The organism is Curtobacterium sp. VKM Ac-1393, assembly GCF_015350995.1.
Taxonomy (GTDB): Bacteria; Actinomycetota; Actinomycetes; order Actinomycetales; family Microbacteriaceae; genus Curtobacterium.
Genome location: NZ_JADKRW010000009.1, coordinates 55,152 through 110,680, shown reverse-complemented (window position 1 = coordinate 110,680; position 55,529 = coordinate 55,152). Strand labels below are relative to the sequence as shown.

General features: G+C 67.1%; 56 protein-coding genes and 2 pseudogenes (1 of these 58 only partly in view). 30 read left to right on the top strand and 28 right to left on the bottom strand.

The genetic code is table 11. The features are described from left to right. Nucleotides 1-265: the 3' portion of a nuclear transport factor 2 family protein gene (locus ITJ59_RS18235; protein ID WP_194652711.1), read on the top strand. The gene continues 134 nt to the left of window position 1, outside the view; the window shows 265 of its 399 coding nt (coding positions 135-399); its start codon lies beyond the left edge, outside the window; its stop codon occupies nt 263-265. 40 nt (nt 266-305) lie between these two features. Then, a complete protein-coding gene (locus ITJ59_RS18230; protein ID WP_194652710.1) occupies nt 306-1,022 on the top strand; it encodes a helix-turn-helix transcriptional regulator in 717 nt (238 codons plus the stop codon). Here ITJ59_RS18230 and ITJ59_RS18225 read toward each other — a convergent pair. After that, nucleotides 1,019-1,846 carry an alpha/beta fold hydrolase gene (locus tag ITJ59_RS18225; protein WP_323749558.1) on the bottom strand — a complete coding sequence of 276 codons (828 nt, stop codon included), beginning with the start codon at nt 1,844-1,846 and terminating at the stop codon, nt 1,019-1,021. The genes ITJ59_RS18230 and ITJ59_RS18225 overlap by 4 nt on opposite strands. A gap of 75 nt (nt 1,847-1,921) precedes the next feature. Between ITJ59_RS18225 and ITJ59_RS18220 the strand changes: the two genes are divergently transcribed. From ITJ59_RS18220 to ITJ59_RS18210, 3 genes are all read left to right on the top strand, one after another. Beyond that, the gene (locus tag ITJ59_RS18220; protein WP_194652708.1) at nt 1,922-2,410 is read left to right on the top strand and encodes a hypothetical protein; all 489 of its coding nucleotides are present in this window, start codon (nt 1,922-1,924) and stop codon (nt 2,408-2,410) included. 185 nt (nt 2,411-2,595) lie between these two features. After that, nucleotides 2,596-3,369: a ParA family protein gene (locus tag ITJ59_RS18215; RefSeq protein ID WP_194652707.1), complete on the top strand. Its 774-nt coding sequence runs from the start codon at nt 2,596-2,598 to the stop codon at nt 3,367-3,369. After that, nucleotides 3,366-3,689 (top strand): hypothetical protein, encoded by a 324-nt coding sequence (locus ITJ59_RS18210; protein WP_194652706.1) that lies wholly within the window; start codon nt 3,366-3,368, stop codon nt 3,687-3,689. Before ITJ59_RS18215 ends, ITJ59_RS18210 begins: the two co-directional genes overlap by 4 nt. Before the next feature lie 173 nt (nt 3,690-3,862). On the opposite strand, the gene ITJ59_RS18205 is transcribed toward ITJ59_RS18210, so the two are convergent. Beyond that, complete coding sequence (locus ITJ59_RS18205) at nt 3,863-4,354, bottom strand: AAA family ATPase (RefSeq protein ID WP_194652705.1); 492 nt, start codon at nt 4,352-4,354, stop codon at nt 3,863-3,865. 89 nt (nt 4,355-4,443) lie between these two features. Here ITJ59_RS18205 and ITJ59_RS18200 point away from each other — a divergent pair. Then, a pseudogene (locus ITJ59_RS18200) lies at nt 4,444-4,828 on the top strand (IS5/IS1182 family transposase); the annotation flags it as partial. An 11-nt stretch (nt 4,829-4,839) separates the two neighbouring features. Here the strand turns inward: ITJ59_RS18200 and ITJ59_RS18195 are convergent. Continuing rightward, on the bottom strand, nt 4,840-5,787 hold the full coding sequence (locus tag ITJ59_RS18195; RefSeq protein WP_228511888.1) for a DMT family transporter: 948 nt from the start codon (nt 5,785-5,787) through the stop codon (nt 4,840-4,842). A 41-nt stretch (nt 5,788-5,828) separates the two neighbouring features. Here ITJ59_RS18195 and ITJ59_RS18190 point away from each other — a divergent pair, with 41 nt between their 5' ends. After that, a complete protein-coding gene (locus ITJ59_RS18190; RefSeq protein ID WP_194652704.1) occupies nt 5,829-6,428 on the top strand; it encodes a TetR/AcrR family transcriptional regulator in 600 nt (199 codons plus the stop codon). On the opposite strand, the gene ITJ59_RS18185 is transcribed toward ITJ59_RS18190, so the two are convergent. Next, nucleotides 6,421-6,858, bottom strand: coding sequence for a hypothetical protein (locus tag ITJ59_RS18185; protein ID WP_194652703.1), 438 nt, complete (start codon nt 6,856-6,858; stop codon nt 6,421-6,423). The two genes, ITJ59_RS18190 and ITJ59_RS18185, sit on opposite strands and share 8 nt — an antisense overlap. A gap of 481 nt (nt 6,859-7,339) precedes the next feature. Between ITJ59_RS18185 and ITJ59_RS18180 the strand changes: the two genes are divergently transcribed. From ITJ59_RS18180 to ITJ59_RS18165, 4 genes are all read left to right on the top strand, one after another. Further along, the gene (locus ITJ59_RS18180) at nt 7,340-8,620 is read left to right on the top strand and encodes a tyrosine-type recombinase/integrase (protein ID WP_194652702.1); all 1,281 of its coding nucleotides are present in this window, start codon (nt 7,340-7,342) and stop codon (nt 8,618-8,620) included. 76 nt (nt 8,621-8,696) lie between these two features. After that, nucleotides 8,697-9,602 carry a hypothetical protein gene (locus tag ITJ59_RS18175; RefSeq protein ID WP_194652701.1) on the top strand — a complete coding sequence of 302 codons (906 nt, stop codon included), beginning with the start codon at nt 8,697-8,699 and terminating at the stop codon, nt 9,600-9,602. A gap of 88 nt (nt 9,603-9,690) precedes the next feature. Beyond that, nucleotides 9,691-10,248, top strand: a complete 558-nt coding sequence (locus ITJ59_RS18170) for a nuclease-related domain-containing protein (protein ID WP_323749557.1) — start codon at nt 9,691-9,693, stop codon at nt 10,246-10,248. A 108-nt stretch (nt 10,249-10,356) separates the two neighbouring features. Beyond that, nucleotides 10,357-11,556: a Fic family protein gene (locus ITJ59_RS18165; protein WP_194652699.1), complete on the top strand. Its 1,200-nt coding sequence runs from the start codon at nt 10,357-10,359 to the stop codon at nt 11,554-11,556. Between the two features lie 523 nt (nt 11,557-12,079). Here ITJ59_RS18165 and ITJ59_RS18160 read toward each other — a convergent pair. Both ITJ59_RS18160 and ITJ59_RS18155 read right to left on the bottom strand, forming a co-directional pair. After that, nucleotides 12,080-12,661: a TetR/AcrR family transcriptional regulator gene (locus ITJ59_RS18160; protein WP_194652698.1), complete on the bottom strand. Its 582-nt coding sequence runs from the start codon at nt 12,659-12,661 to the stop codon at nt 12,080-12,082. A 77-nt stretch (nt 12,662-12,738) separates the two neighbouring features. Beyond that, nucleotides 12,739-13,089 (bottom strand): antibiotic biosynthesis monooxygenase family protein, encoded by a 351-nt coding sequence (locus ITJ59_RS18155; protein WP_323749556.1) that lies wholly within the window; start codon nt 13,087-13,089, stop codon nt 12,739-12,741. Between the two features lie 290 nt (nt 13,090-13,379). Here ITJ59_RS18155 and ITJ59_RS18150 point away from each other — a divergent pair, with 290 nt between their 5' ends. After that, nucleotides 13,380-14,042: a GTP cyclohydrolase II gene (locus ITJ59_RS18150; protein ID WP_194652726.1), complete on the top strand. Its 663-nt coding sequence runs from the start codon at nt 13,380-13,382 to the stop codon at nt 14,040-14,042. 10 nt (nt 14,043-14,052) lie between these two features. After that, nucleotides 14,053-14,928, top strand: a complete 876-nt coding sequence (gene ribD / locus ITJ59_RS18145) for a bifunctional diaminohydroxyphosphoribosylaminopyrimidine deaminase/5-amino-6-(5-phosphoribosylamino)uracil reductase RibD (RefSeq protein WP_228511886.1) — start codon at nt 14,053-14,055, stop codon at nt 14,926-14,928. Between the two features lie 257 nt (nt 14,929-15,185). Here ribD and ITJ59_RS18140 read toward each other — a convergent pair whose 3' ends face one another. Beyond that, on the bottom strand, nt 15,186-15,647 hold the full coding sequence (locus tag ITJ59_RS18140) for a MarR family winged helix-turn-helix transcriptional regulator (protein ID WP_194652696.1): 462 nt from the start codon (nt 15,645-15,647) through the stop codon (nt 15,186-15,188). A 156-nt stretch (nt 15,648-15,803) separates the two neighbouring features. Here ITJ59_RS18140 and ITJ59_RS18135 point away from each other — a divergent pair, with 156 nt between their 5' ends. Further along, the gene (locus tag ITJ59_RS18135) at nt 15,804-16,670 is read left to right on the top strand and encodes an SDR family oxidoreductase (RefSeq protein ID WP_194652695.1); all 867 of its coding nucleotides are present in this window, start codon (nt 15,804-15,806) and stop codon (nt 16,668-16,670) included. Between the two features lie 169 nt (nt 16,671-16,839). Here ITJ59_RS18135 and ITJ59_RS18130 read toward each other — a convergent pair whose 3' ends face one another. Next, a complete protein-coding gene (locus ITJ59_RS18130) occupies nt 16,840-17,547 on the bottom strand; it encodes an SDR family oxidoreductase (protein ID WP_194652694.1) in 708 nt (235 codons plus the stop codon). A gap of 96 nt (nt 17,548-17,643) precedes the next feature. On the opposite strand from ITJ59_RS18130, the gene ITJ59_RS18125 reads away from it, so the two are divergent. Then, a complete protein-coding gene (locus tag ITJ59_RS18125) occupies nt 17,644-18,003 on the top strand; it encodes a MerR family transcriptional regulator (protein ID WP_194652693.1) in 360 nt (119 codons plus the stop codon). Between the two features lie 80 nt (nt 18,004-18,083). On the opposite strand, the gene ITJ59_RS18120 is transcribed toward ITJ59_RS18125, so the two are convergent. Continuing rightward, nucleotides 18,084-19,370, bottom strand: coding sequence for a multidrug effflux MFS transporter (locus ITJ59_RS18120; protein WP_228511884.1), 1,287 nt, complete (start codon nt 19,368-19,370; stop codon nt 18,084-18,086). Nucleotides 19,371-19,442: 72 nt separating this feature from the next. On the opposite strand from ITJ59_RS18120, the gene ITJ59_RS18115 reads away from it, so the two are divergent. The 4 genes from ITJ59_RS18115 to ITJ59_RS18100 all read left to right on the top strand — a co-directional run bounded on the left by ITJ59_RS18115 (nt 19,443) and on the right by ITJ59_RS18100 (nt 22,552). Next, nucleotides 19,443-19,904 carry a MarR family winged helix-turn-helix transcriptional regulator gene (locus ITJ59_RS18115; protein WP_194652692.1) on the top strand — a complete coding sequence of 154 codons (462 nt, stop codon included), beginning with the start codon at nt 19,443-19,445 and terminating at the stop codon, nt 19,902-19,904. A gap of 57 nt (nt 19,905-19,961) precedes the next feature. Beyond that, nucleotides 19,962-20,912 carry an alcohol dehydrogenase catalytic domain-containing protein gene (locus ITJ59_RS18110; RefSeq protein WP_194652691.1) on the top strand — a complete coding sequence of 317 codons (951 nt, stop codon included), beginning with the start codon at nt 19,962-19,964 and terminating at the stop codon, nt 20,910-20,912. A gap of 66 nt (nt 20,913-20,978) precedes the next feature. Continuing rightward, the gene (locus ITJ59_RS18105) at nt 20,979-22,052 is read left to right on the top strand and encodes a D-2-hydroxyacid dehydrogenase (protein ID WP_228511882.1); all 1,074 of its coding nucleotides are present in this window, start codon (nt 20,979-20,981) and stop codon (nt 22,050-22,052) included. Further along, nucleotides 22,052-22,552 (top strand): hypothetical protein, encoded by a 501-nt coding sequence (locus tag ITJ59_RS18100; protein ID WP_194652690.1) that lies wholly within the window; start codon nt 22,052-22,054, stop codon nt 22,550-22,552. Before ITJ59_RS18105 ends, ITJ59_RS18100 begins: the two co-directional genes overlap by 1 nt. 79 nt (nt 22,553-22,631) lie before the next feature. Here ITJ59_RS18100 and ITJ59_RS18095 read toward each other — a convergent pair whose 3' ends face one another. Together ITJ59_RS18095 and ITJ59_RS18090 are read right to left on the bottom strand one after the other, a co-directional pair. Beyond that, nucleotides 22,632-23,276 (bottom strand): RraA family protein, encoded by a 645-nt coding sequence (locus ITJ59_RS18095; protein WP_194652689.1) that lies wholly within the window; start codon nt 23,274-23,276, stop codon nt 22,632-22,634. Between the two features lie 37 nt (nt 23,277-23,313). Continuing rightward, nucleotides 23,314-24,585, bottom strand: a complete 1,272-nt coding sequence (locus ITJ59_RS18090; protein ID WP_194652688.1) for a Glu/Leu/Phe/Val family dehydrogenase — start codon at nt 24,583-24,585, stop codon at nt 23,314-23,316. A 412-nt stretch (nt 24,586-24,997) separates the two neighbouring features. Between ITJ59_RS18090 and ITJ59_RS18085 the strand changes: the two genes are divergently transcribed. Genes ITJ59_RS18085 through ITJ59_RS18055 form a run of 7 tightly spaced genes read left to right on the top strand, consistent with a single transcriptional unit; the run spans nt 24,998 to nt 31,503 of the window. Beyond that, entirely contained in the window at nt 24,998-26,335 is a 1,338-nt protein-coding gene (locus ITJ59_RS18085) for an MFS transporter (protein WP_194652687.1), read from the top strand. Nucleotides 26,336-26,375: 40 nt separating this feature from the next. Continuing rightward, entirely contained in the window at nt 26,376-27,182 is an 807-nt protein-coding gene (locus ITJ59_RS18080) for a LamB/YcsF family protein (RefSeq protein ID WP_194652686.1), read from the top strand. Further along, a complete protein-coding gene (locus tag ITJ59_RS18075) occupies nt 27,179-27,901 on the top strand; it encodes a 5-oxoprolinase subunit B family protein (RefSeq protein WP_323749555.1) in 723 nt (240 codons plus the stop codon). The genes ITJ59_RS18080 and ITJ59_RS18075 overlap by 4 nt, the downstream gene beginning before the upstream one ends. Further along, entirely contained in the window at nt 27,898-28,893 is a 996-nt protein-coding gene (locus tag ITJ59_RS18070) for a biotin-dependent carboxyltransferase family protein (protein WP_194652685.1), read from the top strand. The genes ITJ59_RS18075 and ITJ59_RS18070 overlap by 4 nt, the downstream gene beginning before the upstream one ends. Beyond that, nucleotides 28,890-29,750 carry an SDR family oxidoreductase gene (locus tag ITJ59_RS18065; protein ID WP_228511880.1) on the top strand — a complete coding sequence of 287 codons (861 nt, stop codon included), beginning with the start codon at nt 28,890-28,892 and terminating at the stop codon, nt 29,748-29,750. The genes ITJ59_RS18070 and ITJ59_RS18065 overlap by 4 nt, the downstream gene beginning before the upstream one ends. After that, entirely contained in the window at nt 29,747-30,907 is a 1,161-nt protein-coding gene (locus ITJ59_RS18060) for a pyridoxal phosphate-dependent aminotransferase (protein ID WP_194652684.1), read from the top strand. The genes ITJ59_RS18065 and ITJ59_RS18060 overlap by 4 nt, the downstream gene beginning before the upstream one ends. 20 nt (nt 30,908-30,927) lie before the next feature. Further along, entirely contained in the window at nt 30,928-31,503 is a 576-nt protein-coding gene (locus ITJ59_RS18055; protein WP_194652683.1) for a TetR/AcrR family transcriptional regulator, read from the top strand. Nucleotides 31,504-31,529: 26 nt separating this feature from the next. Here the strand turns inward: ITJ59_RS18055 and ITJ59_RS18050 are convergent, their stop codons facing one another. From ITJ59_RS18050 to ITJ59_RS19310, 3 genes and pseudogenes are all read right to left on the bottom strand, one after another. Beyond that, nucleotides 31,530-32,570 (bottom strand): zinc-binding dehydrogenase, encoded by a 1,041-nt coding sequence (locus ITJ59_RS18050; RefSeq protein WP_194652682.1) that lies wholly within the window; start codon nt 32,568-32,570, stop codon nt 31,530-31,532. 22 nt (nt 32,571-32,592) lie between these two features. Continuing rightward, a complete protein-coding gene (locus ITJ59_RS19315) occupies nt 32,593-33,363 on the bottom strand; it encodes an SDR family oxidoreductase (RefSeq protein ID WP_323749559.1) in 771 nt (256 codons plus the stop codon). Between the two features lie 33 nt (nt 33,364-33,396). Then, nucleotides 33,397-33,837 (bottom strand): annotated as a pseudogene (locus ITJ59_RS19310) (gluconokinase); the annotation flags it as partial. A gap of 139 nt (nt 33,838-33,976) precedes the next feature. Between ITJ59_RS19310 and gndA the strand changes: the two are divergent. Further along, nucleotides 33,977-35,443, top strand: a complete 1,467-nt coding sequence (gndA, locus tag ITJ59_RS18040; RefSeq protein ID WP_194652680.1) for an NADP-dependent phosphogluconate dehydrogenase — start codon at nt 33,977-33,979, stop codon at nt 35,441-35,443. Nucleotides 35,444-35,451: 8 nt separating this feature from the next. Then, complete coding sequence (locus tag ITJ59_RS19805; protein ID WP_194652679.1) at nt 35,452-36,129, top strand: GntR family transcriptional regulator; 678 nt, start codon at nt 35,452-35,454, stop codon at nt 36,127-36,129. A gap of 678 nt (nt 36,130-36,807) precedes the next feature. Here ITJ59_RS19805 and ITJ59_RS18030 read toward each other — a convergent pair. Further along, nucleotides 36,808-37,812: a FecCD family ABC transporter permease gene (locus tag ITJ59_RS18030; RefSeq protein ID WP_194652678.1), complete on the bottom strand. Its 1,005-nt coding sequence runs from the start codon at nt 37,810-37,812 to the stop codon at nt 36,808-36,810. Continuing rightward, on the bottom strand, nt 37,809-38,873 hold the full coding sequence (locus tag ITJ59_RS18025) for a FecCD family ABC transporter permease (protein ID WP_228511876.1): 1,065 nt from the start codon (nt 38,871-38,873) through the stop codon (nt 37,809-37,811). Before ITJ59_RS18025 ends, ITJ59_RS18030 begins: the two co-directional genes overlap by 4 nt. Nucleotides 38,874-38,974: 101 nt before the next feature. On the opposite strand from ITJ59_RS18025, the gene ITJ59_RS18020 reads away from it, so the two are divergent. Next, nucleotides 38,975-39,949 (top strand): iron-siderophore ABC transporter substrate-binding protein, encoded by a 975-nt coding sequence (locus ITJ59_RS18020; RefSeq protein WP_323749554.1) that lies wholly within the window; start codon nt 38,975-38,977, stop codon nt 39,947-39,949. Between the two features lie 373 nt (nt 39,950-40,322). On the opposite strand, the gene ITJ59_RS18015 is transcribed toward ITJ59_RS18020, so the two are convergent. From ITJ59_RS18015 to ITJ59_RS17960, 12 genes are all read right to left on the bottom strand, one after another. After that, nucleotides 40,323-41,591 carry a sugar ABC transporter permease gene (locus tag ITJ59_RS18015; RefSeq protein ID WP_194652676.1) on the bottom strand — a complete coding sequence of 423 codons (1,269 nt, stop codon included), beginning with the start codon at nt 41,589-41,591 and terminating at the stop codon, nt 40,323-40,325. Continuing rightward, nucleotides 41,588-42,352, bottom strand: coding sequence for an ATP-binding cassette domain-containing protein (locus tag ITJ59_RS18010; protein WP_194652720.1), 765 nt, complete (start codon nt 42,350-42,352; stop codon nt 41,588-41,590). The genes ITJ59_RS18015 and ITJ59_RS18010 overlap by 4 nt, the downstream gene beginning before the upstream one ends. Nucleotides 42,353-42,478: 126 nt before the next feature. Then, nucleotides 42,479-43,594: a sugar ABC transporter substrate-binding protein gene (locus ITJ59_RS18005; protein WP_194652675.1), complete on the bottom strand. Its 1,116-nt coding sequence runs from the start codon at nt 43,592-43,594 to the stop codon at nt 42,479-42,481. A gap of 129 nt (nt 43,595-43,723) precedes the next feature. Beyond that, entirely contained in the window at nt 43,724-44,896 is a 1,173-nt protein-coding gene (locus ITJ59_RS18000) for an ROK family transcriptional regulator (RefSeq protein ID WP_194652674.1), read from the bottom strand. Nucleotides 44,897-45,400: 504 nt separating this feature from the next. Next, the gene (locus tag ITJ59_RS17995) at nt 45,401-45,640 is read right to left on the bottom strand and encodes a hypothetical protein (RefSeq protein WP_194652673.1); all 240 of its coding nucleotides are present in this window, start codon (nt 45,638-45,640) and stop codon (nt 45,401-45,403) included. A 43-nt stretch (nt 45,641-45,683) separates the two neighbouring features. Further along, nucleotides 45,684-46,898 carry a PLP-dependent aminotransferase family protein gene (locus ITJ59_RS17990; protein ID WP_194652672.1) on the bottom strand — a complete coding sequence of 405 codons (1,215 nt, stop codon included), beginning with the start codon at nt 46,896-46,898 and terminating at the stop codon, nt 45,684-45,686. Between the two features lie 10 nt (nt 46,899-46,908). Continuing rightward, nucleotides 46,909-48,525 carry a dipeptide ABC transporter ATP-binding protein gene (locus tag ITJ59_RS17985; protein WP_194652671.1) on the bottom strand — a complete coding sequence of 539 codons (1,617 nt, stop codon included), beginning with the start codon at nt 48,523-48,525 and terminating at the stop codon, nt 46,909-46,911. After that, nucleotides 48,522-49,388, bottom strand: coding sequence for an ABC transporter permease (locus tag ITJ59_RS17980; protein WP_194652670.1), 867 nt, complete (start codon nt 49,386-49,388; stop codon nt 48,522-48,524). The genes ITJ59_RS17985 and ITJ59_RS17980 overlap by 4 nt, the downstream gene beginning before the upstream one ends. Next, nucleotides 49,385-50,365: an ABC transporter permease gene (locus ITJ59_RS17975; protein WP_323749553.1), complete on the bottom strand. Its 981-nt coding sequence runs from the start codon at nt 50,363-50,365 to the stop codon at nt 49,385-49,387. The genes ITJ59_RS17980 and ITJ59_RS17975 overlap by 4 nt, the downstream gene beginning before the upstream one ends. A gap of 2 nt (nt 50,366-50,367) precedes the next feature. Then, the gene (locus tag ITJ59_RS17970) at nt 50,368-52,011 is read right to left on the bottom strand and encodes an ABC transporter substrate-binding protein (protein WP_194652669.1); all 1,644 of its coding nucleotides are present in this window, start codon (nt 52,009-52,011) and stop codon (nt 50,368-50,370) included. A gap of 46 nt (nt 52,012-52,057) precedes the next feature. Further along, a complete protein-coding gene (locus ITJ59_RS17965) occupies nt 52,058-53,476 on the bottom strand; it encodes an FAD-binding oxidoreductase (protein WP_194652668.1) in 1,419 nt (472 codons plus the stop codon). A gap of 423 nt (nt 53,477-53,899) precedes the next feature. Beyond that, the gene (locus ITJ59_RS17960; RefSeq protein WP_416354880.1) at nt 53,900-54,280 is read right to left on the bottom strand and encodes a histone-like nucleoid-structuring protein Lsr2; all 381 of its coding nucleotides are present in this window, start codon (nt 54,278-54,280) and stop codon (nt 53,900-53,902) included. 73 nt (nt 54,281-54,353) lie between these two features. On the opposite strand from ITJ59_RS17960, the gene ITJ59_RS17955 reads away from it, so the two are divergent. Further along, on the top strand, nt 54,354-55,421 hold the full coding sequence (locus tag ITJ59_RS17955; protein WP_228511874.1) for a PDDEXK nuclease domain-containing protein: 1,068 nt from the start codon (nt 54,354-54,356) through the stop codon (nt 55,419-55,421). The last annotated feature ends 108 nt before the right edge of the window (nt 55,422-55,529 follow it).

Genomic DNA, 55,529 nt, shown 5'->3' with positions numbered 1-55,529 from the left:
GACGGAGTCCGACGGATCAACGCCTGCGGATGACATTCGCACCGCGCAGGACTTCGCCGAGTATCTCGACTGGTGGCACCAGCAGCACCCCGGCGTTGTCTTCACCAGCATCGCTGACGCCATTGACGGCGACCATGGCCGGTTGCTGTGGGACATCCAGGCCGGAGACGTTCACGCCGGCGGCGTCGACATCTTCGACTTCTCCGATGACGGCCGAATCAGCCGGGTCTGGTCCGTCGGCGGTCAGCGCAGCATGCAGAGCTGACCGGCGCGTCTCGTGGGACGGCGTCTGACAAAATGAGGCCATGAAGCGAGCCGAGCGGCAGTATGCTCTCGTCGACCTCCTCCGAGGGGCTCGACAACCATGGTCGGCCGCTCGGCTCGCCACCGAATTCGGAGTGTCGGCCCGCACCATCGAGCGCGATGTCGGCTCACTCCAACTCGCTGGAGTTCCGATCTATGCCGACTACGGGGCGGCGGGTGGGTACTCGATCCTCCAGGACTATTCGCTGCCCCCACTCAACCTCTCGGCTGCCGAATCGCTCGCGACGCTCGCCGGACTGGCACTGCTCGAATCATCGCCGTACCAAACGGCCGCCCGCCGTGCCCGCGCCAAGATCGCCGCCGTCGTGAACCACGAACACCGCGGATCTGTGCAGAAGATGCTCGAGACGACGTACGTCATCGATGCGGGCGCGCCCACAGACGACACCGTCCCGCTCGGGATACTGTCCGACGCGATCGCCGCCGGGCGCCTCGTGCGATTGACCTACCTGGGCGAAAACGATGACGGCAGCCGGAACACCACCCTGGACACCGACCGCGACGTTGAGACACTAGGGCTTCTCCGGGCGGCCGATGCGTGGCTTCTCATCGGATGGTGCCGGCTTCGTGATGGAATCCGAGGATTTCGCGTCGACCGGATCACCCGATTGGAAATCCGAGACGAAGTCCCACCCGTCCGGGACCCGGCATTGCTCGAAGCTGACCTCGCACGTTGGCCCACACGGCGCCTGATCTAGTCCCGGCTACTTGGACTTGCTCTTTCCGATCGGACGTCCGTGATGTTGCCGCGGCTCACGTTGCGGTCGAGCCGAGCCAAGATCGCGTCGTCGCCAGGCATGAAGGCGTCGTTGCTCCAGTAGTGCGTCACGAGCCGGGCGAACTCCTCGCGGCGATCGGGACCGATGTGGCCTTCGTTCCGGAGCTCCGGGTGATCTAGGGAGACGTGGACGTTTTCCCACCGGTCCCAGGCCGCGGCTGCGGCTTCGCGGGTTGATGCGTCCGAGGACGTCAGGAGATGGGCATACGCGTCGACGATCCGTTCGCCGGAGCGTCGCTGGCTCGCGCGGTCGAACTCGTCCCATTCCGCCGGGAACAACCGACCGACGCCCTCCGTGATCCAATCGACCTCGCTGCGGCTGGTGGTTGTGACAGCCATGAGTGCGAGTGCGCGTACCCGTTTTGGGTGCTGTTGTGCGTAGGCCAACGCGAGCGTGGTGCCCCAGGAGATCCCGGAGACCACCCAGGTGCCGACGCCGAGGCGTCGGCGGACGGTTTCGATGTCGTCGATGAGTTGCTGAGTGTTCTGTCGATCCATCCCACCGTTCGCTTCGCCTGCTGAGCGGCTTTTGCCGGTGCCGCGTTGGTCGATACCAATCAGTCGGTAGCGTGCCGGGTCGAAGTGAGTGCGGTACCAGCCGCTGCCGAGTGATCCTCCGGGCCCGCCATGAAGCCAGAGGGCAGCCACGCCGTCTGGATTGCCCGACTCTTCACAGTAGATCGAGGCATCCCCGTCCACGTCGACGGCGCTCGTCCGATAGGGCTCGTACCGGTCGTAAGTCACCACTCCACGCTATCGACGACCGCACTCAGTGTCTTCTCGTTAGTCGATCGGCTACCGAGAGGGGCGTGCCACAGGGTGACTCTCACGTCGAAGAGCTCGGCCGGGGCGCGGGCTCTGGAAGACCGGCTCGACGCCGGACGCCACGACGTCTTCACTCGCGCAGGACTCGGCCCCACAGCTCGTCGTGTGTACGAGAGCCTGACGACCGATGAGGACGCTCCCGAGGTGGTCGCAGACCGTGCCGGACTCCCCCGTGGCCGCGCACGAGCAGCACTCGCACGCATGCGCCGCTGGACCCTCGCGATCGCCACACCCACAGGCTGGCGCCGGCGACTCCAGGACATCCGAACTCACGTGGCCAAGCAGCTCGGCGTCGACGGGACCCTTCAACGCCGAGAACAGCAGTACGCCGACGAGCGCGACCTCTGGGGCTGGTGGCAGAACCACCTGATTCGCAAGGCCGGCCGACGCGGCCGCGACCGAACCCCCACCACCCAAGTTGTCATGTTCCGATCCGTCGACGACCACGGCGGCCCCGAGGCGTACCCGGCGTACCCGTGTTAGAGCGACGGCCGAGCCGACTATCAAGAATCCATGCGGTTCGTGCGACGCGGACTTCTGCAGCAGCTGCGGGATCTTGAGTTGACGGCATTGCTATCCAGATAGCTTGCTAGCGTCTATCTAGACAGCTAGTCCGAAATATAGCTAGATAGTTGCTATCTATCCATCTATCTAGATAGGCTGTTCGCATGGAAGCGATCATGGTCTACAGCGAGTCGGGTGGGGTCTCGAAGACCACCACCGCGGTTTCTCTCGCAACCCTTGCCGCCATCGGAGGCCGCAAGGTCACCCTGGTGGATCTCGACCCACGAGCTGCCGCTAGCAGGTGGATCGGGGTCGAGCCCAAGGAGCCAGGTCTCGACGTCGGGGCGATCCTCGCCGATCCGGAGCCCACGGGGTGGATGGACGAGATGGCGGTTCCGTCGCCCTGGCACCCGAACCTCAGTGTCCTGCCGTCGAGCCGAAGCGTATCCATCCGAGAGGGCGAGCAGGCCGACCACGCCGAGCTGCGCCTGAAAGCCTCCCTCGAGGGGACGGCTGCCGACCTGGTTGTCTTCGATTGCCCGAACCGACAGGGTGGCCCACTGACGTTGTCTGCCTTGAACGCGTCAGACGCTGTCGTATACGCAGCGAAGCCGGACGAGGACGGCATCAGCGGCGTCGAAGGAGCTATGACGAGCGTCCAGCGCTTCCGCGACTCTCGTCGACTTCTGGGGGCCACGGACAAGCTCCGGGAAGCCGGCATCGTTGTGGGAGCGTTCCGCGGCATGACCGTGATGCGACGCATTGAGCAGTACGCCCTCGAGCAGCTGGGCGAGCTCGGAACCGTGCTGTACCCGCTGGTACCGGATCGAGCGGTCGTTCAGGACGTCCGAGCTACGCACGAGTGGTACGGCGACTTCCGGAAGGGGCAGCCGGTCGTCGACGCGTACTCCGAGATCCTGGGCAAGGTGGTGTCATGACCGACGAGAAGCGCGATCGCCCCACCTTTCCGGCGCGACGCGTACCGCGTCCTGCGCCTGATCTGGGCCGCGACCCGATCGACGTGCCACCACCCGCGACGACTGAGATGACGCAGGCCGCCCACGCAAACACCAGGCCGGCGTTCACCGCAGCGGCGGCGCCGAAGCGAGAAGTGACTGTGCAGCTCGGGACGCGAGTCGGGGAACGGACGAAGGACCTCCTCGACTACGTCAAGGCGACCGAGAAGCAGGACATTCGTACGTCAATCGAGTTGGCGGTTGAAGAGAAGTACGGCCACTTGTTGCCTCGAGATGTGTGATCTATCTAGATAGCTACGTCGAAGGCAGGTAGGCACTTGGGGTGTTCTCGAACGGCCTGCGCTGACCAGCACGTGTACCGGCATCTTGCCGCCGCCCACAGCCAAAGAGTTCGACAGAACTACACGTGCCAGGGCAGCGGCGCTCCAGTCTCAACCGACCGGTAGACGAGTCTTCAGCGGCTGCCGAGGAGGCGTTGGACGACCACGGATGACTCTTCTCCCGGCAGGATCCGTCGTTCCGCCACAAACGGAAGTGGATCCCAGCCGAGGTACCACTGGCGCATTTGAACCGAGCTGACCTCGGACGCCTTAGGACGTCGCTCGTGCCGCCGCGCAGTCTCCCCGAACGAAAGGTCAAAGGCGTAGAACCGAGCATCATCGGCCGGGCTCGCGAGGCGTTCGCGCATTGTGGAGTAGCGGTCGGCCTGGAAGATCCCTTCCAGCGCGACGTCATGGCCGACCGCAAAGCAATGTGTTGCCGCGACCTCGAGGAGAGCCGCGTGTTCCATGCCGTCGGCATGGCCGGCGTCCTGACGCTTCCTGTAGACCGTCCGCCGGAGGTGTTCTTGGCCCAGCCCCGCGGTGGGCCATCCCAGTTTCTGCTGGAGCTGTGCGGCCAGGGTGGACTTGCCGGAGCCAGAGGTGCCGCGGATCACGATGAGCACGACAGCAACGTTAGGGCTGTGGCTGACGCCTGCACTGTTTCGGTTACCGATCGGCGGTTCCAAGGGGCCGTTGCAACGGGTCAATGTTCGGCTTCGGCCGCTCCCGCGGCAGCCTCTCCACGAAGGTGCATCAGCTCGTCGACGGCAACGGGCTGCCACTGGCGACCGCGATCACAGCCGGCCAGTCGGGTACGTGGCGACAAGGCGTACTCCTCCCGAGCGATCCGACAGCATCTGCGCGCACGACTGTTCCCGGAACCCCGTGACCAGCAGGGGCACGGTAAACGACGTGGATCCCGAGGCGGCCCACTCGTCACTGGCAATCCGGTCGACCATAAGAACCGGAACGTCACCGAGCGGGGCTCCTGCCGACTCAAGCAATGGCGTGGGCTCGCGACCTGGTACGACAAGCTCGCAATTGTCTACCGAGCCGCGGTCGTCCGCAACGCCGTCATCGCCTCGCTCCGTCAATGACACGACACGTCCTAGACGCATTGTGCGTCCGATGTGTTCGTGGTTGCACCTGCTTCGTCGACTTCGGTTGACCTCTGTGACTCCCAGAGGAGGACGAGGATCACACCCGCGGCGCACAGCAGGAACCCCATCCAGGTGGCGGTGGTCAGTGTCTCGGCGAACAGCAGTGTGCCGGCGACGGCGGTGGTGGGCGCGACCAAGAACAGCAATCCGTTCAGCGCCGTGACCCCGGTGCGGCGGAGGAGGAACCAGTAGGCGGCGTATCCCGCGAGCGTCGGCCCGATCGCCGCGATCGCGGTAGCCAGCCAGAAGCTGACGTCGTCGGGCGGAGTGAAGGATCGGGTGATCGCGCAGAGCACGACGAGCGCGACCGTCGTCGCGATGGCGTGCACCGCGAGCGTGGTGGCCATGGGCACGTTCGTCGGGAATCGACGATCCAGCAATGTCGCGGCGATGAGGCAGCCCATCGCTGCGAGTGGGAACAGCAGCGCGAGCGGGTTGGCTTTGATTGCTCCCGACTGCGACCACACCACCAATGTGGCGCCGGCACCGCCGATCACGAGCCCGAACCACTGCGGTGCCTTGACCGTCACGCCCAGCAAGGGGCCGACGAACGTGGCGATCACGATCGGCTGGACGGCGTCGGTGAGCGCTGTCGTGCCGCTGGCGACGCCGTGGAAGACGCTGGCGTAGACGAACACGCAGTAGCCGAGTTGTGCGAGGAGGCCGATGGTGGCCTGGCGGCACAGGTCGCGACCGGTGATCCCGCGGAAGCCGCCGCGAACGCCGACCCAGATGCCGAGCCCGAGCGCGAGGGGCAGGAACCGCCAGAACAGCAACGTGAGGGGCGATGCATCCGATGTGGCGAACTTTGCCACCACGAAGCCTGATGACCAGGCAGCGACGAAGAAGGCGCTGGCGAGAATGGTCACGAGGCGGTGGATTTGGGTGGACTGCATGCGTTGACTATACCGATCGGGTTACTCGGTAGACTTGGGGTATGACGGCAGTGGACGCCGAGGTTTTCCTGACGCCGGGAGCGCAGCGACTTCTCGATGCAGCATCCGAGTTGTTCTATGCCGAGGGCATCCACGCGGTCGGCGTGGAGCGCATCGCTGAGACCGCCGGCGTCACGAAGAAGACCCTCTACGACCGGTTCGGTTCCAAAGAGCGACTGGTGCTCGCCTACCTGCGGCGCCGGGAAGCCGGCTGGCGAGACACCCTCGCCAGCCACCTCGCCGAGACCCCAGAGCCAGGCATTCCTCGGATTCTCGCCGTGTTCGACGCTGCGATGGCGTGGCACAGCAGGAGCGCAGCAAAGGGTTGCAGCGCAGTGAACGCACGCGCCGAAACGCGCCCCGACGGCGATGACGATCCGGTGCTCCCCGAGGTGCTCGGCGAGAAGGCGTGGCTGCTCGATCGCTTCACCTCGCTCTGTGTCGAAGCAGGCCTCCCGGTGCCGAACCAGCAGGCTGCGCGCCTCATGATCTTGTTCGATGGAGCTCTTGTGTCCATCGCCATGCGAACCTTCGGCGAGCCATTGCGTGCTGCCCGCGACGCTGCCGCCGACCTGCTCGGCCTTGCAGCGGCTGCTAGCTGAGGTTCGGCCCGCGGCTCTCGCGACGAGGCGGCGGCACTGAACCGGGCGGCTGATCTGTCGGCCAGGGCCGCTTCGCTGCGGTGCGCCGTGTCGGCGAGACCGTCATCTGCCGGGACCGCTGATCGGCTGGCGTCGGGGCGATGGTGTTCGCCCAGTCGAGGATCCGCTTTCGTAGGGCAGCGAGCTCCGGCCCGCTCGTGCCGTGATCCGCAAACCGGCCGTCCCGGACCCGGGACACCTGCCGCAGTTGCGTGGCGTATGTGGCGCGGTCGAAGCCGTCGTCGCAGGTCTCCGCCATCTGCAGCAGCTGCTCATCGGTGAAGCGTCCCGACTGTCGGATCGCGTCGACGTCAATGAAGTCGCGCGCTTCGAGGCGGGTGCAGATCGCACCTTCCTTGCTGCCGAGGGCGTCCTCGACGGCGAGGTCCATGTCGACGGCCTGACCATCGCCGAAGGTAGCGGCCGGCTGCACGGCACCGTGACCCATCGACCCGTCAGAAGCTTGTCATCGCCGCGTACGTGTCGATCCCGCGTGCACGTGAGGCTGCCCTGGTGCTCGGAGTGTCCGAGCGGGCGTTGCTCGAGGAACTCCGCCTGATCCGTGCAGTGTTTCGGGCTGCAGGATAGGCAGCGACTGCATCTCGACCCGCGCTGCTGAAAGCCGCCAGGGACACTCACCAGCTGCCGTCGTCCGTCGGTGATGAGGCGTAGCGGCGTAGCGGTGGCCTCTAGTCCCTCAGCGCGTGGTGCTCGTGTCGGTCGTCACGCGTACTGATGTCGAAGATTGCCGGTAACAGCCTGCCGGAACTATCGCAGCCGCTTCCACCCCCGCCAACACGTTCTGAGAATAACTATTATCGGAACTGACCCGGCACGGTTGCACAGTGCTGCCCAGGCGCGAGGAGAGTTACGTGAACACCGAGTTGCAGCCCGGCGCATACGGTGCTGATGTGCAGTCGGTGTCCGTGCCGCGCCCGGTGGGTGGACCGGAAGCGCTGGCTCAGGAGCGCGCTGCGGCCGAGCGGTCTCGGACGGCGTTCGCGCGGCTCCGAGCTGCTGCGGGGGAGGGGGCACCCCTCGACGGTGGGACGGTGACGGTGCCGGCGGATGCGTCGCCACGAGCGTTCGCCGAAGCGTCACTCTCGGCGAACACCATCCGCGCCTACCAGTCAGACTTGCGGCAGTTCGCCCGGTGGCGGGCCGGGTTCCTCGACCACGAGGTCTCCGAGCCGCACGAGCTCGAGCAGATTAGGACGGCCCCGGTCGATCCGGCAGAGGTGGCCGCGTTTCTCGCGGAGAAGGCCAATGCCCTCCTTCCCAATGGTGGGCAGCGATACGCGCCAGCGACGATCAGCCGGTATGTCGCAGCGATCGACTGGGAGCATGGCCGCCGCGGTCACACCCCACCCGGCTCCACCCCGATCGTTCGCGACGTGCTGAAGGGCATCCGCCGCACCCGGTCGGTCCCGGCGCGGCGCGCAAAGCCCATGACGCTCAAGGCGCTGCAGACGACGCTGCTGAAGATTGACGTCGCCGACCTGCAGACCGGCGCGCTGGGAACACGGGATCAGGCGTTGCTGCTGTTCGGGTTCGTCGGTGCGTTCCGCGAGTTCGAGCTCACCGCACTCACCGTCGCCGATCTCCGCATCGTCGATGGCGAGGGTGTCTACGCGCGCGTGCGGCGGTCGAAGACCGATCAGGACGGGGCTGGGCGGGTGAAGGCGCTCAAGCAGGGCGCGAACCCGGTCACCTGCGCGCCGTGCGCCTTCGTCCGGCTCTATCGGCTGATGGCCGCACAGGACACCCGAGGAGAAGCCGGCCTGTTCGCGGCACTCGCTGGTGCGGGCTTGTCCGTCCATGTCTGTGCAGATGGGCTCGGACCCGATCGGTTGCCGCCGTCGATGCCGTTCTTCCGCGCAGTGTCGAAGTGGGGGCTGTTCCGGGACACCGGCATCAGCCCGACAACGGTCGGGAAAGCTGTCGCGCGCCGTGCGCGAGCGGCGGGGTTGGGGGAGGAGGGGTGGTCCGGGCACTCGCTCCGTGCCGGGTTCGTTACCGAGGCGCGGAACGCGGGCGCGACGGATGTGGAGATCATGAACCAGACCCACCACACCAACGCCGCCACCCTGCAGATCTACGACCGCGAGTACACGCCCCTGGTCCGCAACGCCGTCACCCGGATGCGGCTATGACCCCCCAACTTCCCCCCAGTTCGACCCTAAACTTCGCAGCGAGCAGGGGTCGTTTGGGGCACACTGGAATCGGTTCGTGGCATGGTGCGCTGCGACCAGCCAGGCGTCGTTGCCGGCGGCGCCGGCAACGATCGAGCAGTTCCTCGCCGCGTTCCCCGGCGCGGCGTCGACGCAGCGACTCCGGCGCTCCAGCATTCGCGCGCACCACCTCGCCGCCGGCTATCCGGATCCGCTTCCGGCGTTGCGGGGGCGCGTGTGGCCGTACCAGTCGGCCCCGCACAGTGTGGATGTCCGCGAGGTGCTCGCGGCGATTCCGAAGTACCGCTATCCGCTTGGTCTCCGCGGCCGCCGCGACGCCTTCCTCATTGTCCTCCTTGGCGTGCTGCACCTCACCCGCCGAGAGGCGCAAACCGTCACCGCGGGCGAGGTCGCGGTGACGAGCATCGTGCGGATCCGTGGAAAGGTGGTCCCTTCCGCGGATGATCCGGCTGCGTGTGCTGCGTGTGCGGTGACCCGGTGGTTGCGGGTCGTGGACCCGGTCTGGACCGGGTTCCGTGGCGACGTCGTCCGCTTGCTTGACCCCACGACAGGTAACCTCGACATGCATGACTGCGAGCAGCCGCTATCGGGGCAGTGGCGGCGAGCGGAGCAGCTGCTGTTGCCGTTAGACGTTCACGGGTGGGCCCGGACCGGAGCGACCTTGTCCGGGCGGTCGATGACGAGCATTGTCCCCACCAGACGCGTCGCCGCTGCGCACGGGACGGACCAGGAAGCCGTCGGACCGGTAGCGCGTGCAGCCTCTCGCTTCGCTGACCTCACGCTGCAGGAGACCTACGCCGAGCTCGGCGCAACGGATGCCGCTGCCGATGACGTACTCGCTCGCATCACGGCCCTCTGGCAAGACGCCCGGGCCCTCGATGCTGCACTCGAACCCCTTGCCAGCTCCAGCAAGCATGGGATAGCACCCGATAGCGAACGCTAGCTCGAACCAGCATCACGGGGCGCTTCGGTTGTCAGGCCTACTGGACCCAGGCGGGCCCGCGACGCGGTAAAGATCCGACAGACGTGGAGTGAGGGGCGCATCGGCACGATCGCCGTGGCGCTCTCGAGCGAGCGACAGAGCACTGTCGCGTGGAAGTCCGGAGCCGCTGGTGAAGCTGTCGTCCGCCGGGTTCTCCACGCCGTTGCCGCCGAGCACCTCGCCGTGCTCCACGACCGCCGTATCGCTCGGCTCCCGAGCGAACATCGACCACATCGTGATCACCCGCGTCGGCGTCTGGGCCGTCGAAGCCAAGCGATACCGCGATAAGCGGCCGCGGCTCCAGGTCGAGGGCGGCCTGTTCCGAGCCCGCAGGGAGAGGCTCATCGTGGGCGGCGACCGAATGAAGCTCGTCGACGGTGCACTCCGTCAGGCGGCGCTCGTCCAGGAGGTCGTGGGCCCGGTACCCGTGCGCGGTGCGTTCTGCTTCGTTGGCGCGGCCTGGCCGCTCTTCGGTGGCTCGTTCACCACCCGCGGGATCGACGTCTGCTGGCCGAAGAAGCTCGCGAAGCAGCCCGCCGCTGTCGATGGGCCGGTGGACGTGGTGGGCGTCGCGGCGGCGGTCGCGCGGCGCTTCTCATCTGCCTAACCAGCGCGCCAAGCCCGCGGAATCTCCGTGGCAGCATCTCTGGCGTCGCTGTCACTTATTCTGAATAACTGACATTATCGACGTAGCTATCGCCAGAAAGGAGCCGCGATGACGAACTGGCCGGCGCACAGCACGCGCGTCGTCCCATGGACGAGCACGAGCCATCGCGGCACTCGGGAGGACCGGACCCTCGCAGCGGTCACGGTGTCCATCCCGCCGATGATCGCAGACGCCGACGTTCCGGCCATCGCTGAGCGCGACCTCGCCCGGGCTCGCTACGAGGCCGCGGACCTCGAGCGGGTGGCAGACGGCGTGCTCAGTCCCCTCGCAGGGTTCCTCATCCGCATGGAGTCCGTCGCGTCCAGCCGCATCGAGCACGTCGAGGCGTCCCCGATAGCGTTCGCTCGCGCCATTGGCGGGCTGAAGGAGAACACGTCCGCGATGTCGATGGTCGCCGCAGGAGCCGCGATCACGAAGCTCATCGACGCATCGAGCCTGGTGATCACGCTCGACGAGATCCTCGCTGCGCACCAGGCGCTCATGCAGGATGACCCGGACGTGGCCGAGCGTCCCTACGCTGGCCGCGTCCGCGACTTGCAGAACTGGATCGGCGGCTCCCAGTACTCGCCCCGCGGCGCGCTCTACGTCCCGCCGCCGCCGGAAGAGGTGCCGGCGCTGCTCGAGGATCTGATCGTGTTCGCCAACCGCGACGACGTCGAACCCGTCACCCAGGCCGCGATCGCGCATGCCCACTTCGAGAGCATCCACCCGTTCACCGACGGCAACGGCCGCATCGGCCGGGCGCTCATCGGCGCCATCCTGCGTCGGCGGGGTGTGACGCCGCACACCGTGCTCCCGGTCGCCAGCGCCCTCGCCGCCGACACGACGCACTACTTCTCGCTCCTCACCGCCTACCGCGCCGGGAACGTGGAGCCGATCGTCACCGACCTGGCGCTCTGCGTCGAGACGGCGGCCCGCGAGGCCCGCGGTACCGCGCGCGCATTCGCACAGTACGACGATGCCTGGCGAGAGCAAGCCAGCCCGCGCGCGGGTAGCGCTGCCGACCGCATCCTGCCGGTCCTGCTCACCATGCCGGTCTTCACCGTCGAGCAGCTCGTCGACGAGGTGCAGGACATTCCGGAGCGAAGCGTGTACCGCGGCGTGCAGGTTCTCGAGGAGGCCCGCGTAGTCGAGGCTGTCACTGACCGGAAGCGAGACCGCACGTACGCTGCCATGGACGTGCTGGACGAGTTCGAGGACCTTGACACTCGCATCCGAGGGCGCATCACCCGCCTTCGCTCGGCCTAAGTCTGCGCGTCTGCGCGTCCGCGCGTGTGTGCTGCGGCAAGAGGCCGTGGACTGGAGGTGCGGCGCCAAGCCCGCACCGTGCCTCCAGCTCGCCGTCAGGTCGCGTTGCTGCGCGGCCATCACCTCGTCGACGTGGCGCCCGCGTCTCCGGCGTCGTGACCCCGGGTCGCTCGCCGCAGTTGATCCGGTCCTGTCTGACCCAGTCATGGATCGACACCGCACTGATGCCGACCTCAAGGGCTGCAGTCGAGATGGGTTTGCCAGCGCGGACGACCGCGAGGGCCCGTCGACGGAACTCCGGCGGAAGCGATCGTGGCATGGTTGGAGCTTCTTAGAACGGGCCCGATCCTCAGAGGATTGCGGGTAACCGAACCGTGGAGCACGTCAAGTCAACCAAACCTGCAGCAGTTCCCAGCCACTGTCAGACCCGAAACGACCACTTGTTGCAGCGACCCCTTGGAACCGCCATCCCCTATTGAGGTGCATTCTCCGAGCACTTGACGGGTGCGGGTTGTCGGGTGCCTCAAGTGAGTAAGGTCAGGGCTGCTCGTCCGACGCGGAGGAGCGCTGATCGGTCGGCGCCGGCGGTGCCGAGGACCTCCATGCCACGGGTGACCGCGACAAAGTACGTCGCAAGGGCGCGGGTATCACGGGCGCCGTCGACTTCCCCGGCTGTCTGCGCCTGCTCGATGCATCCGGCGTACTCGGCCTCGAGGCGTCCGTAAGCGCGCCGAGCGGCCTCGGCGACGTCCGGATCGCGGTCGGCCAGCTCGACCGTGGCTTTGGTGAACAACGAATCGAGCGGTCCCTCTGAGGTGAAGGTGATGGCGAGTGCATCCAGGTGCGCTCGGATCCGTTCGAGCGGAGAGGATGTTCCGGATGAGAGCTCGACGGTCAGGCGATCAACCTGCGTGGAGGTGCTCCGCTCGAGCGCGCGTAGGAAAAGTTCCCGCTTGCCGCCGAAGGTGTTGTAGATGCTTTGCTTGCCTAGCCCGGTGGCGCGGCTGAGCTCCTCCATCGTCGTGCCGCCGTAGCCGGCGGTAGCGAAGACGCCGGCGGCTGATTCCACTACGGCTTCCTCGTCGAATTTCCGAGGTCGGGGCATGACGTGATCCTATGCGAGGCCGAAGGCAGGTCCATGCGTCCACCAGGCCCCAGGCCCCCGGCCCCGGGGTGACGGATTCAGCTTGCGACCGGGAGGGTGCCAGCGGTTTGGGTGTCGACGTCGTAGTACTCGGCCTGGTAGTCGAGGACGCGGATACCTCCGAGGACCGTCGTGACGGCCTCGAGGAAGTACTCATCGGCCATATGGGCGTCGATGGCGGCTTGGTCGCGCCACCCTTCCGTGAGGTGGATCGTGTTCCGATCGATCAGATCCTCGGCGAAGACGTAGTACGTGCATCCGTCTTGCTGGGCTGTAGTGCCTAGATGGGGGATGACGGCGTCAATGAACGCCTGTCGATCGTCAGGGTGGACTGTGTAGTAGGCGCTAATGACCTTGCTGGTTGGTGTGTGCTTGATGTGTGGGATCACAATGCCCTCTCCTCTGTGCCCACGGACTGCTCGTGGGCATGGGGCCATCGTACCTCAGTTATTGTCTAAGTAGACAATAACCGTCACCACCGCTGTTGCGCGCGTGCAACTACGCTTCGCTGCTCGCCCCAATACTTGATCATTCAACCTTTTTCGTCGTAGGATTGCTTCAATGTTCAATCATTGGAGTCTCGATGGCCGTTGATCGCACCTCTCCTGCCGCCGAAGCGGCATCTCCGTTTACGTCGTCTATGGTGGTCGTACCGCCCGCCAACGTGCTCGCAGAGGCGATGTCGGAGCCGCTGGCCGGCTCGGTCGTCCGCACGCGCGTTCGGGTGCCGCTGCGCTTCTCTGATGGGTTCGCGACTGTCGCCGAGGTCTTCACGTTCCGCGGGCTGGTCGACGGTGAGGAGCATCTCGCGCTCGGTCTGGGAGACTGGCAAGGCGCACGCGAGCACGCCGCCGACGGAGGGGAAGCGCCGCTGGTGCGTCTGCACAGCGAGTGCCTCACTGGAGACGTGTTCGGCTCTGAACGGTGTGACTGCGGCCCGCAGCTGCGTGAAGCGGTGGAGCGGATCGCGGCGGCGGGTGGTTTCTTGCTGTACCTGCGCCAGGAAGGCCGCGGAATCGGGCTCTACGCCAAGCTGGACGCCTACGCCCTCCAAGACGACGGACTCGACACGTACCAGGCGAACGTCGCCCTCGGCCGCGGCGAGGACGAGCGGGACTACCGCGCAGCGGCACAGATGCTGCTCGCGCTCGGGGTCGATCGCGTTCGCCTGTTCAGCAACAACCCCGACAAGGCCCGCCAGATCGGGACGCTCGGCGTCACCGTGTCCGAGCAAGTCCCGACCGGTGTTCACGTGTCCGCAGCGAACATGCAGTACCTCAGGGCAAAGCGTGACCACACGGCGCACACCCTGGACCTCGCCGACGCCCGAGTCGCCTCGTGAGGACGACGCGATGACAGCGGTGCTCACCGAACATGACGCCATGCTCCGGGCACTGGCGCTGGCGGCGACGCCAGGCGTACCGCTCGGGCCGAACCCACGAGTGGGGTGTGTCCTGCTGGCCGATGACGGGGTCGTCATCGCCACGGGCTACCACCGCGGTGCTGGGAGCGCGCACGCTGAGGCTGACGCACTCGCGAGGGCAGGCAGCGCCGCCCGGGGCGCAACCGCCGTCGTCACCCTCGAGCCGTGCAACCACACCGGTCGGACCGGTCCGTGCGCCAATGCGCTCATCGACGCAGGAGTGCGCCGCGTCGTGTTCGCACAGCCTGATCCCAATCCGATCGCAACTGGGGGATCCGACAGGCTCCGGTCGGCCGGCGTCGAGGTCGAGAGCGGGCTACTCCTGGCCGAGGCCACCGCCGTGAACAGGGCATGGTCGTTCGGCGTCACTGCGGGGCGACCCTTCGTGACGTGGAAGTCCGCTGCGACCCTCGACGGATACAGCGCTGCTGTGGACGGCACCAGCCAGTGGATCACCGGACGGTCGTCCCGGGCGGACGTGCATCGCCTCCGCGCAATCGCCGACACGGTCCTCGTCGGCACGGGAACCATCGCCATCGACGATCCCGCGCTCACCGTTCGGCGACCTGACGGGCGTCCCTCCGTCCACCAGCCGTTGCGAGCAGTGATGGGAGTACGCGACCTCGACACCGAGCGCCGCGTCCTCGACAGCTTGGCCCGAACCGTGCAGTTGACGACTCGTGATCCTCAGACTGCGCTCGATCGGCTCTTTGAGCTGGGGCAGCGGCATGTGCTCCTCGAGGGTGGTCCGACACTCGCAGCAGCGTTCCTCCGCGCAGGCCTCGTCGACGAGATCGTCGCGTAATCGCACCGGTTCTGCTCGGATCGGGGACGCCGGCGGTCGGGGCGCTCGGGATCACCACCATCCGCGATGCCGTCCGCGCGGATGTCACCGACATCACCGTACTCACCCCGGAGTCGGGCGAGCAGGCAGATGTCCGGTACACCATGACCCCGCGCGCATTCCCGTCCGCTCTGGCCGGTCTGTTCACCGACATCGTGGCCGGACGCCGCGATCCGACGGTGCGCTCCTGACGTCCCCGGCCTGGAACGGATCGACGTTCACGCCCCCGAGGGCTCGACGGCAGCGATCTTCGGTACCTCGCCGACACAGGCGCCGTCTTCACCCAGACTGCGTGCGACGACGGGCGAAAGGATGTCCGTCAACAGCGGCACTTTGTCGGCCGGGATCACGTCGAATAAGAGCCGCCGGACTTCTGCGACATGCGACGGGGCAGCGTGCTCCAAGAGTGCCCGCCCGGCGTCCTCGAGGATGACCAGCGTTGTCCGCCGGTCCTCCGGGAGCCGCTCTCGACGCACCCAACCGCGCTTCTCGAGCTTCTCGACCGCGTGGGAGAGCCGTGACAGCGACCCGTTGGTCATCACCGACAGATCCGTCATCGGTCGGACACCGGTGTCGTGGTCACTGAGCATCGCGAGGATGTAGTACTCGAACCGAGTGACGCCGTGGTCGCGACGAAGCTGGGCATCGACGGCCGCCGGGACCATCTCCAGCGTGGTCATCAGCGCGAGCCAAGCATCGTGTTCAGCGGCGTTCAGCCAGCGAGGTGAGCCCATGGGGGGATTCTCCCATCAAAAGGTTGAATGTTCAAGCAAGTCTCGATACGCTTGCACTGGTTGAATGTTCAAGTGACCGCTTCGGTGGTCGGAGGAGGCACCATGAAAATCACCGTCACCGGAGCCACCGGCTCGCTCGGCTCGCTCGTCGTCGAGCACCTTCTTGCCCGCGGTGTCGACGCATCCGATGTCACCGCCACGGGTCGCGACACCGCAAAGCTGAGCGTGCTCGCCGAGCGCGGCGTCCGCGTCATCGGATCGGACTACGACGATGCCGCGACCCTGGACGCAGCATTCGACGGCGCCGACACACTCGTGCTCGTCTCTAGTAGCGCCATTGGTCGGCGTGTCGAGCAGCACGCCAACGCACTCCGTGCCGCGGAGCGGGCCGGCGTGCAGCACGTTGTGTACACGAGCGCTCCCCACGCCGACACCTCTCCTCTCGTGCTCGCCCCTGAACACAAGGCGACCGAAGCGCTGCTCGTGGCGTCTCCGATCGAGACCACGGTCTTGCGGAACAACTGGTACAACGAGAACTACGAGCAGGCGTTCGGCCAGGCCACTGCTACCGGCACCTACCTCGCCAGTACAGGAGCCGGGAAGGTCGCTTCAGCGGCCCGTTCGGACTACGCCGAGGCCGCAGCCGTCATCGCTTCCACTGGTCGACACCGTGGCGAAACCCTTGAACTCGCCGGAGGCGTCGCGTGGGATGGCGAGGAGTTCGCCGCAGCCGCGTCGCGAGTCACCGGCCGTGAGGTGCGATACGCGTCCGTTCCAGCGGAGAAGTACCGCGAGGTCCTCTCGGGTGCCGGACTGGACGACCAGGTTGTGGACTTCGTTCTCGCCCTCGACGACGACATCGCCCATGGCTTGCTCGACGGGCCCACCGAGGTCCTCGCTGACGTCATCGGTCACCCCACCATGACTCTCGAAGACAGTTTCAGCACCTGGTTCCACCGGGAGTCCTGAACGACCGAGAAGCCGGTGTGACCGTGGACTGACACGATCACACCGGCTGATCCGCTGCGGCCGGGGACTTGCGCTCTCCGACGGGTCGGAACAAGGGTTCCGCTCTGCTCGCGTGCTCGCCCGCTTCCCGGCTGGATCCACCAGGACGAGAGCGGGGTTGCATCTGCGGCTAATGCCCGAGCATGGCGGCGTAGAACTCTGCCGGGTCCCCGGCGAGCGAGGCCTTGACATGCCCGCTGGCATCGTCGACTATGACCTCGATCGCGTCCTTGCTGAGTCCGTCCAGTGAAGCCCGAGGGACTTCGCGCGCATCGATCATGGGACCGTCGTAGCCGGCGTTCATATCAGTGTCGGCGGCGCCGAGATGGACAGCCTGTACCAGAATCCGCTGCGGAGCGAGTTCGAGACGAATTGCGTTTGTCAGGTTCCACTCGGCTGCTTTCGCAGCACTGTAGGCACCGGCATTGGGAACGGAGAACCACGACAGTGCGGACAGGATGTTGACGATCGCACCGCCGTTATTGGAAGCCAGGACGGGAGCGAAGGTCCGGACGACGTCCAGGGTGCCGTAGAAGTGCGTGTCCATCTCGAGACGGATGTTCTCGAGGTCACCGGTGACGAGCGGGGTGTGAGTAGTGAGGCCTGCGTTGTTGATCAGGAGCGTGACGTCCGAGGCTTCTTCGGCTGCGGCGCGGATCGATTCCGGATCGGTGATATCCAACGGGAGGACTCGGACGCCGGGGATGTCAATCAGTTCCGGCCTGCGGGACGTCGCGTAGACCTTCTGCACCCCGCGCAACAGGAGCTCGTTGACGAAGTGCTCTCCTATTCCCCGGTTTGCGCCGGTGACGAGCGCGACCTGGTTGCTGATGTCCATGATGATGCGTCCTTTCGTGACCCGCGGGGGTGTGGGGTCGTTCTGTTAGGCTAGAACCTGACGTTGACGTGAAGTGCAAGAGCGTGAGGTGTGAGCGTGCGAATCGGTGAGGTTGCCCGCGGAGCGGGCGTCAGTACCAGGGCGCTGCGGTACTACGAAGAGCAGGGGCTCCTTGTGGCGCGGCGCTCCAGCGGTGGTCAGCGGAGCTACGACGAGGCGGCCATCGGGCGGGTGCGCCTCATCCAGCAGCTTTTCGCCGCGGGGCTTCCCAGCAGGACGCTGCTGGTGATGCTTCCGTGCGTTGACACCGGTCGTGCAACGCCGGAGGTGCTGCGGATGCTGACCGGAGAGCGCGAACGGATCGTCGGCGCGATCGCCGACATGCAATCCGCCTTGCGGCAGCTGGACCGGGTGATCGACATCGCTCACGACCGTGACCCGTGTCAGGAGCTTTGACGAACACCGCACCCGGGTCGGAGTCCCCGTCGCTGCCCTTCCGGGACGGTGACGAGGGTGTTCCGAGCACGGTGGTGGCCTCAGCTGGCTGGGACGCCGCCGGCGCCGGAGGCCGTCGGTGGGTGCGTACCCCGTGATGAACGGTGTGTGCCGGCGAACGCGAATGCGAGGTTCGCGAGCGCAGAGGTGACGAGCATGGTGATGGCCAGTGGTCCAGCGGTGCTCTGCCCTCCGCTGCTGACGATCGGGGCGGCGACCCCTGCGAACACGTTTTGGAGCAGGCCCAGGATCGCCGAGCCGAGTCCGGCGGCCGTCGGGACTGCCGCGAGAGCGAGAGCGGTCGTGTTGCCGAAGCTCAACCCCAATACCCCGACGGACACGAAGATCGGCACCGCCAGCCAGATCGGTGGAACGTCGGTCACGACGAGCATCCCGAACACGATGACCGCGCCGAGATTGAGCAGCAGGCCGCTCCGGGCGAGGGTCGCGACGTGCACGCGGCGGGTGAGGCGTGCAGAGACCGCACCCACTGCTAAGAGCGCGAGGGCGTTCAGGCCGAAGGCGAGCCCGTACTGCACCTGATTCAGGTGCATCATCCCTTGGTACAAGAAGGGTGACGCGGAGATGTACGCCATCATCGTGGTGAACGCGAAGACGAACGCGAGCGTGTTCCCGACGTAGACGCGGGAGGTGAGCGTTCGCCTGGACGACCCGGACATCGCGGTCCGACCGGACGCGGTTGTTCGTGATGCTCTGGGGTTGGTTTCCCTGACGACGAGGAACACTGCCACCAGGCCGATGGCCACGAGTGCTGTCACGATCCAGAGCAGGCCGCGCCAGCCGAGCGGCTCGGCAAACAGGCTCCCTGCGACGGGTGCAAGCACTGGAGCGATGCCGCTCACTGTCATGATGATGCTGAGTCCCCGCGCCGCCTCCACCCCTGTGGCGAGGTCGCTGACGATGGCGCGGGATATGACCATGCCCGCCGCCGCTGCAAGGCCCTGCACCAGCCGAGCGACGATCAGGAACTCAACGGACGGCGCGAGAGCGGCGGCGGCGCTGGCGATGAGGTAGATGACCATGCCCACGATGAGTGGACTGGCGCGGCCGAACCGGTCGGAGAGCGGACCGAACACCACCTGGCCGGCGCCGGCCCCGAGTAAGAACGCGGTGAGCGACAGCTGGACGACCGACGCCGTCGTGCCGAGATCGGTAACCATCTCGGGGAACGCCGGCAGGTACATGTCGATCGCGAACGGAGCAATCCCGGACAGCAACGCGAGGGTGAGCAGTAACCTCACTCCGATCCGGGCGTTCGTCATCGTGCCGGTCGATGCCGGGTCCATCTGTTTGGCGTGCCGGGTCATCTGTGCCTCCTGGATAAGTAGCTACGTATACGTAGCTATGCTAAGGTAAGCATACTGATGAGGGGAGCGCTGTTGGGACACCGCGAAACCGAGCGCGACGAACAGCTCGCAGACCTGGCGCATCTTGTGCTCAGCGTCGGACGAGACATCCGCTTGTACGGGCACCCTGCAATCGAGATCATCGAGATCACGGAACTCGAGAGCCTGGTCATGAACCACGTTCAGCGGCATCCCGGGGTCAGCCCGACCAGGATTTGCACCGAGGTCGGGTTGCGGTCGAGTAACACGAGCGCGGTCCTTCGCTCGCTGGCGGAGAAGGGCATGATCGAGCGTCGCCCGAACCCCGACGATCGACGTTCCATCAGCGTGCACCCCACCGCGATCGCGGCTGAGAACCTGCGGAGAGTGCGGGACATGTGGACACGATTTCTCGCTCCGCACGTTGATGGGGGCTTCGACGTCGCACCGGCGGTCGAGCTCCTTCGTGCAGTCGAGAACTCCGTCGCTGCAACGCTCGGCACGCGCTCGGGCTGACCGTTCCCGTGTTGATCGGTGCCTGCACGTTCGTGAGCATAAGAAGGAGTGAAGGCAATGCAGGCATGGCAGTTCACCAGGGCCCACGTGCCTCTGGCTCTCAACGAGGTTCCGGAACCGACAGTGGTGCCGGGCACTGTGCTCGTCGAGGTCAAGGCCGTCGGCTTGTGTCACTCGGACGTCGGCGTGCTCGAGGGCGATACCGTTCTGCTACCGGACTGGGTGAGATTGCCGCTGACGCTGGGGCATGAGATCGCAGGCGTCGTCGTCGACGTCGGCGAGGGCGTGTCCGGGTGGCGTGTCGGCGACCGGGTCGGGATGTGCCCGCAAGGCGAGGTCGTCGCGGGCCTGACCTACGACGGCGGATACGCATCGAAGGTCATCGCGAATCCGGATTCTCTGGTAGGCATTCCGGATCGGGTCTCGTTCGAGCAGGCCGCGGCCGCAACGGACGCCGGCAGTACTGCTCATCGCGCAGTTCTTGCGGTCGGGCAGGTCGAGTCCGGGAACAAGGTCGGCATCATCGGGCTCGGCGGACTCGGTCAGATCGGGGTGCGGATTGCTGTTCTCGAGGGTGCAGAGGTCTACGTAGCGGACGTGAAGGAGAGCGTTTGGCCGATGGCTCGTGGACTCGGTGCGACACGGTGCGCCGCAGACATCGGCGAGTTCGCCGACGAACGCTTGGACGTCATAGTGGACTTCGCTGGCTACGGCGACACCACCGCCACGGCTGTCGAGACCGTACGTCACGGCGGCCGAGTCGTGCAGGTCGGCATCGGGCAGGTGCAATCCTCCATCAGCACTGGAGCTCTCGTGCTCCATCAGGTCACCCTCACCGGTGTGCTCGGCGGCTCCACACGTGCGCTCCGCGATGTCTACGATCTGATCGCCGTTGGGGCACTGACCCCGGTCGTCACCGCTATAGCGTTCGAGGACATTCCTGGAGGACTCGATCGACTCTCAGAAGGCATCGTCCGAGGGCGACTCGTCGCGACCATGACCAATTAGTCGCATGGCTATGCACCGCTGAGCTAGCCCGCATCAGAGAAGAGTCGCTGATTTGTTGTGCCGAGCATGCCGAAGCTGCATGATATGAGAATGAATTCTCATTTGCGCGTTGCGATGGCGGCGCCCATTCGGACCGAGCACGTCGACCTCCTCCGCGACCTCGAGCCCCGCCTCGACCTCGTGTACGACCCCGAAGCGCTCCCGCCAATGCGGTTCCCGGCCGACTTCGCCGGCGATCCGTCTTTCACACGGGCCGTCGACGTGAACGCCCGTTGGCGAGCCGCACTCCGGGAAGCCGACGCTCTGTACGGCGTCCCTGATGCCGACTCGGCCCTCCTCGCCGAGATGGTTCGGACGAATCCGAGGCTCCGGTGGGTGCACACAATGGCCGCCGGCGGCGGTGGACAAGTGCGCGCCGCCGGACTAACCAACGATGAACTCCGGCGCGTGCGCTTCACTACGTCCGCCGGGGTGCACGGAACGTCGCTCGCAGAGTTTGCCCTTCTCGGGATCCTTGCGGGCGCAAAACGGCTCCCGCGGCTCGCGGCTGACCAGCGGAAACACCGGTGGCCAGACCGCTGGGTCATGCAGCCCGTCGCTGGGTCGACGGTGCTCGTTCTCGGTCTTGGCGGGATCGGTGCCGAGATAGCCCGGCTGTGCGCAGCGTTGGGCATGCGAGTCATCGGAACGAGCCGCAGCGGTCGCCCGGTAGAACATGTTGAGGAAGTCGTCGCCATCGACGCGCTTGGCGCGGTCCTACCAGCAGTTGACGCCGTCGTGTCGACACTGCCGGGCACGGCGGTGACGGAGGGGCTGCTCGACAGTGACTTCTTCTCAGGGCTGCGCCCGGGCGCAACGTTCGTGAACGTCGGAAGGGGCACCGTTGTGAACGAAGTCGCGCTGATCGAGGCCATCCAGACCGAGCGGGTCGGATATGCGGCACTCGACGTCGTCGCGGTGGAACCACTCCCTGCGGGCAGCCCTTTGTGGGACATGCGACAGGTGCTCATCAGCCCTCACACCGCGGCGCTTACCGTGACTGAGGAGGAGCGTATCGTCCGGTTGTTCGCTGATAACGCTCGTCGGCTCCTCGATGGCGAGTCGCTCCGAAACGTTGTCGACACCGTGGAGTTCTACTGATGCCACTCGACACGGAACGGCTTCTCCGCGTCGTTGCAACTTCTCCTGTCTTGAGCCGGAACATCGTGCAGGTCGCTCGCCTCGAGGGCACTGACGTCCGATACCTCGACGAGCACATCGGACGTAACCCGTTCGCATCCACCGCGCGTCCCGGAGATGTTCGCGGTGCTGGGCGCACCGCGGTTGGCATCGCCGCGCTGGCGGGACTCGACCCGGATGCCGCGGCGGCGGTGGTTGCTGAGATGCCCGAGCAAGAGGCTGTCGCGGCGCGCAAGGCCGTGCCGGCCGCACGAGCGCGGGGATACGCGATCGATCCCGGACGCGTCCACCCCAGTGTCTACGGAGTCGCGATTCCGCTCGATGGGTATTCGGGAGTGTCTTTTGGTGTCCCGTTGATCGAAGTGCTGCCCGGAGTATGGCAAGAGCACTCTCGCCGGTACCAGGAAGTGGTTGCCGCGCTGCGTGCAGCCGCGGCCGTGGTGATGAAAACGCGCACCTGAGACCGACTAAGCAGCAGGGATTGACGCAACGGAGGCGCGGTGCCAGCAGGCACCGCGCCTCCGTTGCGTCCGGGGCCAGTTAGGCAGTTCGTGCTTGCGCGGCGGCGCGGAATTGCGCAGCTTCCTCGTCCTTCTCGGCTTCGATGCGTGCGATCTCAGCAGCACCGGCCAGAACTTCCTCGGCGCGGTCGCGGGGAACAACGATGACACCGTCGGAGTCCGCGGCGATGATGTCGCCGGCGTTCACGACGACGCCGCCAAGCGCGATGGGCGAACCGATCGTGCCCGGTCCGTGCTTGAAGGGGCCGGCGGGTGAAATGCCGCGGCTCCAGACGGGGAACGCGAAGTCGCGAATGATGTCGCGGTCACGGGCTGCCCCGTCGACGACGGCGCCAACGGCACCGAACGCCTGAAACCGCTGGGCGAGGTTGTCGCCCATGACGGCACGGTCCGTGTAGCCGGCGGCGTTGACGGCGATGAAGTCGCCGGGCTGGATCAGGTCGAGGACCTCGATGAGTGCGAGGTTGTCGCCGGCGACAGTGAGCAGCGGCAGGGCGCTGCCAACTGCTGCTGCGCCGTCCCACATCGGTGTGATGCCGGCCTCGACGATACCGATCCGATCCATGGCGTCGCCGAGGTTCGCGACCGGGTACTGCCGGAACCGGTCGACGAGCTCAGCGGGTGCTCGGGTGATGTCCGGGGTGATCCGGATGGGGCTGGTCATGGTGGGTCTCGTTTCTCTCCACGGGCGGAGCTTGAAATCAGGGATAAAGGCCGCGGTTGCGGTGGGCTTCCAGGACCCGTTCGACGGCAATGCGCATCGCGGCCTCGCGTAGCGTGCCGCCACGGCTTGCCTGCTCGGCGGCGACAGCCTCCCAAGCGCCGAGGATGCGGTCTCGTAGTCGCGATTCGACGGTGTCGAGCGACCACCGGTAGGTCTGTTTCGCCTGCACCCATTCGAAGTAGGACACGATCACACCGCCGGCGTTGGCGAGGATGTCCGGCACGACCAGCACATCACGGGCGGCGAGAACAGCATCCGCGCCGGTGGTGACGGGTCCGTTTGCGCCTTCCACAATGATCGAGGCGCGCACACCGTTGACGTTGCCTTCGTGGATGACACCCTCGACAGCAGCCGGGACGAGGAGGGTGACGTCGAGTCGAAGGAGATCCTCAGCGGGGAGCAGGTCGGCGCCGGCGAACCCGACAACGGTGCCGTGGACATCGACATGACGGCCAAGTGCATCAAGATCGAGACCACCGGGAGAGAGGACTGCACCGTACTGGTCACTCACCGCTTGGACGCGGACCCCGGCGTCCGCGAGGAACCGAGCGGCGTGCCGGCCGACCTTTCCGAACCCCTGCACAGCTGCCGTCGTCGCCGTCGGCGCGAGCCCGCGCAGCTCCAATGCAGCGAGGGCGACGAGTGCAACACCACGGCTGGTGGACGTAGCACGGCCGAGCGAGCCGCCGAGCGCGATCGGCTTGCCCGTGACCACGCTCTGCACGGTGAAGCCGTGACTGACCGAGAAGGTGTCCATCATCCAAGCCATGGTGCGCTCGTCGGTTCCCACGTCAGGTGCGGGGATGTCTCGGTCGGGGCCGATGACCGGGAGGATCTCGCTGGTGTATCGGCGGGTCACCCGTTCGATCTCCGCTTCCGAGTACTGCCGCGGGTCGATCGCTACCCCACCCTTTGCGCCGCCGTAGGGCAGGTCGACGAGGGCGCACTTCCACGTCATCCACATCGCCAGCGCACGTACCTCGTCCAAATCGACGGACGGTGCGAACCGCACACCGCCCTTCGCCGGGCCCCGGGTGAAGTTGTGCTGCACCCGATACCCGCGGAACACCTCGATGGTCCCGTCGTCGCGGCGAAGGGGGACCGCGACGGAAATCTCCCGGCGGGCCTGTGCGAGCAGTTGAACCGCGCCGGCGTCGATCTCGAGCGTGGCGGCGGCGGCACGCAGCTGCTCGAGCGCGTTGGCGAGCGGAGCGGTGCCAGTGGACGCGTGCGGGGCGGTGATCGTCATGGATTCCTCCGCGGAAGATATAAGAACTGATTCGCAGTTAAGAACCCATTCTGCCCCGGGAGTGCCGACGGGGCAAGGGCTGGCAGCGTCGTCCTGGGCCGATGAAACGCATCGGAAACATGGGATTTACAGGACCGACCCGTCCGGGGATTGACCGTGTAAGAACTGCGACCGTATTCTCATATACGAGTCAAGTCGCACTCACAGCAATCCGGCCATCGCCGTTCGGACGCCCAGGAGGACACCATGCAGCCGCCCCCGCGTCCGTCCGTGGCTGATCTTGCCCGGTCCACGTCCGGGCGACTTCGGCGTACCCACGGACGGCAGTGCCGCCGTCCGCTGCGTGAAGACGATCGTCCTCGCCTGCACACTGTTAGCTAGCCCGCACGGGCCTTCCCGAGAGAAGACAGACATGACCGCAGCACCACGGCTCGACACCACCCAAGTCGGCGTCATCACCGCCGACGGCAAGGTCGTCCGGCGCGCCACGATCGCAGGAGCCGTGGGCTCCTTCGTCGAGTGGTACGACTACGGCATCTACGGGTTGCTGACGACCTACATCGCACTCAACCTCATCGGCGGCGCCGAGACCGGAGCGCTGCTCCTGACCAACATCGGCTTCCTCGTCAGCTTCATCGCACGCCCCTTCGGCAGCGTCATCTGCGGGTACCTCGGCGACAAGATCGGTCGCAAGGCGCTGCTGTCAACGCTGCTGCTGCTGATCTCCGCATCGACACTGTGCATCGGGCTCATTCCGGCACACAGCGTCATCGGGATCGCCGCGCCCATCATCCTCATCTCCCTCCGTGTCCTCCAGGGCTTCAGCGCTGGCGGTGAGGTCGCAGGCGCAATGTCGTTCGTTGGCGAATACGCCCGCGACGCAGCCCGCAACTTCGCAATGAGCTTCATCGCGGTCGGCTCGTTCTTCGCCCTCCTGTTCGGCAGCACCTTCTCCGCAATCCTCATCACCACCCTCGGTGACGAGACCATGGAGTCATGGGCCTGGCGCATGCCGTTCCTGTTCGCCGCCCCGCTCGGCTACGTCGGGTTCTACATCCGCCGCCGCATGGAGGAGACGCCGCACTTCGAGGCCCTCCGCGAGCGGAACGCCGTCGCCCGCAACCCGCTCCGCGCGGCCTTCACATCCCGTCGCCACATCGCCGCGATCATCCTCACGATTTTCTTGCCGGCGCTGAACGGCCCCGGCTACTACCTGCTGTTCGCCTACATGCCGACGTACCTCAAGACCCAGCTCGGCGACGAACACAACTTCACGCTCGTGCAGGGCCTCCTCGTCACCGCGTGCGCGCTCGTGGCGATCATCATCGCCATTCCGCTGATGGCCCGCCTGTCTGACCGCGTCGGCCGGAAGCCCGTCTTGATCGGCTCGGCGATCGCCATGGCCGTTGTGTCGTACCCGATGTTCGTGCTCCTCGCCACTGGTCAGTTCGCTCTTGCGGCCCTCGGCGCCGTCGTCCTCGCCCTGGCGTTCTCCGGGCACGCCGCGGTCATCCACACCGTCCTCACCGAGATGTTCCCGACCACCGTCCGCTACAGCGCCTACAGCATCGGGTTCAGCCTCAGCACGATCATCTTCGGCGGCAGCGCGCCACTGGTGATGACCGCAATCATCAACGCCACCGGCAGCAGCCTCGTCCCGGCGTTCGCGTCGATCATCACGGCACTGATCACCCTGGTCAGCTGCCTGTTCCTCCGCGAAACCAAGGGGCAGCCGCTCCGCGTCGAGTGACCTTGACCCATACGTTCCACCAGCACCACAAGGAGAGCCCATGGCCACCGCATCCGTCGCCGTCGTCGCCGATCTCGGCGAGAGCTTCGGCAACTACACCATCGGCGACGACGAGGCCCTGCTCGGGCTCGTCACCGCATCGAACATCGCCTGCGGGTTCCACGCCGGCGACCCCCGAGTGATCGACCAAACGGTCGCCGAGTGCGTCCGTCGCGGCATCGAACTCGGCGCACACCCCGGCTACCCGGACCTCGTCGGCTTCGGGCGCCGCCTGATCGAGGCGTCCGAGGAAGAGATCCGCACGGACGTGCTGTACCAAATCGGTGCCCTCGACGCGTTCGCCCGCGTGCACGGCGGAATCATCAGTCACGTCGCACCGCACGGGCGGATGGGCAGCATCGCGCAGACCGACGCGAAGCACGCCCGGGCGATCACCGACGCGATCGCCGCGTACAACCCGAGCTACATCGTCATCTGCCAGAACGGGCTACTGGCCGAGGAGTCCCGGAAGCGCGACCTCCAGGTCGGCTACGTCTTCTTGGCAGACCGCGGGTACGGGGCCGACGGCATGCCTGTCGCCCGCTCGCACCCGGGTGGGCTCCTGCACGATCCGCAGGAGATCGGAAGCCGCGTCGTGCAGGTCGTGACCGAGGGCACCGTGGTGACCGTGGATGGCGAAACCGTGCCACTCGGGCACGACGCGGACGTCGTGCTGCTGCACGGCGACCACCCTCAGGTACTGGCGAACGGGACAGCGTTGCGCGCCGCACTGGATGCTGCGGGGATCCGGGCCACGGGCCTCCAGGAGGTTCTCGCCGACAAGCGCGCGGCGGTCGCTGCGCAGTGACCGGCATCAGCACCGCCCCATTCGGCGACGCCGCGGTCATGATCGCCGGCGTCGCCGAGCCGGGCGTGCGCGAGCGCGTCCGTGCCATCGGCCGCGAACTCGAGCGCCGGACGCCGCACGGGGTCACTGAGCTCGTCGCCGGCCTCGACTCGCTGCTGGTCCGCTTCGACCCGCTCCGCACGAGTCCGGAGAGCATCGAGGACGTCGTCCGGCTGCTCGACGAGACGACCGGCTCCGACGGCACCGTGTCGTCGGTCGCCGGGCGGACATTCACTATCCCGGTGGTCTTCGACGCCGGTGCCGGGCCAGATCTGGAGTCCGTCGCCGCGGAGCTTGAACAGTCGGTCGACGACCTGGTCGCGACCGTCACCGGCACCGTGTTCGACGTCGTCCTGCTCGCCGCGGGCATGGCACCGATGATGGAGGGCGGCCGGTTCAACCGTCCGGTTCGACGTGCAGCGCAGCCCCGCACCAACGTGCCCGCCGGCTCGATCATGATCGCCGGGCAGAACGCCATCATCCAGCCATTCCCGGGGCCGACGGGCTGGCGGGTGATCGGTCGGACGCCCCATGTGGTCGTCGACATCGCACGGGAGGACGCCGCCGCGATCCTGCCCGGCGACCGCATCCGGTACCGCGCGGTGGACCGTGTCGAGGCCGAGCGCACCGGTACCGCTTTCCTGCTGCCCGATGACGAGCCGGCGGGAGCGCGTCAGTGAGCCGCGAGGTGCGGCTCGACGTCGTCGACGCCGGCTGGCTCACCACGTTCCAAGACGCTGGCCGAACCGGCACCGAACGGCTCGGCGTGCCGACCGGTGGCAGCGCGGACCAGCATGCCGCGACTGTCGCCAACGTCCTCGTCGGCAACGCCCGCCGCGCCACCCTCTTCGAGGTGATGGGGGAGTTCTCGCTCGTCCCCTCGGCGGACGTGCTGGTGGCCGTGACGGGTGCCGTGGGACAGGTGCTCGTGGGTGAGCACACCGCCGACGCGTGGACACCCATCGTCGTCCCGGCTGGTGTCGAGGTCCGTGTGCTCCCCGGCGCCGACGGGGCCAGGAGCTACCTGGCTGTCGCTGGCCGCGTGCACGCCGAGACCTTCCTCGGCAGTGCTGCGCCGGATGCCCGGATGGGGTTTGCCCAGCAGATCGCGCACGGCGCGTCGATCGCGGTCACCACCGAGTTCACTGGGTTCCGCCAGCCACACTTCGACCATGCGCTCTTCCGGCTGCCGGTGCCGATTCGGCGTCCCGGACCCGGGCCGTGGACCGTCGACCTGCTGCCGGGCCCGGCCGCACGCATCCCCGGCATCGAGCAACTCATCGGCTCCGCCGAGTACCGGGTTACCGAGCGCTCAAACCACGTCGGCGTGCGGCTCGATGGCCCCGTCCTGCACCCGGAAGGCGACGCGGAGATCGTGTCCCACGGTGTGCCGGTTGGTGCGGTAGAGATCCCGCACGGCGACGAACTGATCGTGCTCGGACGCTACCGGACCGTCACCGCCGGCTACCCGATCGTGGCGTTCGCGACGACCGGATCGCAGTCGTTGCTCGGCCAGGTCACCCCGGGCCGCGTCGTGCGGTTCCGCTGGGTCGACCGAGGGCAGGCGCAGCGGTCGCTCTGGCAGGCGGAGACCGCGATACAGACGCTCGAGTTGGCCGTCGCCGACGTCTTCAGTGCCGTTGGCATTCCACGGCACCGCGACAACGGTTGACGGACTTCTCTCAAATGAGAGACAATTCTCATATTAAGACGAGGAGTGACATGGGTTCTCTGCATGGCAAAGTGGCGATCGTCACCGGCGCCGGATCTGGGATGGGCCGCGAGACGTCGCTGCTGCTCGCACGCGACGGCGCGACCGTCGTGCTCGTCGGCCGGCGCCTGTCCGCGCTCGACGAGGTCGCTCGGGTGATCATCGATGAGGGAGGCTCCGCGGTTGTCGTAGCTGAGGACGTAGCCGCGAACGGTGCCGCCGGCAGGATCGTCGATGCCGCGCATGCAGCAGCCGGCCCGGTCGACCTGCTTGTGCACGCCGCGGGGGCCTCCAGCAGCGTTCAGAACGCGCGGTGGGTGCCTGAGGACGAGTGGCGCACCGTGATTGACGTCAACCTCACCGCCGTTCACCTCCTTACCCAGGCGCTTCTTGGCGACCTGCTTCGGAACGGCAACGGCACGGTGATCACGATCTCGTCGCTCGCCGCCGTGAACCCGAACCTTCTCGGCGGGGCAGCGTACGGCGCGGCGAAGGCCGGCGTCCGGAACTACATGACGTTCCTGCACAACACGTTCCGCAACGAGGGTCTGCGGGCTGTGACCGTGCTCCCCGGTGAGGCGGACACCCCCATCCTCGACGGCAGAGCCCGACCGCCAGCACCCGAGGAACGCGTGCACATGCTCCGCCCCGAGGACGTCGCCGAGGCCGTTCGCCTCGTCGCAGCCCTTCCGTCTCGAGCCGTCGTGCAGGAACTCGTCATCGCGCCCACCCGGCAACGCGACACGAGCGTCGACATAGAGATCAGCCGCAACACCGGCGCACCGGACGGTGCCGCCGACCGGAAGGACAGCGAATGACCACCATCACGCCCGCCACGTTCCGCCCCGCGGAGTCGGTACAACGCATCGTTGCGGCGTCCCGGCGCGTGCAGCAGCCGCAGTCCTCCGGCGATCTCGTCTCCCTCGCGATGGGGGAGCCAGACTTCGCAACACCGCCGCAGGTGATCGAAGCTGCATCGGCCGCGCTCCGTGCCGGGCGCACGCACTACTCGCCTCTCTACGGTGAACCGGCCCTCCGCGCCGCTCTTGCCGACCGGGTCGGTGCCCTTGCCGGCCGTCCGGTCGATTCCGGCGATGTGTTGATCACGCACGGTGGCACGGGCGGTTTGACCGCTGCGATCCTCGCGATCGTGAACCCCGGGGACCGTGTAGTGATCCCAGACCCAACCTACTCACTGTACGCGGACCTGATCAGCATGGCCGGTGGCGTCGCTGTCCCGGTCCCGCTGCAGGCAGACCTACATTGGGATCTTGACGCTCTTGACGCCGCACTTGTTGAGGCGAAGCTGTTCGTGTTCTGCAATCCCGGTAACCCAACCGGCATCGTGCACTCCCGTGACGAACTCGAACGGCTCGGCGCTGCGCTGACCGGCACGGACACGATCGTCATCAGCGACGAGGCGTACGCCGACCTCACTTTCACTGGACAGCCGTTCACCTCCGCGCTGGAGGTGCCCTCGCTTGTCGACCGGACCGTGTACTGCCAGACGTTCTCCAAGAGCTACGCCATGACCGGATGGCGGGTCGGGTACCTCTGGGGGCCTAGCGAGGTCATCACCGCTGCTGCGCGGGTCCACAACACCGCGAACGGCTCCATGAACACCGCAGTACAGGACGCCGCGCTGGTGGCGCTCGAGACGTGCGGTGAGGACATCGCCCGTATGCACGACGCGTACTCGCGGCGCCGAGCGTTAATGGCGGACGGGCTCGCGACGATCCCGGGGCTCGATGTGAGCTCACCGGAAGGCGCGTTCTACCTGTTCCCGCGTTACGACCTCAACATTCCGAGCGTCGACCTCGTCGCGCGGCTCCGCGACGCAGGTGTCGCCGTCCGACCGGGAGCCGAGTTCGGAGCGGCCGGCGAACACCACCTCCGGCTCTCCTATGCGGCGTCCGACGACGCCATCGAAGCTGGCGTGGCTCGACTCGCCGCAGCGTTCGGCGCACTACGCTGACAACAACGACGAGGAGGGCCGTGCGCAGCGATACCGAGCGCAACCGCGCACGCATCATCAAGGCCGCCTCGCGCCTCGCCGCGAAACACGGCAACTCGATCCGCATGCAGGACGTCGCCGCGAAAGCAGAAGTCTCCACCGCGACCGCGTACCGGCACTTCAGCAGCGTCGACGAGGCCCTTGCCGAATTCCGATTCGGTGTCGGCGAGACCCTCCGTGAATTCAGCCTGGCGCGCGACGAGTGGGGTGTCGAGCTGCTCGAGGTGGTCAGTCGCCGCTGGATCGAGCTGGTCATGAAACATGGCCGGGCAATGGTGCATACCCGCTCCGATCAGGGGTACCTGAAACGACTCCGCGCCGATGCGCCGTACCTCACGGTGCAGGCGGACGCCCTCGAGCGGCCCATCCGCGAGGCCGCCGCCGAGGTCGGGATTCCGGACCAGGGCGACCTCGGGCTGTTCTTCTGGAACTCGATGTTCGACCCTCGCGAAATCTTCGACCTGCACGAGACCGTTGGGATCCCGTCGGAGCAGATCGCGTCCAGACTGGTCCGCACACTGCTCGGCGCGCTGCGGGGTTGGGCGCCGACGGACTGACCGACCCCGGCCGGCCCGGCGGATCCTCAGAACCGCACGAGCACTTTGCCGGACACGGAGGAGTCTGCCGCGGTCACAAAGGCTTCCAGGGCATCGTCGACCGCGAACTCGTGCGTCGCGACCGGTCCGACTGCAAGCGATCCGTCGGCTAGCGCCGCGAGCACCTCGGTGATCTCGTCGACGAACCGGAACGACCCGCGGAGGTCGAGCTCTTTCGTGATCGCGAGGGACACTAAAGCCGGCTGCGGTCCGGTCGGAAGCAGCCCCACCATCACGACGGTCCCGCCTCGCGCAGCTCCACGGACGGCCGAAGCCAGACCGTGACGGTTCCCGGAAGACTCGATGACAACGTCGGCTTCGACAGCATCGATCGCGGCCACATCGGCTGCATGAATGGTGCGGTCGGCGCCGACCTCGAGGGCGATGCGCAACGGCAGCTCCTGCAGGTCCACGGCGACGATCTCGGCTGCACCGGCCCGCCGCAGGGCTGCCGCGGCGAGGGCGCCGATGGGGCCGGCGCCGATGACGAGTGCGCGCTTGCCAGCGACGTCACCGGCGCGGTGCACGCCGTGCAGCGCCACGGCTGCGGGTTCTGCGAGTGCAGCGTCCCGCAGACACAGCCCCGCTGGGAGTGGGCGGAGCATGCGCGTCGGAAGTGCGGTGTGGCGGGCGAACCCGCCTTGCGTGTGGGGCAGGAGTGCGGCGCTGCCGAGGTAGGTCGTGCCTGGCGCCAGGTTCGGACGGTTCGCCGGGTATCGGCCGGGTGCGGTGCCCGTGGTCGCGGGGTGCACGGCCACTGCGGTGCCGACGGCGGGACCCGATCCGTCGGCGGCCGCGACCGTGACGTTACCGACGACCTCGTGCCCGAGGACCATTGGTTCTCGGAGAATCGACTCGCCGACGGCGCCGCTCCGCCAGTAGTGCAGGTCCGACCCGCAGATGCCGCCGAATGCGACGGTCACCACGGCCTCGTCGGCACGGGGCGTCGGCGCAGGCAATTCCTCGACGCGGAGGTCGCCGGCACCGTGGACGACGATGGCGGTGTTGGGCTGGGTGGTGTACGGCACGAGGTGCTCCTGTTCGATCGGGTCAGACGACGACGGTCATGCCGCCGTCGACGAACACGACCTGTCCATTGACGAAGTTGCTCGCCTCCGAGGCGAGCCAGACGGCCGGCCCGACAAGGTCGTCGGTGGTGCCCCACCGATGCGCCGGGGTGCGTCCAAGGATCCAGCCGTTGAACGCCTCGTCGTCGACAAGCGCCTGGGTCATCTCGGTATGGATGTACCCGGGGGCGAGAGCATTGACCTGGATGTTCGCACCCGCCCACTCGGCGGTCATCGCGCGGGTGAGGTTTCGGATGCCGCCCTTCGCCGCCGTGTACGCCGCGATCGTCGGCCGGGCGAGGTCGGTCTGTACTGAGGCAATGTTGACGATCTTGCCGCGCGCTCGAGGCACCATGTGGCGGGCAACCTCGCGTCCGACCAGGAACGCCGCGGTGAGATCGGTGCGTAACACGCGCTCCCAGTCCTCGAGCGCGAGTTCCAACATCGGGACCCGGTGCTGGACACCAGCGTTGTTGACCAGGACGTCGATCGGTCCCACCGCGTCTTCGACGTGCGAGACGCCGGCGATGACGGCGGATTCGTTGGTGATGTCGAATGCGACGGCGCTCACCCGTTCCGCGCCGTACCGCGCGGCGAACCTCGTATGCGTATCAGCGAGGCGGCCCTCGTCACGTCCGTGGAGCACCACATGCGCACCAGCTCTCGCCAGGCCGTCCGCGATGCCCTGCCCGATGCCACGACTCGACCCCGTCACCAGCGCGATACGCCCCGTCAAATCAAACACCGAGCCCACCGAGTGGTCACTGGTGCCCAGCACGAGTCGACGGATCGTCTCCGCGACCTGCTCCACGGGGGCGTCGATCGCGACGGTGACGCCGCGCTCGTCGTGCGTGAGCGGTTCGAGCAGCTCGAGCTGGGAGTCCAGCAGCGACGACGGCATGTACTCGTGCGATCGAGCATTGAGCCGCTCCGCGATGAGGGCACGCGACCCGGAGAGGTGTGCGAAGAACACGTCACTTCCGCCGAGTGTCTCCCGGTACGTCCTGGTGAGCGCCGAACACGCCAGAACGACCCGCTCATCGCCCGCCAGCAGGGTGGCGAGCCGAGCCAACCAGGGTGCCCGGTCGTCATCATCCAACGGTATCCCGGACGCCATCTTCGCCTTCGCCTCTGCGGAGTGCAGATCGTCTGCGTCGACGAACGCGACGCCCAGCCGAGCGGCGAGAAGCGCGCCGACGGCCGACTTCCCCGCTCCGGACACCCCCATGAGCACGATCGGGGCAACGGTTCCGGTCATCGCGGTCTCCTTCGGCACACCCTCGACAAAATGAGAATCAAGTCTTAGTTTAGGTACGGTACCGACCATGCCATGTGACCGCAAGCGGCCACGACCGACAGGAAGCCCGATGACCGAGCATCAGCAGCACGCAGCCCAGGCGAACATCGGGGTGATCGGCCTCGCCGTCATGGGGTCGAACCTCGCACGCAACCTCGCGTCGCGTGAGGGCAACACGGTCGCGGTCTACAACCGCACCTACGCCCGCACCGAAGAACTCATCACGGAGCACGGCGACGCCGGCTTCATCGCTTCCGAGGACATCGACGACTTCGTTGCATCGCTGAGCAAGCCGCGCACGGCGATCATCATGGTGCAGGCCGGCAAGGGCACCGACGCCGTGATCTCGCAGCTCGCCGACAAGTTCGAGGAAGGCGACATCATCGTCGACGGCGGCAACGCCAACTTCCACGACACCATCCGGCGCGAGCACGACCTGCGCGAGAAGGGCCTCAACTTCGTCGGCACCGGCATCTCCGGCGGCGAAGAGGGTGCGCTCAAGGGCCCGTCGATCATGCCCGGCGGCTCGAAGGAGGCCTGGGAGACCCTCGGTCCGATCCTGAAGTCGATCGCAGCGGTCGCCGAGGGCGAGCCCTGTGTGACCCACATCGGCACCGACGGTGCCGGCCACTTCGTCAAGATGGTGCACAACGGCATCGAGTACGCCGACATGCAGCTCATCGCCGAGTCGTACGACCTGCTCCGCCGCGTCGGCGGGCTCTCCGTGGACGACCTGGTCGGGGTGTTCCAGGAGTGGAACGGCGGCGACCTCGAGTCCTACCTGATCGAGATCACGGTCGAGGTCCTGAAGCAGCGCGATGCTGATTCCGGCAAGTTCCTCGTCGACGTCATCCGCGACGAAGCGGGTTCCAAGGGCACCGGCGTGTGGACCGTGCAGAACGCCGTCGGCCTCGGCATCCCGGTGTCCGGCATCGGCGAGGCCGTGTTCGCTCGTGCGGTGTCGTCGAAGCCGTCGCAGCGTGCCGCCGTGCAGCAGGCGTTCCCGGACCGGCCCGACATCGCCGAGGTCCCCGACGGCTTCGAGGACGACGTCCGTGCGGCGCTCTACGCATCCAAGGTCGTCGCCTACGCGCAGGGGTTCGACCTGATCATCGCCGGGGCGAAGGAGTACGGCTGGGACATCGACCTCGGCAACGTGGCGAAGATCTGGCGCGGCGGCTGCATCATCCGCGCCCAGTTCCTCAACCGCATCGTCGAGGCGTACGACAAGAACCCCTCGCTCGAGAGCCTGCTCGTCGACCCGTACTTCGCGAACGCCGTGCACGAGGGCGAAGCAGCCTGGCGACGCATCGTCGGGATCGCTGCCGCGTCGGGGATCCCCGCCCCGGGCTTCTCATCGGCGTTGTCGTACTTCGACTCGCTCGCCTCCGAGCGGCTGCCCGCCTCGCTCATCCAGGGGCAGCGCGACTTCTTCGGAGCGCACACCTACCAGCGCATCGACAAGGACGGCACCTTCCACACGCTGTGGTCCGACGACGACCGCCGCGAGGTCGACCAGGAACCGTCCACCCACTAGAGCTCATCATGGCCTCACGACTGCTACTCCTTGCCTCGCTCGTTGAGTCCGATGGCGTTCACGCCACGCCGGCCGGCAAGCTGTCTCTGGCGACCGCGCCGACCTCACGCGAATCGGTTCGCAACGGGCTGCGAGCTGCTATCGAGCATGGCCAGCTCCAGCCGGGGATCCGTCTGAAACGCGCGCACGATCTTGCAACCGCGATCGGCGTGAGCCGCAGCACAATAGGAGCCGCCGTCATGGACCTTGTCCACGAAGGTCTCATCGAACGGCGCTCTACAGGCGAGAAAGTCGTTCGTCAGCCGCCAGCCGGGCCACGGGTCACCGTCCGGCCAGTAGCGCTTACGTTTGACGGTCCGCCGCTTGAATATGCCGACATCGTCGCTTTCGCCGCGGAGCGGCCACGGTCCGATCTGATCTGGAAGCAGCATCACGAAGGTCGATGCGTTGCCGAGATCCGAGTTGCCACGGACCCACGATGGTGGTCTCCGCCGTCACGATGGACCTGGGATGCGCCCATCGGACCTCAGCGAGACGTTGAACGAGTTGAGGTAGCGATCAGTTATGACGTCGACTCCATCGGCACTCGATGGCTCGTCGTTGTCGCCGTGTTCTACAGCGAGAATGCGCAATGTACCGTCACCTTACAACTAGCACACGGCTTCTTCTCCGTCGAACTTGTATGAAGATGGCTCAAGAGTTTTAAGAATCGAGAACTCGAAATACGGGATTCTCAGCAAGTTTGGCGCCTGCAGGTAACGTCATGCTCTACGACACCGTCGCCGTGAGCCGGTTCAGTGGTTGAGGAGTTCGTGAGAGACGGACCAGAGTCGTTCTGCAAGCGCGGGGTCGAGTGCCCGGGCCTTCACGCCATCTGGATGGTCGGCAAGTATGCCGTTATTGGGAACGGTGTAGGCCTTCTGGCAGTCGTCGAGGTAGTGACCGCCACTCCCGCACGATCAGCACTGTTTGACCAGCAGCTCGGCGCCGGTTTGACTGTGTCCGGCGTTGAAGTGCGGAAAAGAAACCGGTGACCGGAAGCGGCCATCCCGAATGCCGGCGACGTCTTCTACAAGCCTGCCGGGGTCGTTGTCGCCAAGAGCGACATCTTTGTCAAAGAGGCCTCTGTGCGACGAGCTGTCCCAACCGCTCCGATCCTCATCTCGTTGGTCAGAGTCGTCTCCGTTGCGTGCGGTGGCCGGTGGTGGACAAATCGGTGTCGAGCAGACCCACGCCGTCTTCTCTCCAGAGGTGTCCACGCTTTCGGTGCCGATGGCGCGCTGCCGTCTTAGGGGCGGACGGGAGCGGCGGCGTGCTGCGATGACAAGCATGAAAACTGTTGTGCCTTTCGGATCGTCGGCCGGTCAGCGTCTGATGCGTGGCCGAGTGGCGAGAAGGCCAAGTAAGTAGATGCCACCGAGCGCCGAAGTGACTAAGCCGACGGGGATCTGGAACGGGCTGAGGAGGCGACCGGCGACGATGTCAGCTGCAGTGAGGAGCACCGCACCGATGAGCAGTGAAGGTGCCATGCTGTCGCTGCGTTGGGGGAGGAGGCGTCGGGCGAGTTGCGGCGCGGCAAGGGCCACGAACGAGATCGGCCCGACGGCGGCGACGCCGACGGCAGCCAGTCCGACGCCGCAGGTGAGGAGGTATGGCCGCCAAAAGGCGAGATTGACGCCGAGGGTGGTGGCGAGGTCGTCTCCCATCTCGAGCATCGCAAGCGGCCGGGATCCGACTGCGGTGAACGGAATGAGAGCGGCGATCACGACGAGGGCGGGGAGTACTTGCGGCCAGGAGATGGCGTTCAAACTCCCGAACTTCCAAGCGGCGGCCGCCTGGGCACGTTCGAGATCGGTCCGGGTGAGCAGGTAGTCGTTGACGGCGGCGAGCATGGCTCCGACGGCGATCCCGACCAGGATGAGCCGCTCGCCCGTTGCTCGGCTGGAGGCGCTGAGAAGGTATACGGCGGTTGCGGTGGCGAATCCGCCGAGGACAGTTCCGCTGGCGATAGTCGTGGCGGACGCTGAACTGACGGTGAGGATAGCGACGAGACCGCCGGTCGCTGCGCCGGTGCTGAAACCGATGAGGTCTGGACTCCCGAGCGGGTTGCGAGAGATGCGTTGAAAAACCATTCCGCTGACGCCGAGTGCTGCGCCGACACCGATCGCGCATGCCACTCGTGGAATGCGCTGGTTGAGCACGATGAACTGGGACGCGTCCGAGCCGGAACCGGTCAGCGCGGCCCAAGTCTGCGGCCATGTCAGCTGCAGTGGTCCGGTCGTGACGCCCGCAATCGCGGCTGAGACGAGCAGCCCCAGCAGAACGATCCACGTCAGTGTTCCCTGACCTCTCCGGCGGGAGGCTCTCACAGGGAACGTTCTTCCGTTTTGACGGCATCGGTACGCGACTTCCGGCGCACCGCGAGCGCGATGAGCACCGGAGCGCCGACGAACGCGGTCACGATGCCGACTTCGAGTTCACCTGGTGGGGCGATGACTCTGCCGACGATGTCCGCAGCCAGCATCAGGGCCGGCCCGCCGACGAGCGAGGCGCAGAGCACAATCGGCAGGCGATTCCCGACGAGGAGCCGAACGGCGTGTGGCACGACCAAGCCAACGAACGTGATCGGGCCGACCACCGCAGTCGCAGTGCCGCACGCAAGCGTCACGACCGCGAATCCCAGGACATGCGTCAATGAAACCGATACGCCGAGCGACGCCGCGGTGTCTGTTCCCATTCCGAGTAACTCGAGTGGCCGCGCCAAGAGACCTGTGACGAGCACCACAACGAGGAGCACCGGCAGCAACCACGCTGTGCTGCCAGGGTCGCGGTTCGCGACAGAACCGATGACCCACGACCGGTAGTCACCAAACGTGCGTTCGTCTGCCAATGTGATCACGCCGGTCACCGACGATAGGCTCGCCGTTAACGCTGCACCGGCGAGGACCAGCCGTGTGGATTCCGTCCGGTGCCCTGATCGTGCTGTCACGAACATCACAACGATCGCACCACCCGCGGCACCCACAGAGGCGAGGCCCATCAGCGCACCGGTACCGCTTATCCCGAACGCTGCGACGGCGATCACGACGGCAAGCGACGCGCCGGCGTTCACGCCGAGTAGACCCGGCTCCGCCAGTGGGTTCCGCGTCAGCGCCTGCATCACAACACCAGCGGTGGCGAGCAACGCCCCGATCAGGACAGCGAGGACGGTTCTAGGCATCCGCAACCGCCACACGATGATCGAGTCCCGTCCACCGTCTGGGTGCATCACCGCTGCCAAAACCGCTGGCGGCGACACCGGCTGCGCACCGATCGACAGACTTACCCCGACGAGAACGAGCAGCATCACTAACGCGCAAGCGCCGGCAAACAGGAGCCGGGGTCGACCACGAGCGGTGCGATGTGTGGAGGAGACGTGGAAGACATTCATGGCAAGTAAGGTGAGCCTAAGCTAACTACGTGCTCCTCACCCAATCACCCCGCTCTCGCCGCTCCCTGCTTAGTTCTTCGATCGCGGTTCTGCTCTCGTCCGTGATCCTCGCCGGATGCAGCACCGTTGACAGCGGCGGAGCCGCCACCGACAGCCAGCCGGCTGGAAACACCGCTTACACCACACCTCGCACCATGCCATCTGGCAAGGGCAGCGACGAATCCGACGGCGTGTTCCCTCGCACCGTCAAGCACTTCGAAGGATCCACCAGGCTCGAAGCAGCACCGAAACGGGTCGTGGTGATCTCCACCGGACAAGCCGACGCCCTCTTGACCCTCGGAGTTGTGCCAGTCGCCTCAACGGCAGGCGATGCCGCGGACCTGGTCCCGTCGTACCTCGCGGATGCCTTTCCAGACCGGGCATCTGCCCTGGCCGATGTGCGGTCCATCGGGAACCGGTTTGCACCCGACGTCGAGACCATCGCCGCCGTGCAGCCTGACCTGATCTTGATGAACACCGCAGGAAAAGACGCGGACACGCTCTACAGCAGTCTTGCGAAGATCGCGCCCACAGTCGCGACCCGAGGAACCGGACGGTATTGGAAGCAAGACTTCCTCCTCCTTGCGGACGCACTCGGGAAGACGCAGCAGGCGGAAACGTGGCTGACCACGTACCAGGAAGACGCGAGAACTTTCGGTGAGGGCGTGCAGGGAAACCCGACGGTGTCGTTCCTGCGATACAACTCCGACCGGCTACGCGTATTCGGAGTCGCCTCGTTCCCGGGTTCCGTGGCTGAAGATGCCGGCCTCGTCCGTCCTGTGGCGCAAGATTTCACCAACGGAACGTCCCAAGACATCAGCAGCGAACAGCTCGCTCTAGCTGATAGCGATTTCGTTTATGCCGGTGTGCAGGGCGGCGACACGAAGAAACTCACCAGTCTGGCCCTCTGGCCTACGCTCGAAGCGGTCGGTCGCAAACGGGTGACATTCATCGACGACGACGTGTTCTACCTCAACACCGGACCTACCGCAGCAAGGCGAGTTCTCGCAGAACTCGGTCGTACCGCCGGCCTCTAGCGAGGCGGACAGCGTCCGAATCTGATGATAGTGGTCGCTGATGTTGTTGCAGACTCATCGGCGGAGCAGCTTGACTGCTCGCGGACGCTGTTCCGTGCTCGTTATCCACAGCGAGTACGTGCTTCAGCAAGCATAGGACGCGGGCCGGGCACATGCTCGAGCTCGACCGCCTGCCGTTTTGACGCCACGACTGCATCGCGCGCCCGACGACAGAACGTCCGTCCGCTGACCAGCTGACCGGCCGGTCGGCAAAAGCGCCTTGCCTGTCCAGCTCGAGAATTAGTCGATCCAGCGTTCGGCCGAGCCGACTTCGGAGGAAAGGATGATGTTGTGCGCGTTTTCGAAACAACGCAAGCGCTTCACCTGTCCTGGATCAGGCTGCGCCGTGACTGGCGCGGCTGCGCCGCGACAGCGAGTCGATGATGACGGCGAGCAGCAGGACCGCGCCGGTGATCATGTAGCGGATCGACGAGTCGAGGCTGAGCAGGGTGAGCCCGTTCGAGATCGACTGGATGACGATGATGCCGAGCAGCGCCGACCAGGCGCTCCCGCGGCCGCCGAACAGGCTGGTCCCGCCGATGACGGCGGCGGCGATCGCGTTGAGGTTCGTGTCGCCGGCGCCGGACGACAGGCTCGCCGAGTTGAGGCGGGCGGCGGCGAGGATCCCGCCGACGGTGGCGAACAGCGACGTCAGCATGAACACCGAGATGTAGATGCGGTTCACCCGGATGCCGGACCGTCGGGCGGCCTCGACGTTGCCGCCCACCGCGAAGACCGACCGTCCCCAGCGGGTGCGCTTCAGCACGAAGTTCATCAGCACGACGAGCACGATGAAGAACACGAACGAGGTGCCGGTGCCGAAGTCGCGCGACAGGTACCAGACCATCAGGGCGAGGCCGAGGAACAGCGCGACGGACTTCACGATCGTGAGCGACATCGCCCCGGTCGACAGCCCGGCACGGCGGCGGCGGGCAGATCGGCGCACGTCCGTGAAGAACAGGCCGCCGGCGGCCAGGGCCGCGAGCAGGTACGCGAGCCACGGCGGCAGGTACGACGCCGAGGCGAACTGCACGATCGGCGAGTCGTACGGCAGGTTGATCGAGCCGTTCGGTCCCAGGATCAGCAGCTGCAGGCCGAGGAACCCGAGCAGACCGGCGAGGGTGATGACGAAGCTCGGCACGCCGAACCGGGTGAACAGCAGGCCGTAGAGCAGACCGGCCGCGGCACCGACGGCCAGGGCGACCACGAGCACGAGCCAGAGCGGCCAGCCGAGCGTCGTGAGCCCCTGGCCGAGGATCGCCGCGGAGAGGCCGCTGACACTGCCGACGGACAGGTCGATCTCGCCGAGCAGCAGCACCAGCACGATGCCGATCGCGATGGTGCCGACCGCGGCGCACTGCAGGGCGAGGTTGACCAGGTTGCCCGGGGACAGGAAGTCGGGGGAGAGCGCCTGGAATACCGCCCAGATGACGATGAGCCCGACGACCACGGGCAGTGAACCGATGTCACCGCCGCGGACCCGCCGCACGAACGCCTTCGCCGCGCCGCCGAGCCCCTGGTCGCGCAGGAGCCGCTCGTCCTGCAGGTCCGCCGCCGAGGGGGTCGGAGTCGCTGCGGTGAGGGTCTCGTTGGTCTTGCTCATGCGGAGGTCTCCTGCTCGGTCCGGGCGGCGGCGCGACGCGTGACGGCGTTGTCGGTGGCACCGGTGATGGCCGCGATGATCTCCTCGTAGGAGACGTCGTCGATGCGGAAGGTGCCGTTGTTGCGGCCGAGCCGCAGGACCGCGACCCGGTCGGCGACGGCCTGCACGTCCGCGAGGTTGTGGCTGATGAGCACGACGCCGAGGCCGCGCTCGCGCAGGCGTTCGACGAGGTTGAGGACCTCGGCGGTCTGCGCGACACCGAGTGCGGCGGTGGGTTCGTCGAGGACGACCACTTGCGGGTCGCCGATCAGGGAGCGGGCGATCGCGACGGTCTGTCGCTGCCCACCGGACAGCGATGCGATGGGGATCCGTACGGACGGGATCCGTGCGGCGAGCTGCTGGAGGAGCTCCCACGAGCGGCGCTCCATCTCCTCTTCGTCGAGGAAGGGGTGGGCGATCTCGCGGCCGAGGAACAGGTTCGAGACCACGTCGAGGTTGTCGGCGAGGGCGAGGTCCTGGAAGACGGTGGCGATGCCGAGGGTCTGGGCCGCTGCGGGATCGGGGACGGTGACCTCGTCGCCGCCGAAGGTGATCGTGCCGCCGTCCGGGGTGTAGACCCCGGCGAGGATCTTCACGAACGTCGATTTGCCGGCGCCGTTGTCGCCGACGATGGCGACGACCTCGCCCGGGTAGACGTCGAAGTCGATGTCGCTGAGGGCCTGGACGGCGCCGAACCGCTTGGTGATCCCGCGCAGGGACATCACCGGCTCGGCGGAGGAGGGTGCTGCTTGTGACGCGTTGCTCACGGGTGTCGTGCTCACGGGTGTCGTCCTCGATCGGTGAGGCCCGCCCGGTCCTGGTCGGACCGGGCGGGCAGGGGGTCTGACCTACTTGATGCCGGCGCTGTCGCAGGCGGACGCGTACTGCGAGGTGCAGATCTGCGACACCTTGTACAGGCCGTCCTTGACCACCGTCGACTCGACGTTGTCGGTGGTCACGGCGACCGGTTCGAGCAGCGTCGACTGGACGCTGGCGCCCCCTGCGGTGTCGACGGTCGTGTCGCCCTTCGGGGTCTCGCCCTTCGCGAACTGGATCGCGAGGTCGGCGGCCTTCGAGGCCTCGGGCTTGAAGGCCTTATAGACGGTCATGTACTGCTCACCGGCGAGGATCCGCTGGATGCCCGCGAGTGAGGCGTCCTGCCCGGTGACGGGCGGGAGCTCGGTGACGCCGGCCGACTTCAGCGCGGCGATGACGCCGCCGCCGGTGTCGTCGTTCGCCGCGTAGACGCCGGTGATCTTGTCCTTGCCGAGCTTGCTGATCTGGCCGGCAGCCCAGTCCTGCGCCTTGGCGGGGTCCCATCCGGGGGTGTCGTACTCGGCGAGCACCTTGTAGCCGCTCGAGTCGATGACCGAGTGTGCGCCCTTCTTGAACTGCGACGCGTTGTTGTCGGTCGGGGAACCGTTGACCATGATGATGCCCGAGCCCGACGGCACCTTCTTCGCCTTGAGTGCGTCGACGAGGGCCTGCCCCTGCAGCTCGCCGACCTTCTCGTTGTCGAAGGAGATGTAGTAGCTCAGGTCGGGGCTGTTGATGAGCCGGTCGTAGGAGATGACCGGGACCTTCTTGGCCTTGGCCTGCTGGACGATGGAGGCAGCGGCCTCGCCGTCGAACGGGTCGAGGACCAGGACCTTGACGCCCTGCGTGAGCATCGACTGGGCCTGCTGCAGCTGCTTCGACGCGTCGCCGTCGGCGTTCGCGTAGATGACGGAGCAGCCGCTGCACTGCTTCTTCACCTCGGCGGTGAACAGTGGACGGTCGGCGCTGGCGTAACGGGCGGTGACGGAGTCAGGCAGGAGGAGGCCGATCTTGGCCTTCGACGCGTCACCGCTGCCTCCGCCGGATCCGGTCGCCGCATCGGAGCCGTTGGAACAGCCCGCCAGGGTGGTGATCGCGAGCAGCAGGGCGCTGACGCCCAGCATCGCTCGTGTGGTGGATTTCTTCATTGAAACGTCCTCCAACAGTGGACCGCCCACATCGGCGGTGCCCTGAGTGTGACAGCGAGCGTTCTTGGCTGCAAGAGTTGAACGCAAGGGTCGCGCGCTGTGACGAAAATGTTATCCGGAGCGCTCCCGCTAGCGTGCGCGCGTCACGTCGACGGCTTCGATCGCCAGGGCCAGCGCTCCGGTCACCGAGGCCTTCTCGCCGAGCTGTCCCTGCACCACGTCCGGTGTGCCGTCGACGTCGATGATGAGCGATGACTCGAGGGCGTGTCGCATCGGGCCGAGCAGGAGTTCCCCGGCACGTGCGAACTCTCCCGTGATCACCACCCGTTCGGGGTCGAGGACGTTGCACAGGCCCACCGCCGCCGAACCGATCGCGCGCCCGGCGTCGGCCACGGCGCGCATGCATACCTGGTCACCGCCCATCGCCCGCAGGACGAGGTCTGCCAGCTTCAGTGTCCCCAGTTCGTCGCGGACGCCCTCGAGCACGGCGGGCGCGCCGGCGATCGCCTCGAGGCACCCCCGGTTCCCGCACCGGCACAGGGGGCCGTTCGGCAGGACGGGGGTGTGCCCGAACTCGCCGGCGACGCCGTGGTGCCCGCGGAACAGTCGACCGTCCAGCAGGAGCCCGGCGCCGATGCCGTTGCCGACGTCGAGCGTCACGACGGTGGCGCGGCCGCGTGCCGCTCCGCTGCGGTGTTCGGCCAGTGCGGCGAGGTTCGCCGAGTTGTCGACCTGGACGGGCTTGTCCAGACGTCGGGCGAGCGAGTCGCCCAGGGCGATGCCGTCCCAGCCGCGCAGGATCCCGCCGCGCGCCGTCATCCCGGTCCGCGCGTCGATCGGGGCGGCCACGGCCAGGCCGACGGACAGCACCTCGTCCATCGTGGACTCGATGGACTCCGCCATGTCCATGACGAGCAGCGCGGTCTTGTCGAGCTCGGCGTCCGCGCGGTGATCGCGGGCCAGCGGCATGTGGCGTTCGGCCAGGACCGTGCCGTTCAGGTCGGACAGTGCGAGCCGCAGGTGTCGCGGCGAGACGTGCACGCCGGCGACGAGCCCGAGGCCGTGCGGCAGGGTCACGCGGAGCGCCCGGCGTCCGCTCGAGGTACTCGGCGTCGCGTGCAGGGTACCGGTCACGACGAGTTCCTTGACGATGTTCGAGACGGTCGCGGGCGACAGGCCCGTGACGCCGGCGAGCTCGACCTGTGTCAGGCCGCCGTGGCGCTTGACCGCGCTGACGACCCGGCCCCGGTTGGCTTCACGCAGTGAAGCTTGGTTCCCCGGACTACGGCGCGGCTCTGACACGGAGACAGAGTAACGGGCGGCTCGGTCACGTCGTTAAGCCTGTCGTTCGATGGCCGTCGCTGCAGACGTCTCCGGCTCGATGTTCTTCGGGCTGATGGAGCAGCGATTGCGTGCGGCCAGTGATCTGCGAACTCTGCGTGCACGAGATACGGTCGCAGGCTGTGGCGGGGTTGCGGTGCAACACCTAAGCCTTTCCCGACCTGCGACTCGTGATCTCCGTTGCCGGGCGGTTCACCGTGCGGGCCCCATCAGGACGCTTGCCGAGCATCTGAGCCGGTCGTTGACGTGGGACAAGGGCACGGAGCTTGCCCGGCACAAAGACATTACCCTCGCCACGGATCTCGCGATCTACGTCTGCGACTCGCACAAACCCGAGCAGCGCTGCTCGAACGAGAACACCAGCGGGTTGCTCCGGCAGTACTTGCCGAAGTCCGCCGAGCCCAACGAACGACCCCGCAAGGTCCTGGGCTGCCGGACCCCTGCAGGAGCGTTCGAGCGGTTACTCTACGATTCGACACAACCATTTGTCGCAACGACTTCTTGAAACCACCGATCGGCTATCGTGCGCACCTGCTCGAGGGCGAGGGCGAGGGCGAGGGCGAGGGCGAGGGCGAGGGCGAGGGCGAGGGCGAGGGCGAGGGCGAGGGCGACGGGATCTGGAGCGCGAACTGTGGTCGCTGCGCACGATCCCGACTCGTCCTCGAACACGTCGTTCGTCCTGTACCGCTGACCAGCGCCGCTCATGTCGTGGTGCTGAGGATCGGGTGGCTGGGCGTCGATGTTTGGGCTACGCGATCGAGTTTCCTCCAGATCGAAGTCGTTCCGCGGCGCGGCCGAGCCGGGTTGCTGCCTCAAGCAGCTGGGTTCTGTCGGTGTCGCCGTACGCCAGCCGGAGGTGCCGGCCGGTGTCGGTGCCCGGCCCAGACGGGAAGAACCCGCCGCGCTGGTACTCGACGCCCTCGGCGCTGGCCGCGGCTGCGAGGCCGTCGGGGTCGATTCGGTCGTCGATGATCCGCGGCCAGAGGAACAGGCCCCCGCCGGGCACGGTCACGTCGAACACGCCCGGCGCTGCCGTCGCCAGCGCCGCGGCGAGGGTCTCGGCCCGGGATCGGTACAGCGCACGAGCACGGTCGAGGGTGCGGTCGAACAGCGCGTCGTCCGCTGTTACGAGTTCGCCGATGACCGCTTGCACGAAGGTCGAGCTGTGCGAGTCCTGCCGGCTCCGGAGCGCCACGACGTCGCCGACGAAGCGCTCCGGCACGACGATCCACCCCATCCGGAGCCCGGGGCCGAGCGTCTTCGTAAACGTGTTGACGTGCACGACGTGCTCGGAGTGGTTGAAGGCGTCGACGGGTTCGGGGCCGTCGCCGTACCAGAGCTCGCGGTAGGGGTTGTCGGCGAACACCACGAAGTCGTACCGCTCGGCGAGGGCGACGAGGCGCTCCCGCCCGACGGCCGGCAGCGTGCCCTGCGTCGGGTTGTGGAAGTCGGGCACCGTGTAGAGGGCACGGGGTCGGGCACCCGCCGCCAGCGCGCGTTCGAGGGCGTCGAGGTCGAGTCCGTCCGGACCCACCGGGATCGGCAGGGTCGTGGCGTCGGACAGTTCCAGCCCACGGAGGAACAGCGGGAACACCGGGTTGTCGACCGCGACGAGGTCACCGCGCTCGAGGACGACCTGGATCGTCAGGGCGAGGCCGTGGAACCCGCCGTTCGTGATCACGATCCGGTCGACGGGGACGCCTTCGCGCGCGGCGATCCACTCGCGGATCGGTGAGATGCCGGCGGTCCGTGAGTACTGCAGTGCGGGCAGGCCGGGACGGGACAGGACGCGCGCGGTGGCCTCGGCGAGCTCGGCCGCGGGCAGCACACCCGGGTCGGGGATGCCGCCGAGCAGCTCGATCGCGTCGGGCCGCGGGTCGCGCAGCGTCTGGTCGCCGAACCCCTTCGGCGCGGTGAACGCCCGGATGAGGGACGGCTTCGCGTGGGCGGTGATGATCGTCATGGCTTCTCCTTCAGCTGGCTGCCGGGACGGCGTCGAGCAGGGTGCGCGTGTACTCGTGCTGCGGGTCGTGGAACACCTGCTCGACCGCCCCAGACTCGACGACCCGGCCGTGCCGCAGCACCGTGACGGTGTCCGCGACCTGCCGGACGAGCGCAAGGTCGTGGGAGACGAACAGGTAGGTCAGCCCGAGTTCCCGCTGCAGACGTGTGAGCAGCCCGATGATCCCGGCCTGCACGGTGACGTCGAGCGCACTCGTCGGTTCGTCGAGCACGACCACCTCGGGCCGGAGCACGAGGGCACGGGCGATCGCGACCCGCTGCCGTTGCCCACCGGACAGGTCGGTGGGGCGGCGGCGCAGGTACCGTTCGTCCAGGCCGACGGACTCGAGTGCCTCGCGGACGGCCGTCGCCCGGGAAGCGCGCGTGCCGATCCGGAAGCGGTCGAGCGGTTCGCCGACGATCCGTCGGACCTGCCACGTCGGGTCGAGCGACGTGAACGGGTTCTGGTAGACGAGCTGCAGCTGCCGGCGGACACGGCGCAGCTCCGCCTTCGAGCGTCCGTGCAGCTCGGCGCCGTCGACGGCGATGACCCCGGCGTCGGGGCGTTCGAGGCCGAGCAGCATCCGGACGGTGGTGGTCTTGCCGGAACCGGACTCACCGACGAGCGCGTGCGTGGTCCCGGCGCGGACGTCGAACGACACCCCGTCGACGGCCCGGACGGTGCGGTCGCCCTGGCCGTAGTGGCGGGCGACCCCGGACACCGAGATGTGCGCGGGGTGATCGGGGCCGACGTCGGTGCGGTCGACGTCGCCGGACCGGTACCGGTCCGGGCTGAGCGCGGGCACGTCGGCGCGCAGCAGCCGGGCGTACTCGGACTGCGGGGCGCGGAACACCTCGGCGGCGGGCCCCCGCTCCTCGACGACGCCGTCCCGCAGCACGACGAGGTCGTCGGCCCGTTCGGCGGCGACGGCGAGGTCGTGCGTGATGAACAGCAGACTGATGTCCCGCTCGGCCCGGAGCTGCTGGAGCAGGTCGAGGATCCGCTTCTGGATCGTCACGTCGAGCGCGCTCGTCGGCTCGTCGGCGACGACGAGGTCCGGCTCGGGCAGGACGGTGAGCCCGATGAGCACGCGCTGGAGCATGCCGCCGGACAGCTCGTGCGGGTACGACCGCCAGACGCGTTCCGGATCGGTCAGTCCGACCTGTTCGAAGACGGCGAGCACGGCGGCACGGCGCTCCTCGGTCGTGGTGGCGTCGGTGAGCGCCGCGGCCTCGAGGGCCTGCGACCCGATGGTCCGCACCGGGTTGAGTGCCGTCGCCGGGTCCTGCGGGATGAACCCGATCCGGCGCCCGCGCAGGCGGCGGAAGCGCTCGTCGGGCAGGGCGACCAGGTCGTCCCCGTCGAACTCCGCCGTTCCGCTGACGGTCGACTCAGCGGGCAGCAGGCCGAGCACGGCCTTCGCGATCGTCGACTTACCGGACCCGGACTCGCCGATCAGAGCGACGGTCCGCCCGCGGCGAACCGCGAAGTCCACACCGTGGACGACCTCGGTCCCGCCGTACGCGACCGTCAACCCGCTCACCGTGAGCAGCGTGTCGGAGGGGAAGCGTTCCTCCAGGACCGTCATGACCGACCTGCCTTCCGCAACCAACGGCTGATCCGGTTCACCGAGAGCACGGTGAGGACGATGACGACGGCCGGGGCGTACACGAGCCACGGCGCCGTCGGGTACGTCTTGCCGGAGGCCACCAGGAGCCCCCAGTCGGACGCGGGCGGGGCGTCGCCGTAGCCGAGGAAGGCGAGCGACGCGATCACCAGGATCGATGTGCCGATGTTGAGCACGGCCAGCGCGAGCACCGACCGGTACGCGTTCGGCAGCACGTGCCGGAACAGGGCGTGCGCACCGGAGCCGCCGACGAGGGTCGAGGCCTCGACGAACGTCGCCCCCCGCGCCTTGAGCGTCTCCGCGCGGGCGAGCCGGGCGAAGGCTGCGACGGCCGAGATGCCCGTGGCGACCGCGGCGTTGATCGTGTGGAAACCGAGCGAACTGACGATCACGACGGCCAGCAGGAATCCGGGGATCGCGAGCAGGACGTCCACGACGCGACCGAGCAGCACGTCGACCCAGCCGCGGAGGAACCCGCTGGCCAGCCCGATCAGGCCGCCGACCACCAGGCCGATGGCCACCGCGACGAGGGCGCTCGTCACCGAGGACGCCGTGCCGTGCACCACCCGGGCGTACAGGTCGCGGCCGAGGTAGTCGGTGCCAAACCAGTGCGCGGTCGACGGTGCCTGCAGCTTCGCGGCGGTGTCGCCGGTGACGGCGCTCTGTCCCGTGAACACCCGCGGCGCGAGCGACCACAGCAGCACGACCACGAGCACCGCGAACGACAGGAGCACGGTCGGCGGGACGGCCAGGCGCCGACGGCGCTTCCCCGTCCGCACCGCTGGGGACGTGGTCACCCGGACGGTGGTGAGGTCCGCGCTCATGCCTGCACCAGCTCCGTCGCGGCGCGTGCCTTCGTCGACGCCGACCGCAGCGAGATGCGGGGGTCGAGCAACGGCGACACGAGGTCGGCGAGCAGGTTCACGACCACGAAGACCACCGCGGCCAGTGACACGACGGCCTGCAGCACGGGGACGTCCTGCATGGTGACGGCCTTCTGCACGAGTACGCCGATGCCGTCCCGGCCGAAGATCGTCTCGGTGATGACCGACCCGCCGAGCAGTTCGCCGACGACGAGTGCCACCATCGTCACCGCGGGCAGCAGCGACGGTTTCACCAGGTGCCGGGCGAACAGGTCCGCCTGCGAGAGCCCTCGGGAGCGTGCGACGATCGCGTACTCCTGCCGGGACTCGTGGTCGAGGTTCGCGATGAGGACCTCGGCGAGGGGCGCCGACACCGGGATCGCCAGGGTGACGGCCGCGAAGAACGTCGCCACCGGGCTGTCCGGCTCGATCACCGCGAAGGTGTGCAGCTGGAACGCGAACCACGAGATGAGCACGAGGCCGATCACGAAGTTCGGCACCGACAGGAAGAACGACGGCACCGAGCGCAGCGCGTTTCGGAACCAGGCACCCGGCGCGTATTGCGAGTCGTACGCGATGCCGACCGCGAAGACGATCGAGACGAGCAGCGCCGTGCCCGCGAGGACGAGCGTCGACGGCACCGAGCCGGCGATGACCTCGGACACCGGCAGGTTCGACTGCAGCGAGAACCCGAGTTGGCCGACGACGAACCGCGAGAGGGACAGCCAGAGCTGGAGCAGCACCGGCTGGTCGAGTCCGTAGTACGACACGATCTTCGCGATGTCGGCCTCGCTCAGTCCACTCTGCGGGTCCCGCAACGAGTTCGTGACCGCATCGCCGGGCAGGACGCTGATCACCAGGAAGGTGAGCACGTACGCCAGCAGGATCACGATGAGGGCCTGTGCGACGCGCAGCAGCGTGTAGCGGAGGTACGACACGGCTACCGCTCGATCCAGGCGGTCGCGAAGTTTGCGTAGGCGAGGCCGTTGTACTTCGTCCCGTGCACCTTCGGTGAGATCAGGTAGAGGCGCTGGACGAGCTGCACCGTCGGCAAGAAGTACCCCTGCTCGAGGACGTACTGCTGCAGTTCGGCGGCGACCTTCTTCCGGGCGGTCTCGTCGGACGCGGTGGCCACGGCGGTGGACAGCTCGTTGAGCTTCGCGTCGCTCGTGCCGAGGCCGAACCAGTCCTCGCCGCCGTTCTGGCTGGTGAGCACCCCGGCGACCGTGCCGACGTCTACGAAGCTGCGGGACGTCTGGTAAAGCGGCGGATTGGAGGCCAGCACGGCGGCGTACCCGGCGACGTCGACCACCTTGAGCTTGACCGTGAGGCCGATCTTCGCGAGCTGCTGGGCGATCAGCTCGTCCTCTGCCTGGGTTGACGGCACGAACGGGTTTGCTGAGAGCGTGAACTCGAGGTCCTTGCCGTCCTTCTGCCGGACACCGTCCGAGCCCTTCGTCCAGCCGGCGTCGTCGAGGAGCTGTTCGGCCCGGTCGGGGTCGTACGCCAGCAGCTTCGACTCGTCGGTGACCTCGGGAACGTTGCCCTGGATGAACGACGTCGCGGCCTGCCAGTCCTCCGTGTAGACCGTCTTCAGGATGGCCTTGCGGTCGATGCCGACTTGGATCGCCTTGCGGACTGCGGCGTCGTTCGTCGGGAACGCGGTGGTGTCGACCTTGAAGCCGTCGGTGAAGCCGAGGTAGCGCGGGGTGTCGACCGTGAAGCCCTGGGACTTCAGCGAGTCGATCTCCTGCGGCTCGACGTTGAACGACACGTCCGCCTGGCCGGCCACGACCGCTTGCGTCCGGACCGACTCGTCCTTGATCACCTTGTACGTCAGGGTGTCGAGGTACGGCGCACCGGTGTGGCCGAGCGCCGCGGGACCCCAGTGATAGTCCTTCCGCTTCGCGAGGACGTATTCCTCGCCCTCCTTGTACGACTGCACGGTGAAGGGACCGCTGCCGATCTCCTTCGACAGGTCGGCCTGCCGGTCGATGGGCAGCGCGAGGGCCTTCGGCGAGAGAAGGATCGAGCCGTGGTAGCCCAGCGTCGGGATGAAGCCAAGCGTCGGCGATGAGAAGTCGACCTCGACGGTGTTGTCGTTGGTGGCCTTCGCGGAGACGAAGTTGCTCGATGGGAACAGGCCAACCTTGGTGATGCCACGGGAGCTGTCACCCTTTGCCCAAATATTGATGTTGTCGACCACCGCCTGGGCGTCGAGCGCGGAGCCGTCCGAGAACGTCACGCCCTTCCTGAGGTGCAGCGTGAAGTGCTTCGCGTCGTCAGACTGGTCCCAGCTGGTGGCGATCCAGGGCCTCGTCTTGCCCTTCGTATCGACGTACACGAGCTTGTCGGTGATCTCGCCCCAGAGGTTCCCCTCATAGCTCGAGATCGCGCTCTTGCTCGACACGAAGCCGCTGTCGTAGCCCTGGATGAGGAAGGTGAGGTTGCCGCCTTCGACGGGCTCGCCGGACGACGTCGACGACGCCTGCGAGCCGGACGAGCACGCGGTGAGGACGAGGGCCGCCGCGGCGGCGATCGAGAGACCGGCGAGGAGCCGGCGCCAGCGGGGTGAGTCGGTCATGGGGTTCCTGTCGGATTCGGTGGAGCTCGGGTCGGGTGGGCCAGGATCAGATGGCCTTGCCGGGGTTGAACAGCCCGGCCGGGTCGAGGGCGTCCTTGAGCGCACGCTGCGCGGCGAGGTGCCGCGGCGAGAGCTCGAGCGCCGCCCACTCCCGCTTCACGGTGCCGATGCCGTGCTCGCCCGTGACGGTGCCGCCCACGGCGAGGGCGATCCGGACGAGTTCGGTGGCGGCCTCGTCGAGCGATGCCGGGCGGTCGTCCGGGTCGGCGTCGCCGATCGGCTTCGTGATCGCCGGGTGGAGGTTGCCGTCCCCGGCATGCGACACCGCGGACACCCGCACGTCGAAGCGCTCCTCGAGCTCGGCGAAGCGGGAGTACACGTCGCGCAGGCGGGACTTCGGCACGGCGATGTCCTCGCCGACGAACCACTGCGGCTCGGTCTGCCCACGGCCGTGCCGTCGCAGCTCCCAGAGCGCGTGTCCGTCCTTGTCCGTCTCAGCAGTGACGACCGCCCCGGCCGCGGTGAGCGCCGCGCTGAGGTCCGCGGTCTGCTCGTCGATGCCGTACCCGTCGAGCTCGACGAGCACGAGCGACGCGCCGCGGCCTCGCAGCGCGGTGCGGCTGAAGGCGTCGATGGCGGTGAGGCTCGGTTCGTCGAAGAACTCCACGACGGTCGGCTGCACCGGCGACAGCGTGATCGAGTCGAGGCCGTCGAGGCCGTCGAGAGTGCTCGGGAAGAACGCCGAGATCGTGCGGCGGGCCACGGGGACCGGGCGTAGCCGGACGGTTGCGCGGACTACGATGCCGAGGACCCCCTCGGAACCGACGAACAGCGAGGTCAGGTCGAGGCCGTTGACGCCCTTCACCGACCGGTGCCCGACCGAGACGAGGCTGCCGTCCGCGAGCACGACGTCGAGTCTGAGCACGGACTCCCGCGTCACACCGTACCCGGCGCAGCGCAGACCACCGGCGTTCGTCGCGATGTTCCCACCGATGGTCGAGATCTCCCAGCTGGCAGGGTCCGGAGCGTAAAACAAGCCGAGTGGCTCCAGATGCGCGTTGAGAGCAGCATTGATCACACCCGGCTCCACAACCGCCACCCCGTCGAGCGGGGAGACTTCAACGATGCGGTTGAGGCGTTCCGTCGATACGACGAGCTGGTCAAGACTGGCGGAGGCCCCTCCGGACAGCCCCGTGCCCGCACCTCGGGGCACGATCGAGACATTATGCTCGCTAGCCACGCGAACAATGGTCTGCACTTCCGCAGCGCTCGCAGGGAAAGCAACTGCCGGACCGATGGTCCCGGACGGTTGTTCACTGCTGGGGGCTGTGCCGGTGTCGAAACGGAATGCTCGGGTTGCTGTGCCGGTCGGGCATACCTCGAGACCGGGATGCGCTTGCCGGAGCGCACCAACAACTTCCGCTACCCGGCCGGGGTGCGTGGGTGCTTCGGTGGTGCCGGACATCGATCCTCCTCGGACTCGTCAAGCGAAGTACTTGATTCGAATCTCGACGATGATCGAGCAGCAGCAGCGGGCCGCACCCGGTTATGACGGAACACGTCCCGGCATTACGTCAGATTGCTCCCGCCGGCCGGGTCCGCGTCATATTTCGTTGCACGGACCGATGCCACCTGGTCCCGGTAGCTCGGCCCGCGGCGTGGGCGAGAGGTGCGGTAGGGCGGTCGTGCGCCCACGAGCTATCGACTGGAGGGACAGTATTGCGCTTGAGCTGTCGGCGGCGGGAATCTCCAATGGGACTGATTTGGACGGGGCAGGCGCAGCGAAACGTGCCTCAGATATTGTGGCGTGACTCCGCCGTATCGGCGTACATGAGAACAGCCGATCATCCCGAGGGGTGGCCAGCTGTTCCGATGTCGGGAGGTGGCGTCAGTGTGCGGCGTCGTACGCGTCGCGGACGGCCTGGCTGATGCGGCCGCGCGAGGAGACTTCGTGGCCGTTCGCGCTCGCCCATTCGCGGATCTTAGCGAGCTCTTCCGAGTTCCCACGCTTTGGCACGCTGCCGGCAGTAGTGCGGCCGGAGCGGCCCGTGACCTTGCGGGTGGCGGCGATGTAGTCGGAGAACGCTTCGCGGAGCGCGTCGGTGTTGTCGTCGGTGAGGTCGATTTCGTAGTGGTTGCCATCGAATCCGAACGTGACGGTGCGGCCGGTGCCGGCTTCGATGGCGTCGCCGGTGAGGTCGTCGACGAAGTGCGTGGTGACTTTCTGCGCCATGGTGGAGGTCGCTTTTCGCTCGGGGGTCGTCTCCACCCTGCATGACTGATCCCGGAGAACGCTTCGTTCGTTCTTCCGCAGATCGACCGGTCGGGCAGACTGAGTGGTGATGTCTGATTCGTCGCCAGCCGTATCCGGGTATGCCGCTGCTCTTGCGGAGCTGAAGCAGCAAGTGCGCGCTGCCCGGTTCACGGCGCAGCGCCGCGTGAACACGGAACTCATCCGTCTCTACTGGGGGATCGGCGCGACGATCTTGCAGCGCCAGGGTGATGAGGGGTGGGGGAGCAACGTCATCGGCCGGTTCGCGACGGATTTGCGGACGGAGTTCCCGGAGATGAAGGGGTTCTCGCGAGCGAATCTGTTCTACATGCGCCGGTTCGCGGGGGAGTGGCCGGCGGAGGCGATCGTCCAACAGCCTGTTGGACAACTGCCGTGGGGGCACATCACGGTGCTCCTCGATCGGCTCGCTGACCATGAGCTCCGGGACTGGTACGCCGGCCAAGCAGCCGCGCAGGGGTGGTCACGGAACGTCCTCGAGCACCAGCTCCGCTCGGAGGCGCACGTGCGCCTGCGGGCGGCGCCGACGAACTTCGCCGAGGTGCTGCCGCCGGGGGACTCGGATCTGGCGCAGCAGATCACGAAGGATCCCTACGTACTGGACTTCCTCGCCCTCGATGGTGACGCGAAGGAACGCCGCCTCGAGCAGGCGCTTGTCGACCGGATCATCGATACTCTCCGCGAGCTCGGCGAGGGCTTCGCGTTCGTGGGTCGGCAGGTGCACTTCGATGTCGACGGTGACGACTTCTACGTGGACCTGCTGTTCTTCCACGTCGAGCAGCTCCGGTACGTGGTGATCGAGCTCAAGACGGGGAAGTTCAAGCCGGAGCACCTCGGCCAGCTCGGCTTTTACGTCGCGCTCGTTGACGACAAGCTCCGCCGACCCCAACACGCAGACACGGTCGGGCTGCTGCTGGTCGCAGACAAGAACGACGCCGTCGTCCGGTACTCACTTGCCGGCCAGCGAACCCCGATCGGCGTCGCTAGCTATGATCTCCTTCCGCCCGCAGTCCGCGCTGCTCTCCCGTCCGAAGCGGACCTCGCCAACGCACTTCACAACACCCCTGAACCGCCCTTGGGCGATGCCGAAACCGTCGATAAGTTATCGGAAGCTGAATAAAATGTCATCCCATGAGCCGGACCTGGCAGGAGAAAGATACCGCTCGAACTACCACGGGGTCGGCCGCGTGCCACCGGTACAAATCGAATCCCTCGCGGCACTTCGGCG

Excerpts from the sequence above, each read along its gene's own strand:
- ITJ59_RS18230 (WP_194652710.1), top strand. The coding sequence starts at position 306 with ATGAAGCGAGCCGAGCGGCAGTATGCTCTCGTCGACCTCCTCCGAGGG.
- ITJ59_RS18215 (WP_194652707.1), top strand. The coding sequence starts at position 2,596 with ATGGAAGCGATCATGGTCTACAGCGAGTCGGGTGGGGTCTCGAAGACC.
- ITJ59_RS18210 (WP_194652706.1), top strand. The coding sequence starts at position 3,366 with ATGACCGACGAGAAGCGCGATCGCCCCACCTTTCCGGCGCGACGCGTA.
- ITJ59_RS18195 (WP_228511888.1), bottom strand. The coding sequence starts at position 5,787 with ATGCAGTCCACCCAAATCCACCGCCTCGTGACCATTCTCGCCAGCGCC.
- ITJ59_RS18190 (WP_194652704.1), top strand. The coding sequence starts at position 5,829 with ATGACGGCAGTGGACGCCGAGGTTTTCCTGACGCCGGGAGCGCAGCGA.
- ITJ59_RS18185 (WP_194652703.1), bottom strand. The coding sequence starts at position 6,858 with ATGGACCTCGCCGTCGAGGACGCCCTCGGCAGCAAGGAAGGTGCGATC.
- ITJ59_RS18165 (WP_194652699.1), top strand. The coding sequence starts at position 10,357 with ATGACGAACTGGCCGGCGCACAGCACGCGCGTCGTCCCATGGACGAGC.
- ITJ59_RS18160 (WP_194652698.1), bottom strand. The coding sequence starts at position 12,661 with ATGCCCCGACCTCGGAAATTCGACGAGGAAGCCGTAGTGGAATCAGCC.
- ITJ59_RS18150 (WP_194652726.1), top strand. The coding sequence starts at position 13,380 with ATGTCGGAGCCGCTGGCCGGCTCGGTCGTCCGCACGCGCGTTCGGGTG.
- ribD (WP_228511886.1), top strand. The coding sequence starts at position 14,053 with ATGACAGCGGTGCTCACCGAACATGACGCCATGCTCCGGGCACTGGCG.
- ITJ59_RS18140 (WP_194652696.1), bottom strand. The coding sequence starts at position 15,647 with ATGACCACGCTGGAGATGGTCCCGGCGGCCGTCGATGCCCAGCTTCGT.
- ITJ59_RS18135 (WP_194652695.1), top strand. The coding sequence starts at position 15,804 with ATGAAAATCACCGTCACCGGAGCCACCGGCTCGCTCGGCTCGCTCGTC.
- ITJ59_RS18130 (WP_194652694.1), bottom strand. The coding sequence starts at position 17,547 with ATGGACATCAGCAACCAGGTCGCGCTCGTCACCGGCGCAAACCGGGGA.
- ITJ59_RS18120 (WP_228511884.1), bottom strand. The coding sequence starts at position 19,370 with ATGACCCGGCACGCCAAACAGATGGACCCGGCATCGACCGGCACGATG.
- ITJ59_RS18110 (WP_194652691.1), top strand. The coding sequence starts at position 19,962 with ATGCAGGCATGGCAGTTCACCAGGGCCCACGTGCCTCTGGCTCTCAAC.
- ITJ59_RS18105 (WP_228511882.1), top strand. The coding sequence starts at position 20,979 with ATGCCGAAGCTGCATGATATGAGAATGAATTCTCATTTGCGCGTTGCG.
- ITJ59_RS18100 (WP_194652690.1), top strand. The coding sequence starts at position 22,052 with ATGCCACTCGACACGGAACGGCTTCTCCGCGTCGTTGCAACTTCTCCT.
- ITJ59_RS18095 (WP_194652689.1), bottom strand. The coding sequence starts at position 23,276 with ATGACCAGCCCCATCCGGATCACCCCGGACATCACCCGAGCACCCGCT.
- ITJ59_RS18090 (WP_194652688.1), bottom strand. The coding sequence starts at position 24,585 with ATGACGATCACCGCCCCGCACGCGTCCACTGGCACCGCTCCGCTCGCC.
- ITJ59_RS18085 (WP_194652687.1), top strand. The coding sequence starts at position 24,998 with ATGACCGCAGCACCACGGCTCGACACCACCCAAGTCGGCGTCATCACC.
- ITJ59_RS18080 (WP_194652686.1), top strand. The coding sequence starts at position 26,376 with ATGGCCACCGCATCCGTCGCCGTCGTCGCCGATCTCGGCGAGAGCTTC.
- ITJ59_RS18060 (WP_194652684.1), top strand. The coding sequence starts at position 29,747 with ATGACCACCATCACGCCCGCCACGTTCCGCCCCGCGGAGTCGGTACAA.
- gndA (WP_194652680.1), top strand. The coding sequence starts at position 33,977 with ATGACCGAGCATCAGCAGCACGCAGCCCAGGCGAACATCGGGGTGATC.
- ITJ59_RS19805 (WP_194652679.1), top strand. The coding sequence starts at position 35,452 with ATGGCCTCACGACTGCTACTCCTTGCCTCGCTCGTTGAGTCCGATGGC.
- ITJ59_RS18025 (WP_228511876.1), bottom strand. The coding sequence starts at position 38,873 with ATGAATGTCTTCCACGTCTCCTCCACACATCGCACCGCTCGTGGTCGA.
- ITJ59_RS18015 (WP_194652676.1), bottom strand. The coding sequence starts at position 41,591 with ATGAGCAAGACCAACGAGACCCTCACCGCAGCGACTCCGACCCCCTCG.
- ITJ59_RS18010 (WP_194652720.1), bottom strand. The coding sequence starts at position 42,352 with ATGTCCCTGCGCGGGATCACCAAGCGGTTCGGCGCCGTCCAGGCCCTC.
- ITJ59_RS18005 (WP_194652675.1), bottom strand. The coding sequence starts at position 43,594 with ATGAAGAAATCCACCACACGAGCGATGCTGGGCGTCAGCGCCCTGCTG.
- ITJ59_RS17995 (WP_194652673.1), bottom strand. The coding sequence starts at position 45,640 with ATGAGCGGCGCTGGTCAGCGGTACAGGACGAACGACGTGTTCGAGGAC.
- ITJ59_RS17990 (WP_194652672.1), bottom strand. The coding sequence starts at position 46,898 with ATGACGATCATCACCGCCCACGCGAAGCCGTCCCTCATCCGGGCGTTC.
- ITJ59_RS17985 (WP_194652671.1), bottom strand. The coding sequence starts at position 48,525 with ATGACGGTCCTGGAGGAACGCTTCCCCTCCGACACGCTGCTCACGGTG.
- ITJ59_RS17980 (WP_194652670.1), bottom strand. The coding sequence starts at position 49,388 with ATGAGCGCGGACCTCACCACCGTCCGGGTGACCACGTCCCCAGCGGTG.
- ITJ59_RS17970 (WP_194652669.1), bottom strand. The coding sequence starts at position 52,011 with ATGACCGACTCACCCCGCTGGCGCCGGCTCCTCGCCGGTCTCTCGATC.
- ITJ59_RS17965 (WP_194652668.1), bottom strand. The coding sequence starts at position 53,476 with ATGTCCGGCACCACCGAAGCACCCACGCACCCCGGCCGGGTAGCGGAA.
- ITJ59_RS17955 (WP_228511874.1), top strand. The coding sequence starts at position 54,354 with ATGTCTGATTCGTCGCCAGCCGTATCCGGGTATGCCGCTGCTCTTGCG.